Here is a 57,671-nt window from a genome sequence, read left to right on the forward strand (position 1 = left end):
CACCCTGATGAAGAATCAGGGCGAATACCGATCAGTTTGAGATTCTAGGGTTGCTGAGCAACATAGAATCTCCCACATTTTGAAACGCATTCCACCCTGTGGGAGCGAGCCTGCTCGCGAAGACATTCTTCATGCCGCCACCAATCCAACTGTTGCCCACACAACAACCCGGCAACAAATCTCCCTTCCACAAAACATCAACTCCACCCCGAAACCCAACAAAACCAGGCATTCCTAGCCTGGCACGCTTGCTGCTCTGTCCCATTGACCTTCCCAATGTCCCGAGGACACGCCAATGAGCAAGCAAGCCGTGAAATTCGCCTACTGGGTGCCGAACGTCAGTGGCGGCCTGGTGGTCAGCAAGATCGAGCAGCGAACCGACTGGGGCATCGACTACAACCGCAAACTCGCGCAACTCGCCGAAGCGGCCGGGTTCGAGTACGCCCTGACGCAGATCCGCTTTACCGCCGGTTACGGTGCCGAGTTCCAGCATGAGTCGGTGGCGTTCAGTCATGCGCTGCTGGCCGCCACCAGCAAACTCAAGGTGATCGCGGCGATTCTGCCCGGGCCTTGGCAACCGGCGCTGGCAGCCAAGCAACTGGCGACCATCGATCAACTCACCAACGGCCGGATCGCGGTGAACATCGTCAGCGGCTGGTTCAAGGGCGAATTCCAGGCCATCGGTGAACATTGGCTGGAGCACGACGAGCGCTATCGGCGCTCGGAGGAATTCATTCGTTCGTTGCGCGGGATCTGGAGCCAGGACAACTTCAGCTTTCGCGGCGACTTCTACCGCTTTGACAATTACACCCTCAAACCGAAACCGCTGGGCCGCCCGGAAATCTTCCAGGGCGGCAGTTCCCGCGCGGCACGAGACATGGCGGCGCGAGTCTCCGACTGGTATTTCACCAACGGCAACAGCGTCGAGGGGATCAAGGCGCAGGTCGATGACATCCGCGCCAAAGCGGCGGCGAACAATCATTCGGTGAAGATCGGCGTCAACGCCTTCGTCATCGCCCGCGACACCGAAGAAGAGGCCCGCGCTGTACTGGCGCAGATCATCGACCAGGCCGACCCTGAGGCGGTGAACGCGTTTGGCGATGCGGCGAAGCAAGCGGGCAGGGCGTCGCCGGAAGGTGAGGGCAACTGGGCGAAATCGACTTTCGAGGATCTGGTGCAATACAACGATGGCTTCAAGACCAACCTGATCGGCACGCCACAGCAGATTGCCGAGCGGATTGTGGCGTTGAAAGCGGTGGGGGTGGATCTGGTGTTAGCGGGGTTTCTGCACTTTCAGGAGGAGGTGGAGTATTTCGGCAAGCGGGTGTTGCCGCTGGTGCGGGAACTGGAGGCTGAAAGGACTGCCGCAGTAGCCTGACCACCAACAAATCTCCTGTAGGAGTGAGCCTGCTCGCGATTGCGTATGAACATTCAATATTTAGGTTGACTGACACACCGCTATCGCGAGCAGGCTCACTCCTACAATTGGAACTATGTGAGCTTACAGACCGAGATCGGAGAGCCCCGGATGATCATCCGGACGCCGCCCCAGCGGCCAGTGGAACTTGCGCTCGCTTTCCTTGATCGGCATGTCATTGATGCAGGCATAGCGCTGGAACATCAGCCCATGCTCGTCGAATTCCCAGTTTTCATTGCCGTAGGAACGAAACCAGTTACCCGAATCGTCGCGCCATTCATAGGCGTAGCGCACGGCGATACGCGTGTCCGAATAGGCCCAGAGTTCCTTGATCAGGCGGTAGTCGAGTTCCTTGGCCCATTTACGGGTCAGGAAGGCCTTGGCTTCTTCGCGGTTGTTGGCGAACTCGGCGCGATTGCGCCATTTCGTATCCAGGGTGTAGGCCAGCGACACCTTCTCGGGATCGCGGGAATTCCAGCCATCTTCGGCCAGACGTACTTTTTCGATAGCCGATTCACGATTGAATGGCGGTAGCGGTGGACGCACTTGGGCAGCAGTCGACATTATCAGTCTCCCGATCTAATTAACTATTAAACAACGGTTGAGGCTTATTTAAGGCGTTACAGGTCCAATAACTTACGCGCCATGCATTGCGCATTATCAGCGGCACTGTGATCACCCATCACAAGCGCTACGGTAATGGCGCCGTCAATCAGGATCAGCAATTGTCTGGCCAGACGTTGCGGATCTTCGACGCCATGTTCGGTACACAGCTCGCACAGGTAGTCGAGCAGCTTCTGTTTGTGGTCTTTGGCGACCTGGCGCACCGGATCTTCAGGATCGCCGGTCTCGCCACTGGTATTGATAAAGGCACAGCCGCGGAAGCCTTCCGAGGCGAACCAGCCCTTGAGTACGGTAAACAGGTTGAGCAGGCGGTCGGCCGGGGTTTCGGCCTGATCGACGGCGCTGCGGTACCAGTGCATCCAGCGCACATCGCGGCGTTGCAGGGCGGCGACGGTGAGCTCCTCCTTGTTGGCGAAGTAGCGGTAGATGCTTTTTCTGGAGACGCCGGCGGTTTTCACCAGAAGATCCATGCCGGTGGCCGCGATGCCACTTTTGTAGATCAACTTTTCGGTGACATCCAGAATGATGTCGCGGGTCGAGGTGTCAGTGATTTCGTTCATGTGGCTAACAGTAGAACGATCGTTCTCCTTGGTCAAGCGGTTATTTTTTTGTGTCTGCCATACCGCTTTCGCGAGCAAGCTCGCTCCCACAGGGGAATGCATTCGAATGTGGGAGCGAGCTTGCTCGCGAAGGGGGCATTACAGACAGTAACAAGACCCGAACCGGTTGATGGTGTAAGCTCTCGGGTTCTTCGGATTCGACCCATTGCGAGCCCTATGCCGTTGCTTTTCAAACGCTCTTTGCTGCCCAAACTGCGCAGCTTTCCGCTGACTCCCGAGGCCGTGACCATTCTGTCCGGCGCCGCCGAGTTCCGTCGTTGCCTGCTGGAGAAAATCGCCGAGGCGACCCGGCGCATCTACATCGTTGCGCTGTATCTGCAGCACGACGAGGCCGGTCAGGAAATCCTCGATGCCTTGCACGCCGCCAAGCTCAAGCGCCCGGAGTTGGAGATCGTCGTGGTGGTTGACTGGCTGCGCGCCCAGCGCGGGTTGATCGGTGCCGGCAAACAGCCGGGCAACTCGGCGTGGTACCAGGAAATGACCCGCACCCATCAGAGTGAAGTGCCGGTCTACGGCGTGCCGGTGCAGACCCGCGAACTGTTCGGCGTCCTGCATCTGAAAGGCTTCGTGATCGACGATTGCGTGGTTTACAGCGGTGCAAGCCTGAACAACGTCTACCTGCACAAGTTCGACAAGTACCGTTTCGACCGCTACCACGTGCTGCACAGCCGCGAACTGGCCGACTCAATGCATCACCTGGTCAAGCACGGCCTGATCGAATCCAAGGCTGTGCATCGCCTCGACCTGCCCAACCTGCCGACCACCCGCAGCCTGCGCAACGACATCGGCGATCTGCGCAGCCGTCTCAAATATGCGGCGTACGACACCAGCGCCGGCAGCACGGCGCACAGCGGCCTGTCGGTGAGTCCGTTGCTGGGCGTGGGCAAAAACAATCCGTTGAACCGGGTGATTGTCGAGCTGATCGCCAGTGCGCAACAGCAACTGACCATCTGCACGCCGTACTTCAATCTGCCGCTGCCGATCATCCGCGAGATCAATCGCGCGCTGGCCCGGGGGGTGAAGATCGACATCGTGGTCGGCGACAAGACCGCCAACGATTTCTACATTCCGCCGAGCGAGCCGTTCAAGGTGATTGCGGCACTGCCGTATCTGTACGAAATCAGCCTGCGGCGGTTTGCCAAGCGCCATCAGCGCAACATCGACAGCGGCCAGTTGAATCTGCACCTGTGGCGTGACGGCGACAACAGCTATCACCTCAAGGGCATGTGGGTCGACCAGCGCTATACGCTGCTGACCGGCAACAACCTCAATCCGCGGGCGTTCCGCCTCGACCTGGAAAACGCGCTGCTGATCGATGATCCGCAAGGCGAGTGGCTTGAGCCACGGGCGAAGGAGCAGCAAGAGATCTTCCGCAACACCACGCGGATTGCCAGCTTCCAGAACCTGGAGACCTTGCCGGAGTACCCGGCGGGGGTGGCGAAGTTTCTCAAGCGCGTGAGTCGGGTGCGGATCGAGCGGTTGCTCTACCGGATTTTGTAAACCTTCAGATTATTCGGTACGGTTAAAAACGCTATCGCGAGCAGGCTCACTCCTACAGGGGAATGCATTCCAACTGTAGGAGTGAGCCTGCTCGCGATGGGGCACTTAAGGCCTCTACATCAATCAGTTCAGACCGAGCTTGCCACGCAAAGTGGACAGGTCTTCCGCCAAGGTATTGACCGGCCCCACCAGCGCCTTGCGGTCGTTATTCTTCACCTTGTCATACGTCTCGAAACCACCGTCCTTGGTCTTGTACTTGGCAAGGATCTTGTCCACGGTGGCGAAGTTCTTGTCGACTTTGGCAACAAACGCCTTGTCCTGTTTTTCGATCTGCGGACGGAACAGGTCGACGATTTTCTTCGCGCCGTCGATGTTGCCCTGGAAGTCATACAGGTCAGTGTGACTGTAACGGTCTTCTTCACCGGAGATCTTGGTCGCGGCAACCTCTTCCAGCAGTGCAGCCGCACCACCGACGACTTTCTCCGGCGGGAAGGTCAGGCCAGCGACGCGGGTTTGCAGGTCTTTCACATCGCTGTCGAGCTTGTCCGCCAGAGCGGTCAGGCCTTCAGTGGTTTTCTCCGAGAACAGCGAATATTCAATGCGGTGAAAACCGGTGAAGTCTTCAGCCTTCACGCCTTTTTCGTGGTCGTCGACGCGCGAGTCGATGGACGCATCGAGGTCACTGAACAGCTCGGCAATCGGCTCGATCGACTCGTAGTAGACGCGGGTCGGTGCGTAGAGTTTTTGTGCGGTGGCAAGGTCACCTTTTTTCACCGCATCGGTGAATTGTTTGGTGTGGCTGCCCAGTTCATCCAGTTGCTCGGTGACGTAGATCTTGTAGTCCGACACCGGGCCGACCAGATCCAGTGGCGCCGTCGCGGCGAACGCCGACAGCGGGGTGTTGAGCAAACCGAGGGTCAGCAGTAACGCGAGTGGCGACTTTTTCATGGAGCGGCTCCGAGGTTTTTTATGGTTAGGCAGCTGTTTTGGGTTGTGTGGCGTTGAGCAGCGAGCGACCGATGAAATCCTTGTCGCCGGTGACACCCGGAAGGGTGAAGAAGTAACCGCCGCCGACCGGTTTGAGGTATTCCTCAAGCGGCTCGCCGTTGAGCCGGGTCTGCACGGTGATGAAGCCTTTTTCCAGATCGGCCTGGTAGCAGATGAACAGCAGGCCCATGTCGAGTTGGCCGTTCTTGTTCACACCGTTGGAGTAGTTGAACGGCCGGCGCAGGATCAGATTGGCCTGGCTCGCGGTGGTGCGCGGGTTGGCCAGGCGAATGTGTGCGTCGAGCTTGGTCAGTTTGCCTTCCGGGTCTTTGCTGTAATCCGGGACTTCGGTCTCATGCTGCGCGCCCATCGGTGCGCCAGTGGTCTTGACCCTGCCGATGATGCTTTCCTGTTCCTGCAACGGCGTACGATCCCAGCGCTCGACAAAATTGCGGATGATCCGCACCGCTTGATAGCTGCCGTGGGCCGCCCACGCCGGCTCATCGCTGCCCGGTTGCACCCAGACAATCTTGTCCATGGCCTTGGCATCGTTTGAATCGGGGTTGGCCGAGCCGTCGCGGAAACCGAGAAAGTTACGCGCCGATTGCGCCGGCACACCCGGTTTGGCCGGAGCTTGTGGCGGCACGCTGCCTTCCTGTTTCCAGCGCACCAGCAGCAGGTCCGGCAGGTTCTTGACGATGTCGCGCAAGGCGTGAATGTTGGTGTCGGCAGTGTTCGAGCAGAACTGCAGGCTCAGATCGCCGTGGCAGCAATCGGCCTCCAGTGCATCGTTGGGGAAGCCGACCATGCGTTGCAGGCGCTTCGGTTTGGCGGCGGCCAGACCGAAGCGCTCGTCGAACAGCGACTCGCCCACCGAGACGGTGATGGTCAGGTTGTCCGGGGTCACCACCGGGCCGAGAATGCCGGAATCCGGCGGCGGCAGTTTCGGGTCGATCTGCGCCACCGGGCCGCCCTTCATCAGGAACGCGATGCGCTCGTTGAGGGTACGGAACAGCCGCTCAAGGTCTTCGCGATCGCTAGCCAGTACGTCGAACGACACGAACATGCCGGACGCCGGACGCGGGGTGACGATGCCGGTCTGGTGCACGCCGTGGAAATCGTGGCGGTCTTCGGTCTTGTCGCTGCTCGGCGCTTCGGTGACTTGCGCCGGGGCTGCCGCCATGGCCGGGCAGCTCAGGGCCGAACCGGCCAGGGCGACGCCGGCGACACCCATGCCCATCAGCAGGCGGCGACGTTGTAGGTCGAGGTTTTGCAATTCTTTCATCGGTATTCGTCTTCTGCTTACAGGCCGGAAAGGCCGAGGGCGGGATCGATGCCATCCAGAGCGTCAGCCAGGGCCTGAGCCTTGTCGGCGATCTGTTTGCGTTGTTCGCCACTGACCATGTCGTAAGTGGCGTAGCCGTCCTTGACCTTGAAGCTGTTCAGTACGCTGTCGAAATCACTCAGCGCCGCGTCGATTTTCGGCAGCAGATCCGGCGCTGACTTGGTCAGCATTGGCCGCAGCAGCTCGACGACTTTGTGTGCGGTTTCCAGGTTGCTGGCGAAGCCGTTGAGGTCGCCGTGGCTGTAGCGTTCCTCTTCACCGCTGGCGGCGCGCACGTCGGCCAGGGTGTTGAGGTTGCGCACCACGATGCTCACCAGTTGCTCCGGTGGCAGCGATTGGGCCAGCAGTTGCTGTTTGAGGGTGGTGACGTCGGCCAGCAGGCGCTCGGCGACCGGGTTCAAGCCGTCGAGGCTGCGTTGCTGGAACAGCGCATATTCGACGCGGTGGAAGCCGACGAAGGCCGGATCCTGCTCGCGTTTTTCGAAGTAATCGGCGCGGGCATTGATGCTGTTGTCCAGTTCGGCCAGCCGTTGCGCGGCAGGCGCCAGACGCTGGTAAGCGGCACGCGCCGGCAGGTACAGCGTCTGCGCCTGGGCCAGATCGCCGCCGGCAATTGCCTGATTCAGCGCGGTCACGGCTTTGATCAGCGCGCTGCCTTGCGTCGCCAGATACACGCGGAACTCCGACAGCGGCCCGACGAAGGCGACCATAGATGGCTTGGCCTTGGCGGCAGCATCGGAAGCCGCTGTCGGCGTCACGTGCAGCACGCCGCGAGGGTTGCTCAGCAGACCGCAAGTGATCGCATAGTCGCCGGGTTGCAGGTTGGCGTTGATCACCTGGCTCAGGCCCGGCGCGATGTTTTCGCGCTCTTCGATCACCAGCACGCCGTCGAGGATTTCCCACTCCACCGCCCGGTCAGAACGGTTGACGATGCGGAAACTGGCGCGGCCGGCAGGAACCGTCAGCTCGTTCGGATCACAGCTGTGCGCGTTGATGTTGACCACCACTTCGTCATGATTGTGCTGACGCTTGGCCGCGGCCATTTTCGAGGCGTAGTAGAACAGGCCACCGGCGGCGATCATCACGACCACCGAACCGGCCACCGCCCAGCGCAAGGCGCGGGGAGGCGAGGCCTGAGGAGTATTAGGCTTTGACATGGAGGCCCTTATTGGCTGGAAACGGAAGACGATTTGCCGGCGGCGTCAGCGCTCGAGGCCGGCGCGGCGGGGTAGAAAAACATCACCAGCGCCAGCACCAGATAGATCAGGTACGCACCGAGAGTGCTGACGGTCGGCGCATCCTGATACCCGAACATGCCGGCCAGCACCGAACCCAGCGGGCCGTCCATCGGCAGCGTCGCGCTGAAGTCGAACAGCACGGTTTGCAGGTGATTCCACACGCCGGCTTCATGCAGGGCTTGCACCGAATTGGCGAGGATCCCGGCGGCGACCACCAGAATGAACAACCCGGTCCATTTGAAGAACGCCGACAGGTTCAGGCGCATGCTGCCGCTGTAGATCAGGAAACCGACGACAATCGCCAGCACCAGGCCGAGCAGGGCACCGATCGGCGCGCCCGGGCCTTCGCTCTGCTGGAACACGGCGAGCAGGAAGAACACAGTTTCCAGGCCTTCGCGAGCCACGGCGAAGAACACCATGGCGATCAGCGCGATTACCTGGTGCTTTGACGAAGTCAGAGCGTGATCCAGCGAGGCTTGCAACGAATGCTTGATCGAGCGCGCAACCTTGCGCATCCAGAACACCATCGAACTGAGAATGCCCACCGCGACCAGTCCGACAATGCCTTCGAACAACTCCTGCTGTTTCTGCGGGAATTCGGCGCTCACCAGTTCCAGGCCACCACCGACCAGCAGTGCCAGAGCGGCGGCGAGGAAGACGCCGATCCACACGGCCGGCATCCACTGGCCACGACCGGTCTGTTGCAGGTAGCTGGCGATGATGCCAACGATCAGCGCGGCTTCAATGCCTTCGCGCAGCATGATCAGAAAGGGAACGAGCATTCGGTGTCCACTAAGTCATTCGAAGAAGTTACAAGTTGTAACATAATGACAACCATTCTCACATGACAATGATTGACATAAACCTGAACGCAAGCTGAACAACCTGTTTTTTGCCACGCACAAATCCTTGTGGGAGCGGGCTTGCTCGCGAAGGCGGCTGACCGGTAGACATCTCTGTGACTCATTCAACGCTTTCGCGAGCAAGCTCGCTCCCACAGGGGATCTGAGTCATGTTTGGGGTAAGATGCCCGTCACTCGAAAACAACAAGGTCTGCCTCGCTCCATGTCGGAAAAAGACACCATCGCCGTGCAACTGGTGCGTGAAGCGCTGCTGCAAAGTTGTGCCCTGGGCGTGGCCACGGATGAAGTCTTGAACAAGGTCGGGATTGCTCCGGCGCTGCTGCACAGCGAGCAAGGTCGGGTGCCGGCCTCGCAATACGCCAGACTCTGGCGCTTGCTGGCCCGGCGCGGCGATGACGAGTTCTTCGGCATGGATCCGCGTCGGCTAAAGTCCGGCAGCCTTGAGTTCCTGTGCCGTAGCGCCATGGCGCAACCGACGCTGGCCGCCGGTCTGGGCATGGGCCTGAATTTCCTCTCCTTGATGCTGGAAAAAATGCCCGCGCAATTGGCGCATCAGCAGAGCCTGGCGGAAATCGTCCTGCTCGAAGACGATCCCGAGCCGCGCCGGGCGTTTACCTATTTCACCTACTGGATGATCGTCCACGGCGTGGCCTGTTGGCTGGCGGGGCGGCGGATTCCGATTCTGGCGATCGAGTTGCGCTGCGCCGAGCCGGATTTCTGCGACGACTACCGGGTAATGTTCTCGGAAAACCTGCGCTTCGAGCGTCCGCGCACACGGATGATCTTTGCTGCTGACTGCCTCGACCTGCCGATCAAGCGTACGGCCGAAGAACTGAAACGCTTTCTGGCCCATGCGCCGGCGAACATTCTGGTGAAATACCGCGACCCGGAAAGCCTGGCCAGCCGGATCAAACAGGACCTGCGGCAGCTACCCGCCGAACAGTGGCCGGAGACCGAGGCGCTGGCGCAACAACTGTGCATGTCCGCCTCGACCCTGCGCCGACGTTTGTCCGAGGAAGGGCAGACCTATCAGGGGCTCAAGGACAGCGTGCGCAAGGAACTGGCAATCAGCTGGCTGGCGGAGCCGTCGATCAGTTTCGTCGAAATCGCGACGCGGCTGGGGTTTGCCGATGCGAGCTCGTTCTACAAGGCGTTTCGCAAGTGGTCGGGGTCCAATCCTGGGCATTACCGCAAGCTGATCCTCAACGAAGCGGTCTGATCCGGACTGTTTGTAGCCTGATCAGGCCTCTTCGGGAGCAAGCCCCCTCCCACATTTGAAATGCATTTTTCCTGGTATTTGCAGCCTGCCTGGATTGCTCAGGTGGCCATCATTTGAAATGCATTTTTCCTGTGATGTGCAGCCTGCCTGGCTTACCCAGGTGGCCTTCCATTTGAAATGCATTCCTTCTGTGATTGCAGCCTCCCTTGCTTTTGTGGCTGATCCCTCATTGTGAAATGCAATTCCCTGTGGGAGGGGGCTTGCTCCCGAAGGCGTCAGTCCAGCCTGTACATCTCTCGAACCTTGGCCAAACCAGTCAGCCACTTTGATGGCTTTGACCATTGCCGCCTCAGCGCCGCAGCGCGACTATCCCTGTGTTGTTTACGGTTCCCAGCCTAATAAAAACACCGAGGGATTCTGGCAATGCGCGATTACTTGTCTGCCACCGAACAGTTCAACTATCAGCACACCGTGGACGCTGCGCTCAGCGGCACGCTGGAGGCGCTCAACGCCTGCGTCGAATGTTGCGACCGCCACGCATTGCCTGGGCGCATTGCGTTGTTCTGGGAGGGCCGCGACGGTGCGAGTGCCACGTACACCTTCAGTGAGCTGCAAGACCAAGCCGCGCGTTTCGCCAATTTCCTTCTCGAACAAGGCGTGCAAAAGGGCGACAAGGTCGCCGGTCTGCTGCCACGCAACATCGAATTGCTCATCACCGTGTTCGCCACCTGGCGCATTGGTGCGGTGTATCAGCCGCTGTTCACCGCGTTCGGCCCCAAGGCCATCGAACATCGCCTGAACAGCTCCGGCGCCAAAGTAGTGGTCACCGACGCGGTCAACCGGCCAAAACTCGCTGAAGTCACGGATTGCCCGACCATCGTCACCGTCGGCGGCGCCAAAGGTCAGGGCATCGTGCGTGGCGACTTCAGTTTCTGGGCCGAACTGGCCAACTATTCCAATGTCTGCGAACCGGTATTGCTGACGGGCGAAGACCCGTTCCTGCTGATGTTCACCTCGGGCACCACCGGTCCGTCGAAAGCACTGTCGGTGCCGCTCAAGGCGATCGTCGCGTTCCTGAGTTACACCCGCGACGCGGTGGATCTGCGCCCCGAAGATTCGTTCTGGAACGTCGCCGATCCGGGCTGGGCCTACGGCATCTATTTCGGCGTCACCGGGCCGATGGCGATGGGACATCCGATCACCTTTTACGATGGCCCGTTCACCCTCGAAAGCACCTGCCGGGTGATCAACAAATACGCCATCACCAACCTCACTGGCTCGCCGACCGCGTACCGCTTGCTGATTGCCGGTGGCAACGAGTTCGCCAAATCGATCAAGGGCAAGTTGCGCATCGTCAGCAGCGCCGGCGAGCCGCTCAACCCGGAAGTGATCCGCTGGTTCGCCGACAATCTCGACGTGGTGATTCACGATCATTACGGCCAGACCGAACTGGGCATGGTCCTGTGCAACCACCACGGTCTGCAGCACCCGATCCACCTCGGCGCCGCTGGTTTCGCCTCGCCGGGCCATCGCATCGTGGTGCTCGACGAGCACTACAACGAACTCGGTGTCGGCCAGCCGGGCATTCTCGCCATCGACCGCACCCAGTCGCCGATGTGCTGGTTCGGCGGCTACGAGGGCGTGCCGACCAAAGCCTTCGTCGGCAATTACTACCTCAGCGGCGACACGGTGGAATGGAACCCGGACGGCAGCATCAGCTTCGTCGGCCGTAGTGATGACGTGATCACCACCTCTGGCTACCGCGTCGGCCCGTTCGACGTCGAAAGCGCGCTGATCGAACACCCGGCGGTGGTCGAAGCCGCGGTGGTCGGCAAGCCGGATCCGGAGCGCACCGAACTGGTCAAGGCCTTCGTCGTGCTCAACCCGCAATACCGCGCCGAACCGGCGCTGGCCGAAGAGCTGCGGCAACACGTGCGCAAACGCTTGGCCGCGCATTCGTACCCGCGTGAAATCGAATTTGTCAGCGAATTGCCGAAAACCCCAAGCGGCAAATTGCAGCGCTTTATCTTGCGCAACCAGGAAATCGCCAAGGCTCAAGAGGCCGCGGCGCACAACGTTTCAGCTTGAATCAGGAAGTCAGTCATGCAGATCGAGAACAAGGTTTTTATCGTCACCGGCGGCGCCTCCGGCCTGGGTGCGGCCAGCGCTGAATTGCTGGTGAGTGCCGGCGCCAAAGTGATGCTGGTGGACATGAACGCCGAAGCCGTTGCCGCTCAGGCCCAGCGCCTCGGCGCGCAAAGCGTGGTGGCCGACATCAGCAACGAAGCCGCTGCCGAAGCTGCGGTGCAGGCGACGGTGAAAGCCTTTGGCAGCCTCAACGGTCTGGTCAACTGCGCCGGCATCGTCCGTGGCGAAAAGATCCTCGGCAAGAACGGCCCGCATGCGCTGTCGAGTTTTGCCCAGGTGATCAACGTCAACCTGATCGGCAGCTTCAACATGTTGCGACTGGCGGCTGCGGCCATCGCCGAGAGCGAAGCCAATGCCGATGGCGAGCGCGGGGTGATCATCAACACCGCCTCGGTCGCTGCGTTCGACGGCCAGATCGGTCAGGCCGCGTATTCCGCCTCCAAAGGCGCGATCGCCAGCCTGACCCTGCCGGCCGCCCGTGAACTGGCGCGTTTCGGCATCCGCGTGATGACCATCGCCCCGGGCATTTTCGAAACGCCGATGATGGCCGGCATGACCCCGGAAGTGCGCGAGTCGCTGGCCGCTGGCGTGCCGTTCCCGCCGCGTCTTGGCAAACCTGCCGAGTACGCCGCGCTGGTTCGGCATATCATCGAAAACAGCATGCTCAATGGTGAGGTGATCCGTCTCGACGGCGCCTTGCGCATGGCCGCCAAGTAAGGAGGATTTGTCATGACTATTGCCAACGATCCGATTGTTATCGTCAGCGCCGTCCGCACCCCGATGGGCGGTTTTCAGGGCGAACTGAAAAGCCTCACCGCGCCGCAACTCGGTGCTGCTGCGATCAAGGCCGCGGTTGAGCGCGCCGGGGTTGCCAGCGATGCGGTCGACGAAGTGTTGTTCGGTTGCGTATTGCCGGCCGGCCTCGGTCAGGCGCCGGCGCGGCAGGCAGCTTTGGGTGCCGGGCTGGATAAGTCGACGCGCTGCACCACGGTCAATAAGATGTGCGGCTCGGGCATGGAGACCACCATTCTCGCCCACGACATGCTGCTGGCCGGCAGCGCCGACGTGGTGATCGCCGGCGGCATGGAAAGCATGTCCAACTCCCCGTATCTGCTGGATCGTGCCCGCGCCGGTTACCGCATGGGCCATGGCCGGGTGCTCGACTCGATGTTCCTCGACGGCCTCGAAGACGCCTACGACAAGGGCCGGCTGATGGGCACCTTCGCCGAAGACTGCGCCGAAACCAATGACTTCAGCCGCGAAGCCCAGGATGCCTTTGCCATCGCTTCGACCACCCGCGCCCAGCAGGCGATCAAGGACGGCAGCTTCAAGGCCGAGATCGTTCCGCTGACCGTGACCGTCGGCAAGGAGCAGGTGCTGATCAGCAACGACGAGCAGCCGCCGAAAGCCAAACTGGACAAGGTCGCCTCGCTGAAACCGGCGTTCCGCGAAGGCGGCACGGTGACGGCGGCCAACTCCAGCTCGATCTCCGACGGTGCGGCGGCACTGGTGCTGATGCGCCAGTCGCAAGCGCAGAAACTCGGGCTTAAACCGCTGGCGGTGATTCATGGTCACGCGGCATTTGCCGACACGCCGGGCCTGTTCCCGGTGGCACCGATTGGCGCGATCAAAAAGCTGGTGAAGAAGACTGGTTGGGGGTTGAACGAGGTCGATCTGTTCGAAATCAACGAAGCGTTCGCCGTGGTGGCGATGGCGGCGATGACCCACCTGGAAATCCCCCACGACAAGCTCAACGTGCACGGCGGCGCCTGCGCGCTGGGCCATCCGATCGGTGCCTCGGGCGCGCGGATTCTGGTGACCTTGCTCTCAGCCCTGCGCCAGAAAAACCTGAAACGCGGGATCGCGGCGATCTGCATCGGCGGCGGTGAAGCCACGGCGATGGCCGTGGAATGCGTTTATTGATTCACGCAATCCCTTTGTAGGAGTGAGCCTGCTCGCGATGGCGTCGTGTCAGTCAACACTGATTTATATGACCCACCGCTATCGCGAGCAGGCTCACTCCTACAAGGGAAAGCGGTGCGACTTGAATTTAAGGATTCACCATGATTCCCAACGAAGACCAAACCCAGATCCGCGACATGGCCCGGCAGTTCGCCGAGGAACGGCTGAAACCGTTCGCCGCCGAGTGGGATCGCGAGCATCGTTTCCCCAAGGCAGCCATCGGCGAAATGGCCGAATTGGGCTTCTTCGGCATGCTTGTGCCGGAGCAGTGGGGCGGCTGTGACACCGGCTACCTGGCGTACGCCATGGCCCTGGAAGAAATCGCCGCCGGCGACGGCGCCTGCTCGACCATCATGAGCGTGCACAACTCGGTGGGCTGCGTGCCGATTCTCAAGTTCGGCAACGACGACCAGCGCGAACGCTTCCTCAAACCGTTGGCCAGCGGCGCCATGCTCGGCGCCTTCGCCTTGACCGAACCGCAGGCCGGTTCCGACGCCAGCAGCCTGAAAACCCGCGCACGGTTGGAAGGTGAGCACTACGTGCTGAACGGCTGCAAACAGTTCATCACTTCCGGGCAGAACGCCGGGATCGTGATCGTGTTTGCGGTGACCGATCCGAGTGCCGGCAAACGCGGGATCACGGCGTTCATCGTGCCCACCGATTCGCCCGGCTACAAAGTCGCCCGGGTCGAAGACAAGCTCGGCCAGCATGCGTCGGACACCTGCCAGATTCTGTTTGAAGACGTGAAGGTGCCGGTCGCCAACCGCTTGGGTGAGGAGGGCGAAGGCTACAAAATCGCCCTGGCCAATCTCGAAGGCGGCCGGGTCGGCATCGCCTCGCAAGCGGTGGGCATGGCCCGCGCTGCGTTCGAAGCGGCCCGCGACTATGCACGTGAGCGCGACACTTTCGGCAAGCCGATCATCGAGCACCAGGCCGTGGCCTTCCGTCTCGCCGACATGGCCACGCAGATCGCCGTAGCCCGGCAGATGGTGCACTACGCCGCGGCCCTGCGTGACAGCGGTCAACCGGCACTGGTCGAGGCCTCGATGGCCAAGCTGTTCGCTTCGGAAATGGCCGAGAAGGTTTGCTCGATGGCGTTGCAGACGCTGGGCGGTTACGGTTACCTCAACGATTTCCCGCTGGAACGCATCTACCGCGACGTGCGCGTCTGCCAGATCTACGAAGGCACCAGCGACATTCAGCGCATGGTCATCTCACGAAACCTTTAAACCCAAACCTGTGTAGGAGCTGCCGCAGGTTCGGGCCGCGTTCGGACGATCTTTTGCTTTTTATTGTTAAAAACAAGATCAAAAGATCGCAGCCTGCGGCAGCTCCTACAGGGTACAAATTCAGGAGTCATGTATGAGCTACGAAACGATTCTGCTGGAAAACCATGGCCGCGTCGGCCTGATCACCCTCAACCGCCCACAGGCGCTGAACGCCCTGAACGCGCAACTGGTCAGCGAAGTGAACCACGCCCTGGATGCGCTGGAGACTGATGTGAACATCGGCTGCATCGTCATCACCGGTTCGAAGAAAGCCTTCGCCGCCGGTGCCGACATCAAGGAAATGGCCGAGCTGACCTACCCGCAGATCTACATGGACGACCTGTTCAGCGACAGTGATCGCGTGGCCAACCGCCGTAAGCCGATCATTGCTGCGGTCAACGGTTTTGCCCTTGGCGGCGGCTGCGAACTGGCGCTGATGTGCGACTTCATCCTTGCCGGCGACAACGCCAAATTCGGCCAACCGGAAATCAACCTCGGCGTGCTCCCGGGCATGGGCGGCACCCAGCGCCTGACCCGCGCCGTGGGCAAAGCCAAGGCCATGGAAATGTGCCTCAGCGGGCGGATGATCGATGCGGTGGAGGCTGAGCGCTGCGGCATCGTCGCGCGGATCGTGCCGAGCGATGAACTGCTCGACGAGGCGCTGAAGGTCGCCGCGGTGATCGCCAGCAAATCGTTGCCGATTGCGATGATGATCAAGGAAAGCGTCAACCGTGCCTTTGAGGTTAACCTGACTGAAGGCGTGCGCTTCGAGCGCCGGGTGTTCCATGCGGCGTTTGCCACGCAGGATCAGAAGGAAGGCATGGCGGCGTTTGTCGCCAAGCGCGCGCCGGAGTTTCAGGGCAAATAATGCGTTGACCTGACTGACGCCTTCGCGAGCAAGCCCGCTCCCACACTGGATCTGCGTCGTACACAAATCCAGTGTGGGAGCGGGCTTGCTCGCGAAGCTTTTGAGGCAACATCAATAGATCGCAACCTTCGGCAGCTCCTACACAGTTTTCCTGTAGGAGCTGCCGAAGGCTGCGATCTTTTGCTTTTACAACGGGTAGTTCTTCAGCTCCCGCGCAATTACCATCCGCTGAATCTCGCTCGATCCCTCGTAGATCTGGGTAATCCGCGCATCGCGGTAGTACTTCTCGACCGGATAGTCCTCCAGATACCCATACCCGCCATGAATCTGAATCGCCGAGGAGCAGACCTTTTCGGCCATTTCCGAGGCGAACAGTTTGGCCTGTGAGGCCTCCGACAGGCACGGTTTGCCCGCCGTGCGCAGGCGCGCCGCGTGCAGGATCATCAAGCGCGCCGCGTTGATTTGCATGTGCATGTCGGCCAGCAGGTTGGCGATGCTCTGGTGTTCGTTGATCGGCTTGCCGAACTGGATGCGATCGCGGGAATACACCAGCGCCGCCTCAAACGCGGCCCGGGCGATGCCCAAGGCTTGCGCAGCAATGCCGATGCGGCCGCCTTCGAGGTTGGACAGGGCAATCGCCAGACCCTTGCCGCGCTCGCCGAGCAGATTGGCCTCGGGAATGCTGCAGTTGTTCAGGGTCACCGCGCAGGTATCGGAGGCGCGAATCCCCATTTTGTGTTCGGTGCGATCGACGATGAAACCCGCAGTATCGGTGGACACCAGGAACGCGGAAATGCCTTTCTTGCCCAGATCCGGATCGGTCACCGCAAACACGATCGCCAGTTTCGCCCGTTTGCCATTGCTGACGAATTGCTTGGCGCCGTTGATCACCCACTGGCCGTCGCGCAGTTCGGCGCGGGTGCGCAGGTTGTGCGCTTCGGAACCGGCCTGCGGTTCGGTGAGGCAGAAGCAGCCAATCGTCTGGCCACTGGCGAGATCCGCCAGCCAGGTCTTTTTCTGTTCTTCGCTGCCGTAATTCATCACCGGCCCGCAGCCCACCGAGTTGTGGATGCTCATGAACGCACCGGTGGCGCCGTCGCCGGCAGAAATCTCTTCCACCGCCAGCGCATAGGCCACGTAATCGACATAAGTGCCGCCCCATTCCTCGGGCACCACCATGCCGAGCAAACCGAGTTCGCCCATCTTCGCCACCAGCGCGTCGTCGATCCAGCCGGCCTTTTCCCAGGCTTGCGCGTGAGGTGCGATTTCGCCACGGGCGAAGTCCCGGGCCATGTCGCGGATCATCACTTGTTCTTCAGTCAGTTCGAGATCGTGCATGGCTCAGCTCCCGCTCTCAGTAAAACCGTGGAAGAAACTCGCGACATGCCCGGCGTCCAGCGCAGCAAGGGTCGGCGGGTTCCAGCGTGGTGTCTTGTCTTTGTCGATCAGCAGGGCGCGCACGCCCTCGATCAGGTCGCCGCGTTCGAACCACTGGCGATCCAGATGCAGTTCGAGGGCGAAACAGTGTTCCAGGCTCAGGTGCCGACCGCGACGGAGCATTTCCAGGGTCACGGCCATCGCCAGTGGCGAGCGGGTCTCCAGCAGGTCAGCGGTGGTGGTCGCCCACTCATGGCTGTCGGCGACGGTGACCGCGCGCAGTTGCTCGACGATGCTCGGCACGTCCGGCAGGGCGAAGAAGTGGTCGATGGCCGGGCGCAGTTTCTCCAGCGGTGCATCGGCCAGGGTTTGCACGCCGTTTTTCGCCAGCAGGCCCTGCAGATCCTTGAGCGGCGTGTCGCGCCATTCCAGGTGATCGAGTTGTTCGTCGAGGCTCGACAGTTTGCTGCTGTCGACAAACCAGTCCGCGAGCCCGCAGTACAACGCATCGGCCGCACGAATCTGCACGCCGCTGACGCCCAGATAGATCCCCAGTTCACCGGGAATCCGCGAGAGGAAATAGCTGCCGCCGACATCGGGGAAATAACCGATCGCCACTTCCGGCATCGCCAGACGACTCTTTTCGGTGACCACCCGCAAATCCGCACCTTGCACCAGGCCCATGCCGCCGCCGAGGACGAAACCGTCCATCAAGGCCAGCACCGGTTTGCGGTAGTGATGAAGCGTCAGGTCGAGGGCGTATTCCTCGACGAAGAAATCTTCGTGCAGCGTGTCGCCGCTTTTGAAGCTGTCGTACAGCGAACGAATGTCGCCACCGGCGCAGAACGCCTTTTCACCGGCACCGCGCAGCACCACGGCGTGCACGCTGGCGTCAGGCGCCCAGGCATCGAGTTGCTGCTGCAACTGACGAACCATGTCGAGGGTGATGGCGTTGAGACCGGCGGGGCGGTTGAGGGTCAGGTGACCGATGTGATTGCGAACCTCAGCCAGCACTTCGTCTGGCGTGGCATCCATGGACGGCGTCCGCGGGGATGAAGCCTGAGCAGTCATCACTAACTCCCTGCTTTTATTGTCTTTATTCGAGAAGCTCGCGCGCGAGCGTTGACGGATCGTAACAGTGCAAATTTGCCGTGTACAACCGGGATATGTGCAGGGGGAGTTTGCGTTTTTGCCTTAGGGAAAATCGCTATCCGCTGATGTAGGAGCTGCCGAAGGCTGCGATCTTTTGATCTTGAAAGATCGCAGCCTCGTTGCACTCGACAGCTCCTGCAGGGAGTGTGGGATGTCAGGAGAAGACTTTGCCGATGCTGCGGCGTTTGGCGTGCAGTTCGCTGGCGTGGATCAGTTGTTCGAGGTCTTCGGGGGTGACGTCGATGAACGCTTCCATGTCGGCCAATGCCAGTTTCAAATCCTCAGCGGTAATGGCCTGGCTATCGATCGGTGCCAGTGCCGGCGCTGGCTCGGCCGGGCGCTTGGGGTAACGGATGCGCGTCAGGTTGTTGTAGGCCAGGGCGCTGAGCAGCATGCAGGCGGCGGCGAGCATCACCGGTTCCATGGCTTTCCAGTCCATGGCGATGGTGGCCGGATCGGCCAGTACCAGCGTCAGCGCCAGTGCGCCGGCCGGCGGATGCAGGCAACGCAGCCAGCACATCAGGATCAGCGCCATGCCCGCCGCCAGGCAGGCGCTCCCCAAGGTGCGGCCGAGGACGTGGGCCACCAGCAGCGCGACCACGCTGGCGCACAGGTAGCCGCCGATGATCGACCAGGGTTGCGCGAGGGCGCCGGAAGACACGGCAAACAGCAACACCGCTGAGGCGCCCAACGGCCCGATCAGGTGGTACGCGACCTCGATGCCGAACACCTGACTGCACGCCCAGACGCTGAACAAAGTGCCCAGCGCCATGCCGATCGCGGCGCGGCTCCATTCGGTGGGGCGAGTGTTGATGGCGGCGGGCAACCAGCGAACGAGCATGTGAATCGGGTCCTTGCAGTAAATTCGGGGCAAAAAAAAGGACTTGTCCGTTTCGGAAAGTCCTCGAAGCGTTCCAGCTATTGGGGGAGGAACGCGCACAGTGTGCCGGGCAAATTCGATGCTGACAAATTCATATAAATGCAGTTTCAGTGCATTATTTTTGAATTATCGCCACGCGGCGTCCGCTGACAAAACACAAATACCCACCCAGCCCCGCCAGAGCGCTCAGGGCGTAGAACATGCTCGGCGCCGGCGTGTGCATCAGCAGAAACCCGCACATCACCGGACTCAGCGCACCGCCCAGTGCCGCGAGATTCTGTGCGCCGTAGTAACTGCCGCGCAGCTCTTCGGGAGCGAGGGTGTCGACGAAGAGGAAATCCGCCGGGTAAATGATCATCTCGCCGAGGGTGAAGATGAACATCGCCACGCACCAGCCGACCAGACTGTCGGCCAGGCTAAAGCCGATCAGGCCGACGATGAACAACGTGGTGCCGCCGGCAATCCAGAACCGCAGGTGCTCACGCTTGAGGAAGCGCCCGATCTGGTATTGCAGCAGGATCACCGTGATCGCGTTGCAGGCGAGCAGGGCGGCCATGGTGTCGAGGGTCTGCTGCTGCGTGTGGGTCACCAGCAGATACTGCGACAGGTACAGGGTGAAGCGGCCGTGAACCAGGGTGCTGAGCAAGCAACCGAGGGTAAACAGGATCATCGTGCGGTCGTTTTTCAGGATGATCAGCGTCTTCAGGAAGCTCTGCGGCTGGCTCGCCTGCGACAGCGGGCTGACCTCGCGAGAGACGCCCAGCAGCAGGAAAACGCTGCCAGCGGCAATCAGCCCCGCGACGATAAATGGCGCTGAAGGCTGAACCCCGGCAATCACCACGCCGATCATCGGGCCGACGGCGTAGCCGATATTGGTCAGCGTGTAGTTCAGCGAAAACGCCTTGACCCGCTGGCCGACCGGCAGGTTTTCACTGAGCATCGCTTTGGAACAGATCAGGAACAGCGCCGACGCCGTTTCACTGATGATCAGCACCAGCGTGACCAGGTACAGATTCTGCGCGAAGGTCAGCAGCATCAGGCCGACACCGCTGGAAAGCATGGTCAGGATCAATAGTTGGCGCTTGTCGAGTCGATCGATGATGTAGCCGCCGTACAGCGACAACAGCGTGGCACTGAACACGGCGATGCCCAACAGCAGACCGACATCCTGTGGGTTGAGGCCCAGTTTGTTGCTGAGAAACAAGGTCGGCAGCGGGCTGATCAGGGCACGGCTGATGACGATGCTCAGCGAGGTGATCATCAGTCGGCGGATCAGGCGGGAGTAGGTGGCCACGGCAGTGCAAATGTCCTTATTTTTATGATGAGAAACCTTGTGGGAGCGAGCCTGCTCGCGAATACCGAGTGTCAGGCGCCAACGCAGTTGACTGACAGGACGCTATCGCGAGCAGGCTCGCTCCTACAAGGGATTTGTCCTGTCAGGGCAATATCAGGTGCATGGCGCAGCGTCGCTCGGCGGCAAAACCATGCTCGACTTCTTTCTGCAAAGCGTCGAGCAAATGCGCTGCGTGCTCACCGGGTTCGACTTCCACAAACCCCATCCGCTGATAAAACGGCGCATTCCACGGCACGTCGCGAAACGTGGTCAGGGTCACCGCGCGCAATTGCTCATGGCGGGCATGTTCGATCGCAGTCAACACCAGTCGACGACCCACGCCTTGCCCCTGAAACGCCAGGCTGACCGACAGTTCTTCAATGTGCAGTTGGTTGTCGAAATCCAGCGCGCGGATAAACCCTGCGAGTTGCGCCGAGGTGTTTTCGGCGACCCAGACGTAGGCATTGTCGATGGCTTGGCGGTGTTGCGCGGCGCTTGCCACGTCGGTGTCGGCAAGCCAGGCGAGGGTAGGATCTGTGCGAAACAGCTCGGCGGCCGAGCGTTCGATGGCGGGGAGGGCGGCGGCATCATTCTGCCGCGCCCGGCGTACAACAAAACTCATGGTAAACAGTCCCTGTAGAAGCTGCCGCAGGCTGCGATCTTTTTCCTGAAAGCGCAAAAGATCGCAGCCTCAATCAGTTCCTACAAGGGCTTCAGATACAACAGCACGTAATCGTTCTTGTCGAAACGCCCGGTCAGCACCGGTTGCAGGCTGGCCAGCGGGGTGCCTTGCAGCGATTGCAGGTCCTTGCTGTCCATCATCAGCCAGACCGGGGCTTTGAGGGCTTCGAGTTGCTGCACCGTTTCGGTGAACTGCGGTTGCAGGTCCTGCTCGACGTTGACCATGAACTTGATCGCCTTGGCGTCTTTGCCCATGCCGTGCAGCACCAGCGGGGCCGGGTTCTGCTGCACCTGCGCGAAGGCAGCACGACTGAACGCCTGCGTATCGTACAGACGTCGCTCCACCGGTTCGAACACCGCGGCATACACCGTCCACAAGGCTAACACCGAGCACAGCGCCAACACTTCGGCCCGCCAGCGCGGGATCATCAGACGCGCCAACGCGAGCAATTGCAGAACGCCGAGCACGACCAGCACCAAGGTGATGCCGTCGAGTTGCTCGGGAAAGCGGCGCTTGGCAACCAGCAGGGCCACCATCAACAGCCCTGGCGTCACCAGCCAGATTCCTTGAATTACCCCACGCAATACGCGGAACACCCGACCGTGCACAACCTGGAACGGGTACGCCGCGATGATCGCCGCCATCGGCAACATCGGCAGCAGGTAACGCGCCTTCTTCGCCTGTGGAATCGACAGGCCGACCATGACGATCAGCCCGGCGGCGGCGCAATATTGCACCAGACGCAAGGCCGGCCCGCGCTGATGCGGCTTGCTCAGCCAGGTCGCGGCCAACGCCAGAATCGCCAGCGGATACGCCAGTGCGTAGTTACCGATGGAGCTGGTGAAGTAATACAGCGAACCACTGACGCCCTCACTGCCGTCCATGCGCCCCATGAACTGCATACGAATCACGTCTTGCAGGAAGGCTTCGCCACCGCTGAGTTTCGCCAGCCACAACAGCAGGCTGACACACGCTGCGAGTAACACAGAAGCGATCACGCCGAACACGAAGAGGCGTTTCCACTCACGGTTGAGCAGGTAGTAACTGCAGAGCATGCCGGTCGGTACCACCAGGCCGATAGGCCCGCGAATCCCGAAGCCCAGCAACAACAGGACAAAGATCAGCGGCCAGCGCCGGCGCGAGCCGAAGTGGTCGTGCGCATAGCCCAGATAAAACACCGACAGCGCCACGGCGGCGAGCATCAGGTCTTGCGACACCGCGCGCACTTCGGTGACGAAGGTGCTGGTGAGCATCAACAGCGCGATGCTGATCAGGGCCCAGCGCTGCGAATGCACCGCCAGCAAACGGTACATCAATGTCACGATCACTCCACCGGCAATCGCGCTCGGCAGCCATGCCGTGAGGGTGTTGACCGCGCCAAAGGGCAACGACAACAACCAGATGAACAGCGTCGAAAGCGCCGAATAGTCGGCATACGGCTCACCGTAAGTGGTCGGGAATACCGTTGGCCCGTGTCGCAACATTTCCTGGGCAAACAGTACGAAACGTGAATCGAAGCCAATGGGCGCCTGTCCGTAAACCCCGGCGATGAACAGCAACAGTGCCAGCAGCCCTGCGATCAGGGACTGCCGGCGGATGACAGGCGACAACGTGATCAAGCGACGTCCGCTTTGTCAGACCATTGCTGCAGCGGCATCGGCAGTTTGCGCGAATCACCACGGCCGATCGGGAAGTACTTGAAGCCATTGCGCGCCAGACGCTCGGCGTCGTACAGGTTGCGGCCGTCGAAAATCACTGGGGCTTTCAGGCGTTGCTCGATCAGGTCGAAATCCGGCGCCTTGAACTGCTGCCATTCGGTGCAGATGATCAGCGCATCGGAACCCGCCAGCACCGATTCCGGGGTGCCCATCAGCATCAGTTTTTCTTCGTTCGGGTACAGATGCTGGGTTTCCTGCATGGCTTCCGGGTCGAACGCGCGCACGCTGGCGCCGGCAGCGAACAGCGAGTCGAGCAGTACGCGGCTCGGCGCGTCGCGCATGTCGTCGGTGTTTGGCTTGAACGCCAGGCCCCACAGGGCGAAGGTCTTGCCGCGCAGATCACCTTTGTAGAACGCATTGATGCGGTCGAACAGCTTGTGCTTCTGCCGCTCGTTGATCGCTTCGACCGCTTGCAGCAGGTCGCTGGAGCAATGCGCCTGTTCGGCACTGTGGATCAGCGCGCGCATGTCTTTGGGGAAGCACGAACCGCCATAACCGCAGCCCGGGTAGATGAAGTGGTAACCGATGCGCGTGTCGGCACCGATGCCCTGACGCACCGACTCGATGTCGGCGCCCAGGTGTTCGGCCAGTTCGGCGATCTGGTTGATGAAGCTGATCTTGGTCGCCAGCATGCAGTTGGCGGCGTACTTGGTCAGCTCGGCGCTGCGCAGGTCCATGAACATGATGCGGTCATGGTTGCGGTTGAACGGCGAGTACAGGTCGCGCATCACATCTTGCACTTCGTCACCTTCGCAGCCGATGACGATGCGGTCCGGACGACGGCAGTCGGCCACCGCCGAACCTTCCTTGAGGAATTCCGGGTTGGAGACGATATCGAACTGCAACTCACGACCGGCCTTGTCCAGCGCGGCCTGAATGTGCGCACGCAAGGTGTCGCCGGTGCCAACCGGTACGGTGGATTTTTCCACCAGGATCAGCGGCTGCTCACGATGGCGCGCCACGGCGTCACCCACCGACAACACGTATTTCAGATCGGCCGAGCCGTCTTCGCTGGAGGGTGTACCCACGGCGATGAACGCCACGCGACCGTGTTGTACGGCGAGCTTTTCATCCGAGGTGAAATGCAGGCGGCCGGAGTCCAGGCCTTCGCGCACCAAGCTCGACAGGCCCGGTTCGAAGATGCTGACGTGACCCTGGCGCAGCAGTTCGACTTTCTTCTGATCGATGTCCATGCACACGACGTCGTGACCGACTTCGGCCAACACGGCGGCCTGCACCAGGCCAACATAACCGCTACCAAATACTGTGATTTTCATGGAGCACTCCTGAATTCGGGCGCACGAGACGGACGAGTGTTAATAGTGATGACCCCGAGCATGACCAGTGCCACGCCCAGCGATTTAGTGAAACTGAACGATTCGTTGAACAACGGCAGACTGGCCGCCAGCAGGTACACCAGCGCGTAGCTGATGCTCAATAGTGAATAAGCCCGGCCCAGCGGCAGATCGCGCAAGGCCGCAAGCCAGCAGAGCATCGACAGGGCGTAGGCGAAAATCGCCGCCACCACCACGGCCATTGCCGACAGATCGACACTGCCGGTGCTCAGCGCCGTCAGCCATTGTTCCGGTTGTGGCAGGCGCGTCATGCTCCAGCGCATGCCCAGTTGAGCGCCACTGACCAGCATTACGCTGCCCAGAGCAAAACCGATTCCACGCGCCTGGTTCATGACTGTTGCCCCAGCAAAACCACGCCGCCGATCACCAGCGCCACGCCCAGCCAATGCTGGCGGTCGATGGGCTCGCGAAAGACGAAGCGGGCAATCAGGGTGATCAGCACGAAGTTGAGGCTGAGCATCGGGTAAGCGATGCCCACTTCAAGACGTTGCAACACCAGCAGCCAGACCAGCAGCCCGCTGCCGAGTGAAAACAGCGCCAGCCACAACCACGGCGAACGCAGTTTGTCGCCCCACGACGAATCAACGCCGCGCCAGCTCTCCACGGCGAATTTCTGCGCGACTTGCCCCAGGCACGTCAGCAGACACGCCGTCAGTAACAGCAACCAACTCATGACGGATCCTTGGGCAGCACCATGATCACCAGATTGCCTGATTCATAACGGGTACCGTCCTTGGGCAGCAGGTCCAGCTCTTCGAGCTCGTCCTGGCCCTTGACGCGCATCAGCACGCCGACCGAGCCGCTGCGGCGCGCTTCACGTACCCATTGTTGAACGTTGTCCTTGGTGAGTCGGCGTTCAGCGCCTTCCGGGTAGGACAGACCGTATTTGAGTTCGCCGACCGTGTTGTACAGCGCGACCTCTGGTTGTTTCATGCGCCAGGCCAGCGCTGCCGCCGCACCCAGATCATTGCTCAGCAGATGCGTGGCGCCGGACAGTTCGGTGACATGGTGGCGGATGAACTGATCCGGGGTTTTGTTGGCCACCACCGACTTGGGCAATGCCGCCGGTAGGATCCCGGCCAGCAACAGACTGCCCAGCGCCGGTGCCGCCCAGCACTGCAACGGCAGGAACGCTTGCGCCAGGTTGGCGATGATCCAGCCGATCAGGGCGATGAACACCAGTACCAGGCTGTGCAGTTCGTGGTCGTACACCGGTTTGTTCAATTGCAGGTAAACCAGTGCGATCAGCGTGACCACACCCAGCAACAGGTTCAGCAGGCCGTTGATCCCCAGTGCCCGACCTTGTTCCAGACGCAGGCGATCAGCCAGCGCATTACCCAGCAGCAGTGCCAATGGCAACAGGCACGGCAGAATGTAGGTCGGCAGCTTGCCGTTGCTCAGGCTGAAAAAGCCCAGCGGCAGCCACAACCACAACAACAGAAAGACCATGTTCGGCTGGGCCCGGGTTTGCCAGGCTTGCTTGAACGCGGTCGGCAACAGGCCAACCCACGGCAGACTGAACGCCACCAGCAGCGGCAAGTAGAACCACCACGGTGCATCGTGCTGCGCATCGTCACCGGCAAAGCGGCGGATGTGTTCGTGCCAGAAGAAGAACCGCCAGTAATCCGGTTCCCGTGCGTGCACCGCCAGCGCCCACGGCAAGCTGACGATGATCGCGATGGCGATCGCCACCGGGCCGAACACCAGCAGTTCGCGCCAGCGTTTTTGCCAAAGCATCCACGGCAACGCGATCAGTACCGGCAGCAACCAGGCGAGAAAGCCCTTGGTCATGAAACCCATGCCGCAGGCCAGCCCCAGCAGCGCCCAGGCGCCCAGCCGTTGCCCGGTGCTGCGGCTGTCGAGCGCAAACCGCAGCGCCACCAGGCTCAGGTTGACCCAGAAGGTGAATTGCGGATCGAGGTTGGCGTAACCGGCCTGACCGGCGACGACGGTGAAGCTCATATAGAGCAGGGCGCAGACGAAGCTCTTGCGCGGATCGTTCCACAACCGGCGCGCGACCAGGTAGGCCAGCAGCACACTCAACGCCGTGCTGAGTGCCGACGCGAAGCGCACGCCGAACAGGTTCTGTCCGAACAATTCCTGGCCGATGGCGATCATCCAGTAGCCGGCAATCGGTTTCTCGAAATACCGCAGCCCCATGAAATGCGGCGACACCCAGTTGCCACTGAGCAGCATGTCCTGGCTGATCTGTGCGTAGCGGGTTTCGTCGGGGATCCACAGGCCATGGGTGCTCAACGGCAACAGATAGGCCAGCAGACAGAGGCCGACCAACAGTGGCAGTGCCCAGCGTCTGGTCATGCGCCTTGCACTCCCAGCCAGCCTTCACGGCCTTCGAGCACACCGCGTTGCACGCGGCCCACGGGCAGGGTGTTGAAAAACTCGGGCAACAAGTCGCCCAAGGGTTTGAAGTCAATGTGGCGCTGGCGTGCATCGGCCAGCAATTGACGAAAGTCCTGAGCCATCAGAATCCCTTCTACTTCGGCATGAATGGTGTAGACGTTAAGTGCTTGCGCCTGGAACCGGTCGAGGATAAAGGAGTTGAAGTCCTTCGCCGCCACGTGCGGGCCGACGACTTCGTCGAAGGTCGGCAGGTCCACCGGAATCTGCGGAGTGCCCAGCGAACCGTCCGCCAGCAGCGGACGGAACAGGCTCTGCCCGCGACAATCGCTGTTGTAGCGAAAGACGAAGGCCTGTTTGGCCTCGATCACGCGCTCGTCCGCACGCCAACCGGCGGCGGCCGAACACTGGATCTTTTCTCCGAGGATGTCGCTCAACGTGTCGACGCCCTGACGAATCTGTTCGATCAGTTGGGCATCGCTCCAACGCCCGGCGTTGGCCTGCCAGCCATGGTGATCCCAGGCGTGCAGGCCGACTTCGTGACCGGCGTCCCGGGCCTGACGCATCAGGTGCCCGAGATCACGGCCAATCGGTTTGCCGGGCCAGGCAGTGCCGGCCAGCAAAATGTCCCAGCCGTAGAGGCCGGCAGCGTTGGAGCGCAGCATTTTCCAGAGGAACTGCGGGCGGATCAGGCGCCACAGATGCCGACCCATGTTGTCCGGGCCGACACTGAAGAAAAACGTTGCCTTGACCTGCGCCTCGTCGAGCATCTCCAGCAGCCGCGGCACACCTTCTCGGGTGCCACGGTAGGTGTCGACATCGATACGAAGACCTGCCTGCATTACTTCTTGTCCGCGATTTCGAGCATGGCTTCACGCAGGAAGAAGTCCAGGGTGTTGCCGATGGTCTCGCGCATTTCCACGGTCGGCTCCCAGTTCAGCAGGCGCTTGGCGTTGGCGATGCTTGGCTTGCGGTGTTCCACGTCCTGGTAACCGGCACCGTAGAACGCCTTGCTTTCCACGTCGCGGAAACCGGCGAACGGCGGGAAGTTGTGGCGCAGCGGGTGCGCTTCGAACTGACGCAGCAGCTCTTCGCCCAGTTGACGGATGCTGGCTTCGTTGTCCGGGTTGCCGATGTTGATGATCTGGCCGTTGCACACGTCGTTGTCGTTGTCGATGATGCGCGCCAGTGCCTCGACGCCGTCAGCGATGTCGGTGAAGCAACGCTTCTGCTCGCCACCGTCGAACAGACGGATCGGCGTACCTTCCACCAGGTTCAGAATCAGCTGGGTGATGGCGCGGGAGCTGCCGATACGGGCCGAATCCAGACGATCCAGACGCGGGCCCATCCAGTTGAAGGGACGGAACAGGGTGAAATTCAGGCCCTTGGCGCCGTAAGCCCAGATCACGCGGTCCAGCAGTTGCTTGGAGACCGAGTAGATCCAGCGCTGCTTGTTGATCGGGCCAACGATCAGGTTCGAGCTGTCTTCGTCGAAGTTCTTGTCCTGGCACATGCCATAGACTTCGGAGGTCGACGGGAAGATCACGCGCTTGTTGTACTTGACGCAGTAGCGAACCAGTTTCAGGTTCTCTTCGAAGTCCAGCTCGAATACGCGCAGCGGGTTGCGGGTGTATTCGATCGGGGTGGCGATGGCCACCAGCGGCAGAACCACGTCGCACTTCTTGATGTGGTACTCGATCCACTCGGAGTGAATGCTGATGTCGCCTTCGACGAAGTGGAAGTTCGGGTGGCTGCGTAGACGGTCGATGGCGTCGGAGCCGATGTCCAGACCGTAGACTTCATAGCGGTCGTCACGCAGCAAGCGCTCGGACAGGTGGTTACCGATGAAGCCGTTGACACCGAGGATCAGCACACGAGTGCGACGTGGCGCACGACCGGATTCGGCGCCGCGCAGCAGCGAGCCATCGACCAGACCCAGTTCGTTGGCCAGTTGCGGGCCGCTGAGGTACAGGCCGTTGTCGTTGCGCTGACCGGCGTTGATCACCAGCGAGTCCTGACCGCAGGCAATGCGCAGCGGATCGACGCTGATCACGCGACCTGGCGCCTGGCCTTCGTTGCCCTTGACGACCTCGGCGCTCCAGACAATCAGTTTGTGCTCGCCCACGGCGCAGAACGCGCCCGGGTAAGGACGGGTGACGGCGCGCACCAGATTGAACAGTTCTTCAGCCGGTTTGGCCCAGACCAGTTTGCCGTCCGCCGGGGTGCGGCGACCGAACACGGTGGCTTTCGATTCGTCTTGCGGGGTTTCAGTGATCTGGCCTTGCAGCATGTTCGGCAGGGTGTCGCGCAGCAGGTCGCTGGCGGCAGTGCGCAGTTTGGCGTGCAGGGTCAGGCCGGTGTCGCTGCGGTCGATGGCAACGCGCTGCTGGGCAACGATGGCGCCAGCATCAGCGCGCTTGACCATACGGTGCAGGGTGACGCCGGTTTCGGTTTCGCCGTTGACCAGCACCCAGTTCGCCGGAGCGCGGCCGCGATAGCGTGGCAGCAACGAACCGTGCAGATTGAACGCGCCTTTTTTGGCCAGGGCCAGCAGCGGTTCGCTCAGCAGGTTGCGGTAGTAGAAGGAGAAGATGTACTCCGGGTCCAGCTTGGCGATGCGCTCGATCCACAGTGGGTGGTTGGCGTCTTCCGGCGCGTGGACCGGGATGCCTTTGTTGGCGCACAGCTGTGCAACCGAGGCATAGAACGCGTTTTCTTTCGGATCATCGGCGTGAGTGAACACTGCTGCAATGTCATAGCCGCTGTTGAGCAGGGCTTCAATGCCGGCGCAGCCAATATCGTGGTAAGCGAAGACAACAGTTTTTGCACTCATGAGAGAACCTGATCGGAAGTGGAAGAAGTAGCGGTAGAAGAAAGACCATCAACGGTGACGGCAGGGGCCGGATCGGCCGGCTGGCTGCGCAACACCTTTTCGATGAAGAAACGTGGACGGGCGCGCACATCGCTGTACATGCGGCCGAGGTATTCACCCAGCAGGCCCATGCCGATGAATTGGCCACCGGTGAACACGAACAGCACGGCGAACAGCACGAACATGCCGTCACCGGCCCAACCGGCACCGAAGGCCAGACGCAAGACAATCAACGCAATCGCGAACAGCACGCCCAAGCCGGCCATGGCGAAGCCGACGATGCTCAACAGACGCAGCGGGGTGGTGGTCATGCAGGTGACCAGATCGAACATCAGGTTGATCAGGCGCATCGGGCTGTATTTCGAGTCGCCGTGTTCACGCTCGGCGTGGGCCACGACGATTTCGGTGGTGTGACGGGCGAAGCTGTTGGCCAGGATCGGGATGAACGTGCTGCGTTCGCGGCAGGCGAGCATCGCGTCGATGATGGTGCGGCGGTAGGCGCGCAGCATGCAGCCGTAGTCGCTCATGGCGACGCCGGTGGAGCGCTGCACGGCGAGGTTGATCAGCTTCGACGGATAACGGCGCAGCGCCGAGTCCTGACGATTGCCGCGCACGGTGCCGACCACGTCGTAACCTTTTTCGGCCTCGGCCACCAGCCGCGGGATTTCTTCCGGCGGGTTCTGCAGGTCGGCGTCGAGGGTGATCACCACGTCGCCCTTGCACTGTTCGAAACCGGCCATGATCGCGGCGTGCTGACCATAGTTGCGGTTGAGAATGACCGCCACGAACGGGCTGTTTTCACGCCCGGCGGCTTCTTCGAGCATGTTCGCCGATTCGTCGCGGCTGCCGTCGTCGACCAGCACGATTTCGAAATCGTGATTCAGTTGGCGGCAGGCCGCCTCGGTACGACGCAGCAGCTCGGGCAGGCTTTCCTGTTCGTTGTAGACCGGGATGACGATCGACACGCTACGGATTGGATAAGGTTTCACAGGCGTTTTTCCATGATTTGAGCGATGGCACCGACCACCCGGTCAAGGTCTTGACCGGTCATGTCGGGGAACAGCGGAATCGAGCACAGCCGCGCCGAGTTCCATTCGGTGTTGGGCAGGTACAGGTCGGGGTCACGCTGGCGATACCAGGTGTGCAGGTGGGTGGCGATGAAATGGATACCGGTGCCGATGCCCTGATCCTGCAACGCCTTCATGAAGGCTTCGCGATCCATGCCGCAACGCTCGCTGTCGATGCGCAGGATGAACAGGTGCCAGGCGTGTTGCTGGGCATAGGCGGGCAGGGCCAGCGGTTGCACCGGCAGGCCTTCGAATTTTTGCAGGTAGCTGGTGGCCAGTTCGGTGCGCCGGGCGTTGATTTCGTCCAGACGTTGCAACTGCACCAGGGCAATCGCGGCGTTGATGTCGGCCAGGTTGTACTTGAAGCCCGGTTCCATCACTTGCGCCTGCGGCTTGCGGCCACCGGTCAGACGGTCATAGGCGTCAACGCCCAGGCCGTGGAATTTGAGCATGCGCACGCGGCTGGCGAGCGCTTCGTCGTCGGTGACGAACATCGCGCCTTCGGCACAGGTCATATTCTTGATCGCATGGAACGAGAAGATCGCCGTGCCTTGCGAACCGACGTGGCGCCCCTTGTAGCGGGTGCCGGCGGCGTGGGCGGCGTCTTCGATGACCGGGATGCCGTGCTTGTCGGCCAGGGCATACAGCGGATCAAGATCGAACGCAGCGCCGGCGTAGTGCACCGGAATGATTGCCTTGGTTCGCGGGGTGATGGCCGCTTCAATGCGCGCAGCGTCGGTCATCAGCGTGTCCCGGTCGACATCGACAAACACCGGTTTGGCGCCCAGCAGGGAGATCATGTTCGCGGTCGAAACCCAGGTCTGCGACGGGGTGATGACTTCGTCGCCCGGGCCGATGCCCAGCGCCAACAGGGTGATGTGCATGCCGCCGGTGGCCGAAGACAAGGCCACCGCGTGCTTGCAACCCACGTACTGCGCAAACTGCTCTTCGAGTGCCTGGTTTTTCGGCCCCGTGGTGATCCAGCCCGAGCGCAACACCTGCTCGACAGCGGCAATTTCCTCATCGCCAATACTTGGGCGGGAGAAGGGGAGAAACGCCTGACTCATGGGCACCTCATTACAAAAAAAATAAAGGATGGATTCACGCGGTTATTGGATCCAGCCTCAGCGTAGACACAGAAAAGCGCTCCTGCATCAATAACTTGGCAAAAAAAGCATGACGTCGGGGATTGATTGACTTTTCACGATTTGCCCGGCAGGTTGGGGCATAGCCACTACCGAACCTATGGGAATTAAGGTTATGCCGGTTTTTGTGAAAGGAACATGAAAAACCGGTTGGCGAATCGTTTATCTGTCACTTATACAGCCGCTGTTCAGGCTTCTGCCGTCCATCGCAGTTTTTTGTCGGACAGTGCCGCTCAAGTACCTTCTTTACTTCAAGTACATTGCATTTGTTAGTTGTTGTAGTGCTGTACATTTTTTACTCAAGGTTTAACGTTTGATTGATTTAGTTGCTGCAACCCCCGACGCTCCAAAAACCAACCCGATGAGCCTGTACCTCGCGCGTTTGGCGCCTTCCAGCCAACTGACCATGCGTTACGTGCTGCAAGATGCGGCCGATCGCCTGGGCTTTGAAGACATGAATGTCGAAGAGATTCCCTGGCATGCCTTGCAACCGGAAGATGTTGTAGCGCTGGTCGCTGCATTACGCGCAGACAACTACGCACCGAACACTTCTTCGTTGTATGTGAATGCGGTGCGCGGGGTGATGAATGAGGCCTGGCGCATGAGTCTGATCAGCCAGGAACATCTGTTGAAGATGCGCTCGGTCAAGGGCATCGCCGGCACGCGGCTGTCACAGGGGCGCAATCTCAAGCGCACGCTGATTCACGAATTGATGGAAGTCTGCGCCGCGGACCCGCGCCCGCAGGGCCTGCGTGATGCAGCGATCATCGCGTTGCTGTACGGCACCGGCATGCGCAAGTCGGAGTCGGTGGACCTGGATCTGAATCAGGTCGATTTCAGCGAGCGCAGCCTGTGCGTCACCGCCAAGGGCAACAAACAGTTGATCAAATACGCACCGGCATGGGCCTTCAGCAAGCTCGACGCGTGGCTCGAACTGCGCCGTTCACAGCTCAAGGAAGGCGAGAGCGACGATGCGTTCCTGTTCAACCGTATTCGCCGTGGCAGCCACATCACCCGCGAGCGGATCACCAAGCATGCGATCTACTACATCGCCCGCCAGCGCGGCACGCAGGTCGGGGTGAAGATCATGCCCCACGATTTCCGTCGCTCGTTCATCACTCGGGTGATCGAGGAGCACGACCTGTCGATCGCGCAGAAACTGGCGCATCACAGCAACATTCAGACTACCGCCAACTACGATGTGCGCGATGACAACGAGCGGCGGCGGGCGGTGGATCGCTTCGATCTCTGATCAGTTCAGGCCAAACACATGCGCCGCACCGAGTACCGACAGCTGCACCGCGCTGCCGGCGGGCGGCGCGTGCATGCCGGAGCTGCGCACCAGAATCGAACGGGGCGGATCCTGAGTCGCGGATGAGCTCAGTTCAACCGTCAGGGTGCAGGTGTTGCCGGCAAAGTCACGGTCGGTGACCAGCGCAGGGCAGCTTTGACCGTCAGACGCCACCTCGGCGATCTGCAATTGTTCAGGACGCAGCATGATCTGTGCAGCGCCGCTGAAGCCGTTGCTGTTCACCGCCACCGGACCCAGATCGCAATGCGCCCAACCCGCCTCGATTCGCGCGGGCAGGACCACCGCTTCGCCGAGAAAGTGCGCGGTCTGTTCATCCTCCGGATAGCGGTAGAGATCCATCGGATGCCCGGACTGCACCAGCCGGCCGCTGCGCATAACCGCCAATTGATCGGCAAACGACAACGCTTCGCTCTGGTCGTGGGTCACCAGAATGGTGGTGACGCCGGCGTCTTCGAGCAGGCGCGCGACCATTTTGCGCATGGCACTGCGCAAACCGGTGTCGAGGGCGGAGAACGGCTCGTCCAGCAGCATCAGCCGTGGCTGTTGCGCCAGTGCACGGGCCAGCGAGACCCGCTGTTGCTGGCCACCGGACAATTCGTGGGGCCAACGGTTGGCCATGTTGGCGTCGAGGGCGACGCTGTCCATCAACTCAAGGATGCGCTGGGTGCGGGCCGCACCGGTCAGGGCCAGGCCGAAACCGATGTTCGCCGCCACCGTCATGTGCGGGAACAACGCGCCGTCCTGCGGGACGTAGCCGATCTGCCGTTGATAGGCCGGCACTGCGTGGCTGCGGTCGACCAGCGTCTGGCCGTTGAGGGTGAGGCTGCCGCTGTCGGGAAACTCGAAGCCGGCGATCATTCGCAACAGCGTGGTCTTGCCGGAACCGGAGGGGCCGACTATCACCGTGCGGCTGCCGGTCGGCACGTTGAGGCTGACGTCGTCGAGCGCCTTCTGCGCGCCGAAGGTTTTACTGAGGTTGAGCAGTTCGAGAGCGTTCATCGGCCAGCGGTACGCCTGGATTGGTGATAGAGAATGGCCGTCAGCGGCAGTGAAAGCAGGATCATCAAGAACGCGTAGGGCGCGGCGGCGGCGTAATCGATTTCGCTGGTCATCGCCCAGAAACCGGTGGCGAGGGTGCGTGTGCCGTTGGGCGCCAGCAGCAGGGTCGCGGTCAGTTCGTTGGTGATCGCCAGAAACACCAGCGCTGCACCTGCCGCCGCGCCGGGGGCCGCCAGGCGTACGGTGATCAGCCACAATGCGCGTATCGGCGAGCGGCCAAGGCTTTGTGCGATGTTTTCCAGCTCGACCGGGGCCTGTGCGAAACCGGCGCGCAGGCTGACCAGTGCTCGCGGCAAGAACATCAGCAGGTAAGCCAGCAGCACGGTGATGGTGGTCTGGTAGATCGGCCGGGCGAAATGGATGGTCACAGTGACCAACGCCAGCGCGACGACAATGCCGGGCAGGGAGCTGGTGATGTAGTTGCAGCCTTCCAGCAAGCGCTGCAGTTTGCCCGGCGAGCGGATCGACAGCCACGCGATGGGAATCGCCGCGACACTGGTCAGCAATGCGCCGGCCACTCCGTAAGACAAGGTCTGCAGCAGCGCCGGCAGCAACTCGTCACCTTGCCAGACCTGCACACCACCGGCCACCAGCCAGCGGCCCAGCGTGAGCAACGGCACACCGAGCGCGAGCAGGCAGGTCAAGGTTTGCAGCAGTAACGCGAGAGTTGTCGCGCCACGCCCCAGTTGCACGCTGCGCTGGTCCCGGGCGCTGCCGGAACCGACTCGCGCATAGCGGGCGTTGCCACGGGCGGCAGATTCGGCGGTGAGCATCGCCAGACAGCACAGCGCCAGAACGCCAGCGAGCATGTTGGCCGCCGGGCCGTTAAACGTCGATTTGAACTGATCAAAGATCGCCGTGGTGAAGGTGTCGAAACGGATCATCGCGTACAAGCCGTACTCGGCCAGCAAATGCAGACCGACCAACAACGCGCCACCGCAGATTGCCAAGCGCAATTGCGGCAACACCACCCGAAAGAACACCGCCCACGGCTTGAGTCCCAAGGATTGCGCGACGTCTTCAATCGCCGGATCGAGACGGCGCAAGGTCGCGGCAATCGGCAAATACAGAAACGGGAAATAGGCGATCACCGACACCAGCACACCGGCCGGCAGACCGTGGATCGACGGAATCAGGCTGACCCACGCATAACTGTGGACGAACGCCGGCACGGCCAGCGGTGCGACCGCCAGCACTGACCACAAGCGGCGGCCAGGCAGGTTGCTGCGTTCGGTCAGCCAGGCCAGGGTGGTTCCGAGCAGGATGCACAGCGGCAGGGTGATCAGCACCAGCAGCACGGTGTTGATCAGCAATTCGCCGACCCGCGGGCGAAAGATCAGAGCTTCGATGGTCGCCCAGCCGGTGTACCACGCAACGCCGATGACGAACGCGATCGGCAGCAGGGACAACAAAGACACCAGCACCGCCGAGCTCACCACCCACGAACTGCCACGCCCGGCCAGCGTGCGGGGCGGGTGAAGGAGGCTGGCGGCGGCCGTCGCAACGGCCGGTGCAGGCAAGGTTTCGGGCATCACTTAGAGCAATCCGGCCTGGGTCATCAGCTCGACGGCTTTTTTGCTGTCGAGGGTCGACGCATCGACTTTCGGCGCGTCGAGGGTTTTCAGCGGAGTCAGCTTCGGATTGGACGGCGCGTCTTTACCCACGGCGTATTCGAAGGAGGTGCCGGTTTCGAGAACTTCCTGACCTTCCTTGCTGGTGATGTATTTGACGAACTTCTGCGCTTCATCCTGATGCTTGCTCGAGGCCAGCACGCCAGCGCCGGAGGTGCTGACGAACGCGCCCGGATCCTGATGTTTGAAGTAGTACAGTTTGGTGTTTTTGCTGTTTTCGCCGGTCTTGGACTGATCAACGAAGCTGTAATAGTGATAGATCACGCCGCTGTCGATCTGTCCGGCGTTCACCGCTTTCAGTACCGCACTGTTGCCGCGATAGATCGTGGCGTTGGTCTTCATGCCCTTGAGCCATTCCAGGGTGGCAGCTTCACCTTTCTGTTGCAGGACGGCGGCGACGATCGCCTGGAAGTCCGCGCCAGCCGGGGAGGCGGCCCAACGGCCTTTCCAGGCCGGGGTGGCAAGGTCGAGCAGGGATTTGGGCAGGTCTTTTTCAGTCAACTTGCTTGGGTTGTAGACGAACACGGTGGAACGGGCGGCGATGCCGACCCAATTGCCGTGGGCCGGACGGTAGGCGGAATCGACTTGCTCAAGGGTTGTCGGCGCCAACGGGGCGAACAGTTTGGCGTTGTCCACCAGCACCATCGCCGGGGAATTCTCGGTGAGGAATACGTCTGCCGGCGAGGCCGCGCCTTCCTGCACGAGCTGGTTGCCCATCTCGGTGTCATCGCCGTTGCGAATGGTCACCGGAATGCCGGTTTCCTCGGTGAAGCCGGCCACCCAGGCCTTGGTCAGCGTTTCATGCTGCGCGTTGTAGACCACCAGACCCACCGAATCGGCGGCAAAAGCCTGCCCGGTGCCGAGCAACGCAGTGGCCAGCAATGCGCGCTTGAAGAAGGATGGAAAGCGTGGATTCATTCGGGCAGCTCCTGTTTTCAGACGTTATGAGCAAACCCTCGCAGGAAACAATGCGAACGATTTGCAAGTGTCGAGTCGCGGCAATGTAGGGTGGCAAATGAGAAAAAAACGTCAAAGAAGCCGTTAATACTTGTCATTGCCATTCAAATTTACCGCGACTCTCTCCTTTTGTCTTAACGTCATTGCTCAGGAGTGGGGGATGTAAGCCACGCTCTGGTCTGCACGCCCGTGGAATACCTGTTCGCCACGGGTCGGGGTGGTGGTGATGACCTGATGATCAGCCTTCAGCGCATCCAGTGGCACGGCGTCACCGGAACGGTATTGCGCCACGAAAATCGTGCGTTGCGGATCCCAATGTTCCCCGCTGGTGCGTTGCAGCCAGGCGATCAGCGTCGCGGTGTCGCCATTGTGCGGGAAGTCCTCGATCGTTTCCGGCACGTAGTAGAACGGTGCACCACCGGTTTGCAGATACATCGGTACTTTGTTGTCGACCTCGATCATGACCATGCGCCATTGATTCAACGGTGCCTGCTGACTGGCCTGCTCGCGTACCTGCTCGCCGAAGCGGATGACACCGCCGCCGCTGTTGGTCCACGGGTAAAGCACACCCAGTACCGCAGCGAGCAACACAGTAGTGACAGCGAAGCCGATCTTCAGCCCACGGCCTTCGCTGTTGCGGGCGGCCATGCGCCGGGTCACCCACCAGGCACCCAGCAATTGCGCGAAGGGCACCAGCGGCAAGACGTAATAGCTGCGGCGACTGCCACTGGCGGTGAAGAACAGCATCAGCAGCGCGAGCCCTTGAATCAGCCAGCGGGTATCCGGTTCGATGTGCTTCCAGTTGCGCGCGGCCACCCACAAGGCGATCAACCAGCACGGCGCCCATGGCAGGGTGTAGACCGGCAGGTAGATCAAGTAGGTGTAAATCGGCCCGAACTGATCGAACGGCTGGAAAAACCGCACGACGTTTTCACGCAGCACCAGACCGAGGCCGCTTTGTTCGTAGTTGGGCGCACCGTAGAGGTGAGACAACAGGAACGGCGCCATGTAAAACGCCCCGGCGATCAATAGCGCGCCGAACAGTCGCAGGTTCAGATGACGTTTCCAGCGGTGTTCGCTGAGCAGGTGCGGCAGCAGCACCAGCCCCGGCAGGATGAAACCGATCAGGCCTTTGAACAGCGAGGTCAGCGACAGCAAGCCGAAGAACACCACGTAGCGCCAGAAGCGGGTGTCATCCGGGCCGCGCCAGTACCACCAGACTGCCGCCAGCACGCCGCAGACGGTGAGAATGTCGGCGGTGGCGACTCGCGCCCAGAACACGAAATAGAAGGTGGTCGCGAGCATCCAGCCGGCGATCAGCCCGGTGCCTTTGCGAAACAGTTGCTCGCCAAGCAGATACACCAGCCACACGCTGAACCACGCGGAAATCACCGAAGACAGACGCAACGACCAGTGCCCCAGTCCGCCGGTGAACCACGAGGTGGCGGTGATCAGCCAGTACGACAGCAGCGGTTTGTCGTAATAAGGACTGCCTTTGAGATAGGGATCGAAATAGTCGCCGCTTTGCAGCATCTGCAAGGCGATGTTGGCCCAGCGGGTTTCCGGCCCCCACAGCTCGCGACTGCCCAGACCGAGCAATAACAGCAGGGCAGTCGCCGCCAGCAGAAGCAGCAACGCGCCCCGATCTTTTTTGTCTGCGGTCATGGTTTGCTCTGGGCAAAGATAAAGATTTCCAAGTTGCCGCGCCGGAAGTGCTGACCATCGATCGGCAACAGCTCCAGTTGTTGCTCGTCAGAGGTGCTGTTGACGCGCATCACCACGCCCACCGAGCCTTTTTTGCGCGCTTCGGTCATCCATTCGCCTACGCCGTCGAGGCTGACCTTGCGTGAGGCCATGGCCGGGTCATCGAGGCCGTACTTGAGCTCGCCAACGGTGTTGAACAGGTCGACTTGCGGGCGGCGCAAACGCCATGACAATGCGGAAGCGGCTCCCAGGTCGTTACTCAGCAACGAGCTGGTTTCGCTCAGTTGCTGCTGATGTTCGGCAATGAACTGATCCGGCATCTTGCTGTTGACGATGGTCGCCGGCATCGCCGCTGGCAGCAATGCGACGAGCAGGCCGATGCCCAACGCCGGCATCGCCCACAACGTCAGTGGTCGCAAGGCTTGCAGCGAACCGGCAATCAGCCAGCCGAGCAGCACGATATAGCCCAGCGACAGGCTGAACATTTCGGTGTGTTCGTAAATTTCACGGGTCGCTTGCAGATAAATCAGCGCGATCAGTGCGGCGATGGCCAGCACTACGTTGACCACACCGTTGATGCGCAAGACGCGGCCGTTCTGGCGTTCGAGCCAGCCCATCAGAGTGTGCCCCATCAGCAAGGCCAAGGGCAGCAGGCACGGCATGATGTAGGTCGGCAATTTGCCGCTGCTCGCGCTGAAAAAAGCCAGCGGCAGCAGGAACCACAAGGCGAGGAAGGCGATTTTCGGATCACGCTTTTCGCGCCAGGTACGCAGCAGCGTCGAAGGCAACAGCAGTGCCCACGGCAAGGTGGCCGCAAACAGCAGCGGCAGGTAGAACCACCATGGTCGTGCGTGCTGTGCGTCTTCACCGGCGGCGAAGCGGCGGATGTGTTCGTGCCAGAAGAAGAACCGCCAGAAATCCAGTTCACGCGCATGCACGGCCAGTGCCCATGGCACGCTGACCAGCGCGGCCACCGCCACGGCAACCAGTCCATAACGCACCAGTTCACCGAAGCGCCGTTGCCAGATCATGTAGGGCAGGGCGATCAGCACCGGCAGCATCAGGGCGAGGAAACCCTTGGTCATCAGGCCCATGCCGCAGGCAAATCCCAACAAAGCCCAGCCGCCCAGACGCGCGCGCGGGGTGTTGCTGTCGATGGCAAACCAGATCGCCACCAGACTCAGGTTGACCCACAAGGTGAACTGCGGATCGAGGTTGGCATAGCCGGCTTGTCCTGCGATCAGGCCGAAGCTCATATAAAGGAGGGCGCACGCGGCGCTGATTCGCGGGTTGTTCCACAGGCGCCGGGCCAAAAGGTAGGCCAGCCACACACTAACCCCGGAGCTGAGTGCCGAGGCGATGCGCACGCCGAACAGGTTTTCACCGAAAATCGCCTGGCCGATGGCGATCATCCAGTAGCCGGCGATCGGTTTTTCGAAGTAGCGAATGCCCATGAAGTGCGGCGCCACCCAGTTGCCGCTCTGCAGCATTTCCTGGCTGATCTGCCCATAACGGGTTTCATCGGGAATCCACAGGCCGTGGGTCATCAGCGGCAACAGATAAAACACCACGAATGCCAGCACCAGCCCGGGTATCGCAAAGCGTTCGATCAGCGTGCTCTGGTGGAGGCGCGGCAAATTCAACGCCGCATGGTGCAGCGGTTTGTTCTCAGACGTCATGACTGGACCTTGGTGCAGTACAAAGTGTGCGTTTCAGTGGCGGCCTGGCGATTTCCGTAGCAGGCGCGGCACTGGGTTGAATGAATGCAGAGGCGAGCACGGCCGATGGGCGTGCCCTGCATTCAGAGAACGGGTCTGCTTCCAGCGTTAAGTTCTCCTCGAGAAGACAAGCTTTAAAATTTAATTTTTTCCAGTTCTGGAAAGTAAAAAACATTTCTTATTAAAAATTCATAGGCACCAATGCGCCGTGCCAGAGCATTGGCTGAGTCATGGCCTTATTTAATTAAGTCTGATGATTACTTGGTCAATCGTTGCCAACCCTCGGGGTTCATGATGCCGATTACTTCAAGTTTTCCTTGCGCATCTATCCGGGCCAAAACAGTGCTGCCATATTCGGAGGCGACCGCGCGCGGGTAACCGGTCTGCCGTTCGAAATCGGCAATGCAGCCGCTGTGGGTTACCAGAATCATGTTCTGTCCCGGGGTCTTGTGCGCCACCAATTCATTGCGCATCGTCGGGCCACAGGTTTCCAGCCATTCCGCCGCCACGGCATCGTGGCCGAGCATGTAATGCGCAGTCTGCAGGGTGCGCGTCAACGGGCTGCTGAAGAACTGGGTCTTTTCCAGGCCCAGTTGCGTAAAGCCACGGCCTACCTGGGCTGCAGCAATGCTGCCAGCCTGGGTGATACCGTCTGCCGGCCCCAGACAGGTATTGGTCGAGCGGTCGCAACGTTCGGTATGTCGCACCAGTGCGACGACCTCACCGGCCTGCCAGGCCTTCACCCATTCCAGGGTAGCCGACGCACTCGCATAGCGCAGGTTGGCGGGCGAACGTTGTATCCAGACGAAGCCGCAAATCAGTGTAATCAACAGCAAACCGACAGCAATGATTGCCCAGGTGCGCGGACGAGACAGATCCCATCGCCTGGACGCTGATTGTACGTGTACTAATTCAACCACGACGTTGCCCCTTGTCATTCCCGAGTTCCACTCAGTACACGCGCAGTGCAACGTAAGCTCCAGGAGGTTAGTTACTTTACGGTGGTCTACTTGAATGGCTGCTGAACACTACGTTCAGAGTCGTGGCGGAGCAGTGAAGAACATGTGAAAAATTTGCGAGGTCCGGCGTGTGTTAACTAAAACGGCTATTTGATAAACAAACTCAAATACCCGTTTTGTTTGTTTTAAACACTTAACAACAACGCCGGGCAAGGCGAAGCTGCGAATATTGGTCAACATCGTCGCGCCGCCCCTTGCAGCCCTGACATCAGCACTGGAGTCATTGAACCGGATGGACCTCAAGCAAAGCCTCGCCAATCGGATTGTGATTGTGTTCGCCTTGATGAGCGCGGTGGTGGCCGGTGTCTTCGCGATGGGCATTGTGGCCACGGTGCATGTCGTCGAGCACAAGTTGACCATGACCGCCCTCAGCGGTGGACTGCGCCGCTTGTTGGCGATGGACGACATCAATCAATGGCGCCACGAGCCGGAAAAGAGCGAACTGTTTTTTTTCGAGAACGGACCGGGGCCCATGGCACTGACGCCGCAATTGGCAGCACTGCCCCAGGGGTTTCAGGAGATCACCTTCAACGGTGACGATTTCTACGCGATGGTCGAGGCGGTCGGCGGACGCAAGTATGTGCTGCTGCGCAATCAGGAAAGCTTCGAACAGCGCGAGCACCTGCTGTTCGTGGTTGTAATAGTCGGGTTCATCCTCAGCGTCATGCTGGCCGTCGCGCTCGGCAGGCTGCTGGCGCGGCAGGTCATGGCGCCGGTGATTCGCCTGGCGGGGCAGGTGCGGCATCGTGATCAGTTGATCGCGTTGGCGCCGGCCCTGCATCCGGACTACGCCGATGATGAAGTAGGGGAGCTGGCCCTGTCTTTCGACCAGACACTCGGCCGGTTACGCGAAACCCTGAATCGGGAAAAGCTCTTCACCAGCGACGTCAGCCACGAACTGCGCACGCCGTTGATGGTTCTGGCCAGCTCGTGCGAGCTGTTGCTGGCCAACCCTTCGCTGGATCAGCGTTCCACTCAGCAGGTCAAACGCATTGCCCGGGCCAGCGTTGAAATGCGCCAACTGGTCGAAACTTTCTTGATGCTGGCGCGCAAGCCGGAAGAGCTTGGTACCGAATCCACCTGCACACTCAAATCGATCGCCGATGCCCAGGTGGAAATCTGGGGGCGACTGATTCGTGAAAAGGGTCTGGAATTCATCTACGAGCCGCAACTGGCGGGCACCACGCGTTATGACCTGACATTCTTGCAGTCGGTCATGGGCAATCTGCTGCGCAATGCCTGGCACTACACCGATCAGGGCTTTGTAAGGTTGACCCTGCTCAAGGACAGCTTCGTGGTCGAGGACAGCGGCATCGGTATTCCGGAAGAGAAACGTCACGCGATGTTCCAGCCATTCGTGCGCGGTGACGAGCAGCGCGGTGAAGGCCTTGGGCTGGGATTGTCGCTGGTGCAGCGGATCTGCAGCCATCAGCGCTGGCAGGTTCAGTTGGTGACTCGCGAACCCAACGGCTGCCGTTTCACCGTCACGCTGTCGGCGGCTCAGGAGGCCGAAGGGCAGGCGCGAGAATTACCCGCCGCTTGATTGATCAATGCTGCCAGGCGTTTGACGTTGTTCTGTTGCGCGGCCACCAGGTCGTCGATGCTCGGGCCGGACGGAGTTTGCAAGGTTGAATGGCAGGTCAGCAGAGCATTGTCCGCCGCACCGCTGGGACGCAGGCGCCATTTGACGTCGATCAGTCCGTACTGGCCGGGGATCGAGTCGAAACGCTGCACATCGATGCGCACCGAGACGTTGCCGCGACTGCCGGTATTGCTGAGTTGATCGTTCAAGGCACTGCGCAGCTCATCCGCCAGACTCGCCCCCCACCACTGGGTTTCCAGAATCGCCAGGCCATTGTTGCCCTGACGGATGACGATTTGCGGACGGTCAACTTGCGGCGGCACGCTAATCCCCTCGATCGGAATCTGCGCGCCCGAGCGGGACGCCGGCAGTTGCACCGGGGTCAGGGTGTGAAAGTTGATCGGCTCGCTGCGGCAGGCGCCCAGCAGCATGAACGCAGCGAGCACGGTGATCTTCAGCGGTAAAGCCATGGGGGAGCTCCTGTGCTCAATTGCGCGGCGGTCCTTTCAGATCCAGCGGCGCCGCGTTGTCGGGACGACCGCGAATCAGCGATTCCGGATGGCGACCGAGATAATCCGACAGCTCACGCAGCGAGCGCGACATGCGCCCGAGCTCGTCGAGGGTCTCGGTGAGTTTCTCGCGCTGTGGCGAATCTTCGGCCAGGGTCGAGCTGGCGGACTGCAAGGTCTTGCTGACGTCGGCCAGGGTGGTCTGCACGCTTGGCAGGGTTTTCGCGTTGAACTGGGTCAGGCCTTTGCGCAGCTCGACGAGGTTGCTGTCGAGGTTGCCGGCAATCCGTTCGACCGGCAGTTTGTTGAGCTTGTCGACCACGGCTTCGAGTTTTTCCTGCAACTGTTCGAGGCTGCCGGGCACGGTTGGCAAGACCACCGGCCGAGCCGTCGCGTCGAAGGCGACTTTCTCGGCTTTCGGGAAGAAATCCAGCGCAATGTACAGTTGCCCGGTCAGCAGGTTGCCGCTGCGGGCCTGGGCGCGCAGACCATTGTCGACGAAGGTGCCAAGCAGGCGAATGCCGGCGGCTTCGTCGTCGGGATCGTGCTTGAATTCGGTGAGCATTTTTTTGTAGGCCTGACCGAGGCGCTGCGGGTAAATGACGATGCCGACGTTCAGCGGGAAGCTGCGTTTTTTAGCGTCGAAATCGAGATTGATGCCGACCACCCGGCCAATTTCCATGCCGAGAAATTCCACCGGCGCATCGACCTTGAGCCCGCGCAAGGACTGCTCGAAACGCAGCACCATGTATTGCGCTTTGCCATTGGGCGGGGCGAGGGCGGTCTGCTGATCGGCGAACAGTTCGAAATCCTTGTCGTCGGCGGCGGCAACGTCGTTGGGGCTGTAATCCGGGGCGCGGAAGGCAATGCCGCCGACCAGCATGGTCGACAGCGATTCGGTCTTCACCGCAAAGCCGTTGGCGCCGACATTGATGTCGATGCCGCTGGCGTTCCAGAATCGGGTGTTTTCGGTGACGAACGCGTCGTTCGGCGAATGGATGAACACCTCGATGTCCACGCCTTTGCCCTCGGGATTGAGGGTGTAGGTCACCACCTGACCGACCGGAATCTTGCGGTAGTAAACCGGCGAACCAATGTCCAGCGAACCGAGATCCGGCGCATGCAGCATGAAGCGCTTGCCCGGTTCGCCGTAAGTGATCGGCGGCGGATTCTCCAGGCCCTTGAAGTGTTTGGCGCGGCTGTCGGACTGTCCGATGTCGGCGCCGATGTAGTCGCCGGAGAGCAGGGTGTCGATGCCCGACACACCACCAGCGCCGATGCGCGGGCGCACGACCCAGAAGTGCGAGTCTTCGCGGGTAAAGGTTTCGGCCTGCTTGGCCAGTTTGATCGTGGCGTCGACGCTCTTCTGATCGCCGCTCAACTCGACGTCAGTCACCTGACCGATTACCACATTGCGGTATTTGACCTCGGTCTTGTTGGCGGTCAGGCCGCTGCCGGTCTTGAAGTTGACGACGATGGTCGGGCCTTCCTGCATCAGGTTGTGCACCACCAGCGAAATACCGACCAGCACCGCGACGATCGGCACGATCCACACCAGTGAAATACCGAAGCGACGCGTCTTGATCGGCGCTTGGCCCGGTGCTCGTGGCTCATCGGCGGCTGACGACTTCATCCATGTCCTCCTCGGTTTTGTGGATGCTGAGCGTCAGGAACGCAAAAGCACTTCATCAATATAGAAGTGCTTGGCGATAGAGCAAATAAGCGAGGAGATGGTTACGTGGTAGATGCGCTCAGCCGAGGATTTCACGCAGGCGATACCAGAACATGCCCAGTGCCAGCAGCGGCGAACGCAGGGCCGGGCCGCCGGGGAAGGTCATGTGCGGCACCGCGCTGAACACATCCATGCCCTGACTGTGGCCGGCGTGAATCGCTTCGCCCAGCAGCTTGGCGCACCAATGGGTGACGTTGAGGCCGTGCCCGGAGTAACCCTGAGCGTAGAACACGTTCGGCTGCTGCTGGAGCCGGCCGACCTGCGGGAAGCGGTTGGCGGTGATGCCGATCTTGCCGCCCCATTGATAGTCGATGCGCACGTCCGCCAATTGCGGGAAAACCTTGAGCATCTTCGGGCGCATGTAGGCGGCGATATCCGCCGGATCGCGCCCGGAATAATGACAGGCGCCGCCGAACAGCAGGCGTCGATCCGCCGAGAGCCGGTAGTAATCGAGGCCGACTTTCTGGTCGCACAACGCGAGGTTTTGCGGGATCAAATGCGCGGCACGCTCCTCGGACAGCGGCTCGGTGGCGATGATGTAACTGCCGGCGGGCAGGACCTTGCCGCTGAGTTGCTGTTCGAGTTCATCCAGATGCGCGTTGCAACCGAGCACCAGACTGCCGGCGCGAACGCTGCCGGTGGCGCAGCGCACTTCAACGGTTTCGCCATGAATGATCTGCAGCACCGGGCTTTGCTCGAAGATTCGCACACCGAGGGACGCCGCCAGACGCGCTTCGCCTTGCACCAGATCAAGCGGGTGCAGATGGCCGGAGCCCATGTCGATCAGACCACCCGCGTAGATGTCGGCGTTGACCACTTGCTGACGGATCAGCTCCGGGTCGACCAGACGGGTTTCATGTCGATAGCCAAGTTCGTCGAGGCTGATCTGTTCGTCCTTGAACGCCGCGAACTGCGCCGGGGTGTTGGCCAGCTCGCAGAAGCCCCAACGCAGGTCGCACTCGATGGCGTGCTCGGTGATGCGCTGGCGCACCAGTTCCACCGAGTCGATCCCGGCGCGCTGCAAGTAACGCACGCCGTCATTGCCGACATAGCGGGCAAAGCCTTCGACCTCGTGACCGATGCCGCGGATCAACTGACCGCCGTTGCGCCCGCTGGCGCCCCAGCCAATGCGTCGGGCTTCAATCAACACCACCGACAGCCCGCGCTGCGCCAGTTCAATCGCGGTGTTGACCCCGGTGAAGCCGCCGCCGATCACGCAGACATCGGCGGTGAGGTCACCGTCGAGTGCCGGCCAGGGCGTACTGGCCCGGGCCGAAGCCGCGTAATAGGAGCGGGCGTGTTCTTTGCTGTACTGATTCATTTGTTCGACTTCACTTTGCTCCAGGACCGGGTCATCAGACGCATGATCGACTGGGGCGGGGTAGAGGAGATGTAGAGCTTGTCCAGCACCGCCTGCGACGGGTAGACCTCGGGATTGTTCACCAGCGCCTGATCCATGTACTGCTTGGCGGCCGGGTTCGGGTTGGCGTAACCGACCGAAGCGCTGACCTTGGCAATCACTTGCGGATCGAGCAGGTAATTGATGAAGGCGTGGGCTTCCTTGGTGTTGCTGGCGTCGGCCGGGATCGCCAGCAAATCGAACCACAGGTTGGCGCCTTCCTTGGGAATCGCATAAGCGATGTTCACCCCGTTCTTGGCTTCCTTGGCGCGGTTGGCCGCCTGGAATACGTCGCCGGAGTAACCGAAGGCTACGCAGATATCGCCATTGGCCAGATCGGAAACGTATTTCGAGGAGTGGAAATAGGTGATGTACGGGCGAATGCTCAGCAGTTTCGCTTCGGCCTTTTTATAGTCTTCCGGGTTTTCGCTGCGTGGGTCCATGCCCATGTAGTTGAGGATCGCCGGGAACACTTCGTCCGCCGAGTCCATCATCGACACGCCGCACTGGGTGAGTTTCTTCAGATTCTCTGGCTCGAACAGCACGGCCCAGGAGTCGATGTGATCGATGCCGAGCACAGCCTTGACCTTGTCGACGTTGTAGCCGATGCCGTTGGTGCCCCACAGGTACGGCACCGAGTGCTGGTTGCCCGGGTCGTTCTTCTCGAGTAGTTCAAGCAGCTTGGGATCGAGATTCTTCCAGTTTGGTAGCTGCTCGCGATCGAGTTTGAGGAACGCCCCGGCCTTCACCTGACGCGCGAGGAAGTGGTTGGATGGCACCACCACGTCGTAGCCGGTACGGCCGGCGAGCAGCTTGCCTTCCAGGGTTTCGTTGGAGTCGAAAACGTCGTAGATCACCTTGATCCCGGTCTTGGCCTGGAAGTCGGCGAGGGTGGTTTCACCGATGTAGTCGGTCCAGTTGTAGACGCTGACCTGTGGCTGGGCCAGGGCTGCGGTGCTGCACAACAGCGCCAGTGCGGCGGGAACCATGGATTTCAATAGACGCATATCGACACCTCTTCGAATTTTTTGGATTTTTCAGGTGGTTCGCTAATTCCTGTGGGAGGGGGCTTGCTCCCGAAGAGGCCGGCACATTCAACATTTTCTGTGACTGACAGACCGCTTTCGGGAGCAAGCCCCCTCCCACAAAAGCCCATCCCACAAAGGTGAAGGGACTTTGTGGGATGGATCAGACGCTCAGCAGCAGGAACTCGCGCTCCCAGGAGCTGATCACGCGCTTGAAGTTTTCATGCTCGGCGCGTTTGACCGCGACGTAGCCGCGTACGAACTTCTTGCCCAGGTAACGCGCAACGGTGTCGCATTCTTCCATTTGCGTCAGCGCGTCTTCGATGGTGATCGGCAGGCGCAGGTTACGGCGTTCGTAGGCGCGGCCCTCGACGGCGGCACTCGGTTCGATGCCTTCGACCATGCCAATGTAGCCACACAGCAGGCTCGCGGCGATCGCCAGATACGGGTTGGCATCGGCGCCCGGCAGGCGGTTTTCCACGCGCATGGCTTCCGGCCCGGAGGTCGGCACACGCAGGCCGACGGTGCGGTTTTCTTCGCCCCACTCGACGTTGACCGGTGCCGAAGTGTCCGGCAGGAAGCGGCGGAACGAGTTCACGTTCGGCGCGAACATCGGCAGGACTTTCGGGATGTACTTCTGCAGGCCGCCGATGTGATGGCGAAACAGCTCGCTCATTGTGCCGTCGGCATTGGCGAAGATCGGCTTGCCGGTGGCGATCTCCACGACGCTCTGGTGCAGGTGCATGGCGCTGCCGGGTTCGTCGCCAATCGGCTTGGCCATGAACGTGGCAGTGACGTTGTGCTTGAGCGCCGCTTCGCGCAGGGTGCGTTTGAACACGGTGATCTGGTCGGCCAGATCCAGTGCGTCGCCGTGACGGAAGTTGATTTCCATCTGGGCCGGGCCGTCTTCGTGGATCAGTGTGTCCAGATCCAGACCTTGCAGCTCGCACCAGTCGTAGACGTCTTCGAACAGCGGATCGAATTCGTTGGCGGCGTCGATCGAGAACGATTGCCGACCGCTTTCAGCCCGGCCCGAACGCCCCAGCGGCGCCTTGAGTGGCAGGTCCGGGTCTTCGCAGCGCTGGGTCAGGTAGAACTCCATTTCCGGCGCCACGATCGGCTTCCAGCCCTTGTCGGTGTACAGCTGCAGGACTTTCTTCAGCACGTTGCGCGGCGACAGCTCGATCGGGTTGCCGAACTTGTCGAAGGTGTCGTGGATGACGATGGCGGTCGGCTCGATTGCCCATGGAATCACATACACGGCGTCGCTCACCGGTTTGCAGACCATGTCGATGTCGGCCGGGTCGAGCAGGTCGTAGTAGATGTCGTCGTCGACAAAATCCCCGGTTACCGTTTGCAGCAGCACACTTTCCGGCAGGCGCATGCCTCGCTCATGCAGGAACTTGTTGGTCGGTGCGATCTTGCCGCGGGCGATGCCGGTCAGGTCGCTGACCACACATTCAACTTCGGTAATCTTGTGATCTTTCAGCCACGTGAACAGCTGATCGAAAGGGGCATTCATAAAGACCTCGTTATTGGTTTTATAGACGCCGGGGAGGGCGGGTTTCATCTTCCGCCCCTTCCCCTGTGGCGCGTTGACGACTATCTTGGGCGTGCCTTGCCGTTCCATCTATCCACTTTAAGCAGCACCAAAGCGCACCAAAAGAGTGCGCAAGGTCTCCCATGACAACGTGTAATCCGCTACAGGTTCAGGCTTTCAATACCGCTGATGTCAGCGAACAGATCCGCGCCACGCCGGGTTGGGTCCAGCATTACCAGCAGATGTCTCCCGGACATTTCGCCGGGCAGATCCGCTATCTGGACCTGGAGGGTGTGCAGGTCTACGAAGAACAGATGAACACTCGCGTCGAGCAGACGTTCAGCGCGCCATCGGGGGCCTTGGCCTTCTGTTTCGATCGCAGCGACAACGCGCTGTATCTGCTCAACGAAGACAGCCGCAACATCTGGATCACCCCGGAGAACTACCAGGAAATTGCCGTGGTGTTCGGCCCGGAATTCGTCCGTCAGCACGGTCTGGAGGTGGCGAGACTCGAAGGATTGTTCATGGCGCCGCTTAACTGCGGGCAGAACGCCTTGTTCAGTCGCTGGTTAAGCTCAACTCTCACGAAGTTGTCGCAAGCTGTTGATCCGTTTGATAAAGACTCCCTGACTCAGCAGTTACTCGAAGACTGCCTGTTCATCCTCGACAACGCACACACCCGTCTTGATCGCGGCGGATTACAGCGGCGTAGCGAAGAACGGATGATCATGAAGCGAGTAGGGGAGTGGGCGGCAGATTCGCCGGAAGACACCGTCAATCTGCTCGAACTGTCGAAGGTCGCAGGGGTGCCGTTGCGGCAATTACAGCAGGCGTTCAAGGCCTACACCGGGATGACCCCGAGTCACTGGCTGCGCCTGCGCCGGCTGAACAGTGCACACCGCGAATTGCTCAAGCGCCGGCCCACGGAAACCACCGTGGCCGAGGTGGCGATGCGCTGGTCGTTCTGGCACCTGGGGCGGTTTTCCAGCAGTTATCGGGCTCTGTTCAAAGAGCTGCCGAGCGAGACGCTGAAACGCTAGAGATTGCCGTCACGGGCAAAAAGATCTTTGTGTCCCAAGCGAAGTTAAATAGAATCAGTCTCATTTGAATCTAACTTCGCGCAGGGTCTCTTGAGATGATTGAAGCCGCCACGCCATCTGAGCAGAGCCTGCACGCGCTGTACCGCGATCACCGAGGCTGGCTGGAAACCTGGCTGCGTCGACGCATGGGCAATGCGTGGGATGCGGCGGATCTGAGTCAGGACACCTTTTTGCGTGTGCTGTGCAGCGCGCAACCGATTGCCGACATGCGCGAGCCACGCGCGTATCTGCTGACCGTAGGCAAACGCCTGTTGAGCAACTTCTACAGCCGCCGCAGTCTGGAAAAAGCCTACCTCGAAGCCCTCGCGCAACTCCCGGAGGAGTGCGTGCCGTCGCCCGAGCAGCGTTGGCTGCTGCTGGAAACCCTGCAAGCACTGGATGAGTTACTCGATGGTTTGCCGCGAGCAGTGCGTCGGGCGTTTTTATGGAGTCAGCTTGAAGGCCTCGGTTACCGCGAAATCGCCGAGCGCTTGCAGGTGTCCGAGCGCACCGTCAAACGTTACATGGCACAGGCCTACGAGCATTGTCTGCTGGTGGAGCTTTGATGCGCGTAGCCCCCAGCGATGAAGCCCGCGAAGTCGCCCGCGCCGCCGCGCAATGGCTGGCGTTGATTGAGTCCGGCGAAGCGGGCGCTGACGATCATGCGCAATTGCAGGCCTGGCGTAACAGCGATAGCCGACATGAAAACGCGTGGCAGAAAATTCAGCGCTTGCGCGAACGGTTTTCCGCACTGCCTTCTGCGCTGGCCATGGCTACGCTGGATCGTCCGGATGCTGCGCGTCGGGCCGCGCTGAAACGCGCGCTCGGCATCGCGGCATTGGTGCCGGCGGCCTGGCTGATCAGTCGGCAACTGCCGCTGGACGTCTGGCGCGCTGATTTGCAGACGGGCACCGGTGAACGCAAAAAAATGCCGCTCGCCGATGGCAGTTCGTTGCAGCTCAATACCGACAGCGCCGTCAATGTGGATCTTGCCGGCGGTCAACTGACGCTGCTGCGTGGAGAGATGGCCCTTGATGTACCAGGCAACTCAGCCCTGATCATCAACGTGCCGTACGGGCGGATCATCGTCAGTCACAGTGAGATTTGCGTGCGTCTCAATGAGCGTGACTGCAATGTGTCGGTGGTCCGTGGCTCGGTGCAGTTGCAACCGTCAAGCGGGCCGGCGCTGATCCTCGATCAGGGCCAGCAGATCAGGCTGCTGGCTTCTGGCGCGGGTTCTGTCCGGGTGTTTGATGTCTCGATGCCGAGCTGGCGCGACGGTGTACTGATGGCGCAGAACCAGCCGCTGGGGGATTTTCTGCGCGAATTGAGCCGTTACCGCCCAGGCGTTTTGCGCTGGGACCCGGAGCTGGAGGCGTTGCGCATCACCGGCAGTTTTCGCCTGGATAACACCGATCAAGTGCTCTCGCTGTTGGCGGCCAGCCTGCCGATCGACGTGCAGAAACGCACGCGCTTTTGGGTCTCTGTCGTTCCGCGAAAACCCTCTCAGTCTAAAAAAACAGCCTGATACCTGTCCCTTTTTTTCGCCTCGCTGGTCATTCCAGGCAAGTGAATCCAATCGAGAGCTTGTTCCTATGCCTGCAGTATTTCCAGGTCGTGTACGCCCGTTGTTGCAGTTGAGCCTTCTGCTGAGCCTGAGTGCCAGCCCCCTGTTGATCCCCAGCAGTTGGGCGGAAAGCGCCGACCGCCGCGCTTATCAGGTGCCTGCCGGCAGCCTGGGTGCGGCGCTGACCCGTTTTGCCGGACTGGCCGGGGTCAATCTGTCGGTAGATCCGGCCTTGGTCAGCGGGCGCAACAGCAATGGTCTGTCGGGTGAGTTTGGCGTGGAGGAGGGCTTCACCCGGTTGTTGCTGGGGTCCGGTCTACAGCTGCAACCGGCGGGCGACCGCGCTTACACAGTTATTCCTGCGCCGGACGGCGGCAGTCTGGAACTGGCACCCACTTCGATTCTTGGATCGACGGGTAGCACGGATTCCGAGGTTTTTGCCGGTGGCCAGGTAGCGCGCCGTGGTTCGCAAGGACTGCTGGGTTCCAGGGATTTCATGGAGACCCCGTTCAGCATGACCACCTACACCAGCGAAACGGTGAAAAACCAGCAGGCTCGCACTCTGGGCGATCTGATCGCTAGCGATCCCTCGGTGCGTGCGACGAACCCGGCAGGCGGCCGTTATGAGCAATTCACCATCCGCGGTTTCAGCCTGTTCAACAGTGATGTTTCCTACAACGGGCTCTACGGGGTTTTGCCCACTTATACGATCGACATGGAAATGGCCGAGCGCGTCGACATCCTCAAGGGCCCGAGCCAACTGATCAACGGGATTTCGCCGCGGGGCAGTGTAGGAGGGGGGATCAACGTGGTGCCCAAGCGCGCCGGCGATCAGCCGAATACATCGCTGACGGCCAGTTACGCCTCGAACAATCAGCTCGGCGGCGCCGTCGATATCGGCCGTCGTTTTGGTGAGGACAACCAGTTCGGCCTGCGTTTCAACGGCGTCAAACAATCGGGTGACACTGAATGGGATCACCAGAGCGTCGATCGCGACATGGCAGTGCTGGGCCTGGATTTTCGCGGTGAGCGCCTGCGGCTTTCCACCGATATCGGTCACACCGAGCGCGATACCGATGCACCGCAAGAACGTGTGCAGGTCGGTGCAAACGCGAAAGTTCCGGATGCTGATGATGTGCGCGACAACTACGCGCAACCCTGGAGCCAGGCGCGGACCAAAGATACGTTTGGCACGCTCAATGGCGAGTTCGACGTCAGCGATTCGGTCATGTTGTATGGCGGCGTCGGCGCCCGTAAAAGTAATCACGATTTCCTTCGGCATGCGGTGTCGGTGACCAACGACGCCGGCGACTTCAGCGTTCAACCGCGGGACTTCACCCGTGACGAAAATGTCCGGACTGCCACGGCGGGTGTGCGCAACTGGTTCCATACCGGTTCAGTCAGCCACGAGGTCAATCTGGCGGCCAGCTACTTCTACATGGATTTCGAAAATGGCGGCGCGCGGTATGCGGCGGGGCGCAGCAATCTGTATGACCCGGTGGAAACCGCAAAGCCGCGCACGCCAACACGCTACGACGCCAGGGTCTACACGGAAAGCCGCTTCAGCGGCGTCGCACTGTCCGATACGCTGGGGTTCTTCGATGATCGCCTGCAGCTGACCCTTGGCGCCCGTTGGCAAAGGGTTCAAGTCGACGACTGGAGCGATGATGTGAAGGGCGACACCGCTTATGACGAAGAAAAACTCTCGCCATCGGGCGGCATTCTGTTCAAGGCGACGGAAAAGTTGTCGCTCTACGCCAACTACATGGAAGGCCTCAGCCAAGGGAAAATTGCGCCATCGACGTCGATCAACGAGGATGAAATCTTCCCGCCTTTTATCAGCCGACAAGTCGAAGTCGGGGCCAAATATGACGCGGGTTCGTATGCGCTTACAGCGTCTGTGTTCCGGATCAAACAGCCTGCTTATGAAACCAACGCCTCGACACGAGTCTTCGGCCCGAACGGCAAACGACAGAACGATGGTGTGGAATTGAGTGTGTTCGGCGAGCCGTTCAAAGGGTTCCGATTGCTCGGCGGCGTGATGTACATCGACAGCGAACTGACCCAGACCACCAATGGAACCTTTGACGGTAACCGCGCGCCCGCGACACCCAAATACAACGTCAATCTCGGCGTAGAGTGGGATGTACCCAATATGCAGGGGCTGACGCTGACAGGCCGTGGAATCTATTCGAGTTCGCAGTATCTGGATCAGTCCAACCAGAAGGAAATCGACTCATGGGAGCGGTTCGACGTGGGGACGCGTTACGCCTTTAAACTGGACGACAAGACCATCACCGTACGCGCCAATGTCGAAAACGTATTGGATAAACACTACTGGAGTTCGGCGGGCGCATCAGATGACAGCGAACCCGGTTTGACGCTTTCGACGCCGAGGACTTATCTGCTATCAGCAACGGTGGATTTCTGATTTGCCTTGTTAAACAAGTGCGCGCTTAAAAGTAGGGTAAAATCTTCGAAATTCAGCGATCTACTGTTAACTACACTAAATAGCCGTTTAGTAGAGCTATCGTAAAATACGCCGCCATCCACCGGAGCAGACCATGTCTCAACGCACAGTAAACGCACAGGCCTTGATTCAGGCGCTGGATCTGCAATCTCACGTGGAAGGCGGTTATTTTCGCAGAACCTATCAGGCCGATCATAGAGAGATGCTCGATACCGTCGGTGGCCCACGGTACCTGATGACATCGATTTACTACCTGTTGACCGAGCAATCACCAGTGGGCCAGTTTCATTTCAATCATTCCGACATTGTGCATTTTTTCCATCTGGGCGATCCCATCGAGTACAGCATGATCCATGCTGACGGCTCGCTGGAAACGCTGGTAATGGGCAACGACATTCTGGCGGGACAGCATCTGCAAATGCACGTGCCTGGCGGAATCTGGAAAGCTTCGCGACTGCTCGAGGGAGAACATGGATTTGGATTGATCAGCGAGGCCGTGTCGCCGGGATTTGATTTTGCGGATATGGAGATGGGTGATCGACGAAAACTGATTGCGCAATTTCCACAGCACCGGATGCTTATTGAAAAACTGACGCGAGATGCTGATTGAAGGTCGCCAATTGCAGGCAAGGCTGAGGTTTTGAAAAGAGGACTCAGGGTAAAACTCTGGATTGAAATCTGGCGTGCAACCGGGCTAACCCTGAAACATCTTGTTACGTGTAATGTATATTATGTTAAACAACGTATTACGCTACGCGCCTTCCTGCACCAACGTCTGTCTCACTCCAACAATCTCGCGACTGAGGCAATCGCGATATAAAGAGACGTTGCTTCGAAAAGCGCTTAACAGATTGATTTTACTGGGCATTACGAAAAATGTAGTGCAGGCCTCACCAACTGTTGCAACGTAATTATGAGACTACCGTGTAGCCGGCAGTTGGCCTGTAAGCCTTTATTTGCGAGGGTTTCAGCCTATTCCATCATTTTGTTACTAGCTCAGAGTCTATCAATCAATCGTGAGACAACGTCGCGTATCCACGTTTGCGCAATTAAGATAAATTCCAATAAAAACAATAAGTTATCTATATTTCGAAGAAATCGCGAGACATAACCCGCAGCGCTTTTGGTGAAGATTTGACGAGACACTTCTGGGCCCGAACGCTCTGGCGGCATAGGCAGAATTCCGCGCCAATCCACCGCTCGGATTGCTGAAGATCAAGCCTGACGCGAGTTTTCCTAAAATATTTTTTGGAAAAACTGGGCTGAGAACTGCTCTGCACTAGACCCATCCTAGAGCTATGGTTTTGGCTTCCCGGCACGAAATCGTGAGATATCACCAGTGGACTTACACCCCTGGCTACCCGCCACCCAGAAATTCCGGGTATTGGCGGGAGTGTGAAGTTTTCACGATATTTAGCCGTGCCAACGACGGGGAACGGAATTATGAGACTAAAACGAATTTTTTAACGCAATTACGAGGAATAATCAGAAGGTGCGCGCAGTAATGACGAGACAGCATGGCGGGCTCATACGTACATCAGTGCCACCGGCTCGATACCTGAAGAATAATTGGGAGAGAAGTACTGTCTATTTAACGAAATCTTGAGATAAGCCCAGAAGGTTTGGGAGGTAATGAGTCATAGTTGCGCGATAGATACGCGCGAGATACCATCGGGCTTTCTTAAGCCAAAGTTGCATGAGAGGAGAGACTAATTATGGATAATAGGTCTCCAACTTCCGATTACTGTCATAACTGGAAGTCTCTAAACAGCATTAACTAACGTCTCTGGTGGTCATTAATGTCTCGTTCGCCGAAACCCTTATTTGATACGTACGAGTCCTTCCTTGATCAGGACTTCCGTTATAGCGAGCCCACCACTCCAAGCGTGAAAGCTTACCTTGCGTCATTTCCCCCTACGCTAGAGGCTCCGCGCGGCTACCTGGCCGTGCGTTCGTTCCTGCGGGCTTTTTCCGACAATGCTCAAACCTTCAGCTCGTATCGCATACATATTGAGCGCTTGCTGCTGTGGTCATTGTTGATTAACCAGAAGCCGCTGAATCAACTTAAGCGCCAGGACGCCCTGGATTATTTGAGTTTTTGTCGTAACCCGCCTCGAGACTGGATTGGGCCTGTCACGCGTAGCCGTTTCGTGAAGAATAACGACGCGCAGAGCGCGCTCGAGGAACCTGTTATTCCTAACCCTAACTGGCGTCCATTCAACATCAAATCATCGAAGCCACTGACCGGCTCCGATGGTCAAGAGCAAGTTGTAATGGGGAGCACATATAACGCAGCTAACGGTACGATTAATCAAGTTTTCTCGATTTGCAGTCGCTTCTTCGAATTCATGGTTGAAGATGGTTATGCTGTGGCAAACCCTTTCCGGATGATCAAAAAGTCCGGCCGTAACAGCGATAATGTTCAAGACGAGGGTGTTACGCGCGCGTTGACGCCGTTGCAATGGAGCTACGTGCTTGAAACAGCTGAAAAGATGGCGGAGTCCGAACCTGCCCGGTATGAGCGTACACTGTTTATACTTTCAACATTGTTTGCCATGTATCTGCGCGTGTCAGATGTTGTCGGGCGACACAACTGGAAGCCCTCTATGGGGGACTTCCGCCAAGATCCTGAGGGCAACTGGTGGTATCACGCCGTGGGCAAAGGTAACAAGGTTGGAAAAATTGCCGTCAGGGATGAATATATAGATCTCTATCTGAAGCGCTATCGTCGGTTTTTGGGGCTGCCGGAACTTCCGGAGATCGGCGAGACCACACCCTTGATCAAGACCCTCAGAGGACGCTCTGGTCTGTCGGATCGACAGGTACGCGCCCTCCTCCAGGTTGTCTTCGATAAGGCTCTTGAAAGTATGCGCATCGAGGGGCGTGCGGTTCACGAGATGGAAAGCTTAAAGGTCGCTTCTCTTCACTGGTTACGCCATACATCTGCGACCTTCGACGCGCCCTTGCGGAGCGCCAAAGACCTGCAGATTGATCTGCGTCATAGCAATCTCAGCACTACCCAGAACACGTACTACCACTCACACGATCAGGAGCGTGCGCACTCAATCAAGCGCCTAGGTTTACGCGATCGTGGGTAAACGTCTTTAGCTCCAGACGTGCCGATAGTACGTTCCCTCGCTGGGTATCTTCATTCGAGATCGCACGCAGCCTGCTCTTCAGAAATATCTGGGATGTCGACTGGATCTACGGGGGCCAAGTGCTGAGCCAGCATCCGCAGCTTACCGAGCAACTCGTCAAAGGTGACGACCTCGACGTCCTTGCAGGCGTTGCGGATGCAGTACCTGGGTAATCAGCGCCACTGAGTTGCAGGTTGGGCAAATAGAACCACATCCCGCACCGGCCCCCAGCC

At 60.1% G+C, this 57,671-nt stretch carries 48 protein-coding genes; 16 read left to right on the forward strand and 32 right to left on the reverse strand.

Going from position 1 to position 57,671, the window contains the following annotated elements:
- Positions 1 to 295: 295 nt before the first annotated feature.
- Positions 296 to 1,378, forward strand: coding sequence for a dimethylsulfone monooxygenase SfnG (gene sfnG, locus AC3WMV_RS02400; RefSeq protein ID WP_103367198.1), 1,083 nt, complete (start codon positions 296 to 298; stop codon positions 1,376 to 1,378).
- Positions 1,379 to 1,501: 123 nt separating this feature from the next.
- On the opposite strand, the gene AC3WMV_RS02405 is transcribed toward sfnG, so the two are convergent.
- Positions 1,502 to 1,981, reverse strand: a complete 480-nt coding sequence (locus tag AC3WMV_RS02405) for a nuclear transport factor 2 family protein (RefSeq protein WP_007963424.1) — start codon at positions 1,979 to 1,981, stop codon at positions 1,502 to 1,504.
- A gap of 56 nt (positions 1,982 to 2,037) precedes the next feature.
- Positions 2,038 to 2,601: a TetR/AcrR family transcriptional regulator gene (locus tag AC3WMV_RS02410; protein WP_103367197.1), complete on the reverse strand. Its 564-nt coding sequence runs from the start codon at positions 2,599 to 2,601 to the stop codon at positions 2,038 to 2,040.
- A 216-nt stretch (positions 2,602 to 2,817) separates the two neighbouring features.
- On the opposite strand from AC3WMV_RS02410, the gene pssA reads away from it, so the two are divergent.
- Complete coding sequence (gene pssA, locus AC3WMV_RS02415) at positions 2,818 to 4,161, forward strand: CDP-diacylglycerol--serine O-phosphatidyltransferase (RefSeq protein ID WP_103367196.1); 1,344 nt, start codon at positions 2,818 to 2,820, stop codon at positions 4,159 to 4,161.
- A gap of 123 nt (positions 4,162 to 4,284) precedes the next feature.
- Here pssA and efeO (AC3WMV_RS02420) read toward each other — a convergent pair whose 3' ends face one another.
- The 4 genes from efeO (AC3WMV_RS02420) to efeU are packed head-to-tail and all read right to left on the reverse strand — an operon-like array spanning position 4,285 to position 8,513.
- The gene (gene efeO, locus AC3WMV_RS02420) at positions 4,285 to 5,109 is read right to left on the reverse strand and encodes an iron uptake system protein EfeO (protein WP_103367195.1); all 825 of its coding nucleotides are present in this window, start codon (positions 5,107 to 5,109) and stop codon (positions 4,285 to 4,287) included.
- A 25-nt stretch (positions 5,110 to 5,134) separates the two neighbouring features.
- Complete coding sequence (gene efeB, locus AC3WMV_RS02425; RefSeq protein ID WP_103367194.1) at positions 5,135 to 6,433, reverse strand: iron uptake transporter deferrochelatase/peroxidase subunit; 1,299 nt, start codon at positions 6,431 to 6,433, stop codon at positions 5,135 to 5,137.
- A gap of 17 nt (positions 6,434 to 6,450) precedes the next feature.
- Positions 6,451 to 7,650: an iron uptake system protein EfeO gene (gene efeO / locus AC3WMV_RS02430; RefSeq protein ID WP_103367193.1), complete on the reverse strand. Its 1,200-nt coding sequence runs from the start codon at positions 7,648 to 7,650 to the stop codon at positions 6,451 to 6,453.
- Between the two features lie 8 nt (positions 7,651 to 7,658).
- Complete coding sequence (gene efeU, locus AC3WMV_RS02435; protein WP_027611967.1) at positions 7,659 to 8,513, reverse strand: iron uptake transporter permease EfeU; 855 nt, start codon at positions 8,511 to 8,513, stop codon at positions 7,659 to 7,661.
- 283 nt (positions 8,514 to 8,796) lie between these two features.
- Here efeU and AC3WMV_RS02440 point away from each other — a divergent pair, with 283 nt between their 5' ends.
- Entirely contained in the window at positions 8,797 to 9,813 is a 1,017-nt protein-coding gene (locus AC3WMV_RS02440; protein ID WP_103367192.1) for an AraC family transcriptional regulator, read from the forward strand.
- A 21-nt stretch (positions 9,814 to 9,834) separates the two neighbouring features.
- Here the strand turns inward: AC3WMV_RS02440 and AC3WMV_RS02445 are convergent, their stop codons facing one another.
- Positions 9,835 to 10,155: a hypothetical protein gene (locus AC3WMV_RS02445; RefSeq protein WP_146038479.1), complete on the reverse strand. Its 321-nt coding sequence runs from the start codon at positions 10,153 to 10,155 to the stop codon at positions 9,835 to 9,837.
- Between the two features lie 81 nt (positions 10,156 to 10,236).
- Between AC3WMV_RS02445 and AC3WMV_RS02450 the strand changes: the two genes are divergently transcribed.
- The 5 genes from AC3WMV_RS02450 (at position 10,237) to AC3WMV_RS02470 (ending at position 16,059) form a co-directional block, all read left to right on the forward strand.
- Positions 10,237 to 11,901 carry an AMP-binding protein gene (locus AC3WMV_RS02450; RefSeq protein ID WP_103367191.1) on the forward strand — a complete coding sequence of 555 codons (1,665 nt, stop codon included), beginning with the start codon at positions 10,237 to 10,239 and terminating at the stop codon, positions 11,899 to 11,901.
- A gap of 15 nt (positions 11,902 to 11,916) precedes the next feature.
- Positions 11,917 to 12,678: an SDR family NAD(P)-dependent oxidoreductase gene (locus AC3WMV_RS02455; RefSeq protein ID WP_103367190.1), complete on the forward strand. Its 762-nt coding sequence runs from the start codon at positions 11,917 to 11,919 to the stop codon at positions 12,676 to 12,678.
- A gap of 12 nt (positions 12,679 to 12,690) precedes the next feature.
- Positions 12,691 to 13,884 (forward strand): acetyl-CoA C-acyltransferase, encoded by a 1,194-nt coding sequence (locus tag AC3WMV_RS02460; RefSeq protein ID WP_103367189.1) that lies wholly within the window; start codon positions 12,691 to 12,693, stop codon positions 13,882 to 13,884.
- A gap of 140 nt (positions 13,885 to 14,024) precedes the next feature.
- Positions 14,025 to 15,152: an acyl-CoA dehydrogenase gene (locus AC3WMV_RS02465; protein WP_103367188.1), complete on the forward strand. Its 1,128-nt coding sequence runs from the start codon at positions 14,025 to 14,027 to the stop codon at positions 15,150 to 15,152.
- Positions 15,153 to 15,285: 133 nt separating this feature from the next.
- Positions 15,286 to 16,059, forward strand: coding sequence for an enoyl-CoA hydratase (locus AC3WMV_RS02470; protein WP_103367187.1), 774 nt, complete (start codon positions 15,286 to 15,288; stop codon positions 16,057 to 16,059).
- 186 nt (positions 16,060 to 16,245) lie between these two features.
- Here AC3WMV_RS02470 and AC3WMV_RS02475 read toward each other — a convergent pair whose 3' ends face one another.
- From AC3WMV_RS02475 to arnB, 14 genes are all read right to left on the reverse strand, one after another.
- Positions 16,246 to 17,397, reverse strand: coding sequence for an acyl-CoA dehydrogenase family protein (locus AC3WMV_RS02475; RefSeq protein WP_103367186.1), 1,152 nt, complete (start codon positions 17,395 to 17,397; stop codon positions 16,246 to 16,248).
- Positions 17,398 to 17,400: 3 nt separating this feature from the next.
- Positions 17,401 to 18,507 (reverse strand): enoyl-CoA hydratase/isomerase family protein, encoded by a 1,107-nt coding sequence (locus tag AC3WMV_RS02480; protein WP_103367185.1) that lies wholly within the window; start codon positions 18,505 to 18,507, stop codon positions 17,401 to 17,403.
- Between the two features lie 235 nt (positions 18,508 to 18,742).
- On the reverse strand, positions 18,743 to 19,429 hold the full coding sequence (locus tag AC3WMV_RS02485) for an HPP family protein (protein ID WP_103367184.1): 687 nt from the start codon (positions 19,427 to 19,429) through the stop codon (positions 18,743 to 18,745).
- 154 nt (positions 19,430 to 19,583) lie between these two features.
- Positions 19,584 to 20,762, reverse strand: a complete 1,179-nt coding sequence (locus AC3WMV_RS02490) for an MFS transporter (protein ID WP_103367183.1) — start codon at positions 20,760 to 20,762, stop codon at positions 19,584 to 19,586.
- A gap of 142 nt (positions 20,763 to 20,904) precedes the next feature.
- Entirely contained in the window at positions 20,905 to 21,423 is a 519-nt protein-coding gene (locus tag AC3WMV_RS02495; RefSeq protein ID WP_097089856.1) for a GNAT family N-acetyltransferase, read from the reverse strand.
- A gap of 80 nt (positions 21,424 to 21,503) precedes the next feature.
- Entirely contained in the window at positions 21,504 to 23,102 is a 1,599-nt protein-coding gene (locus AC3WMV_RS02500) for an ArnT family glycosyltransferase (RefSeq protein ID WP_103367182.1), read from the reverse strand.
- A complete protein-coding gene (locus tag AC3WMV_RS02505; protein WP_103367181.1) occupies positions 23,099 to 24,478 on the reverse strand; it encodes a UDP-glucose dehydrogenase family protein in 1,380 nt (459 codons plus the stop codon). The genes AC3WMV_RS02500 and AC3WMV_RS02505 overlap by 4 nt, the downstream gene beginning before the upstream one ends.
- Entirely contained in the window at positions 24,475 to 24,888 is a 414-nt protein-coding gene (gene arnF / locus AC3WMV_RS02510) for a 4-amino-4-deoxy-L-arabinose-phosphoundecaprenol flippase subunit ArnF (protein WP_103367180.1), read from the reverse strand. The genes AC3WMV_RS02505 and arnF overlap by 4 nt, the downstream gene beginning before the upstream one ends.
- A complete protein-coding gene (gene arnE / locus AC3WMV_RS02515) occupies positions 24,885 to 25,229 on the reverse strand; it encodes a 4-amino-4-deoxy-L-arabinose-phosphoundecaprenol flippase subunit ArnE (RefSeq protein WP_103367179.1) in 345 nt (114 codons plus the stop codon). The genes arnF and arnE overlap by 4 nt, the downstream gene beginning before the upstream one ends.
- Positions 25,226 to 26,875: a lipid IV(A) 4-amino-4-deoxy-L-arabinosyltransferase gene (gene arnT / locus AC3WMV_RS02520; RefSeq protein WP_103367178.1), complete on the reverse strand. Its 1,650-nt coding sequence runs from the start codon at positions 26,873 to 26,875 to the stop codon at positions 25,226 to 25,228. The genes arnE and arnT (AC3WMV_RS02520) overlap by 4 nt, the downstream gene beginning before the upstream one ends.
- Positions 26,872 to 27,756, reverse strand: coding sequence for a 4-deoxy-4-formamido-L-arabinose-phosphoundecaprenol deformylase (gene arnD / locus AC3WMV_RS02525; RefSeq protein ID WP_103367177.1), 885 nt, complete (start codon positions 27,754 to 27,756; stop codon positions 26,872 to 26,874). The genes arnT (AC3WMV_RS02520) and arnD overlap by 4 nt, the downstream gene beginning before the upstream one ends.
- A complete protein-coding gene (arnA, locus tag AC3WMV_RS02530) occupies positions 27,756 to 29,747 on the reverse strand; it encodes a bifunctional UDP-4-amino-4-deoxy-L-arabinose formyltransferase/UDP-glucuronic acid oxidase ArnA (protein WP_103367176.1) in 1,992 nt (663 codons plus the stop codon). The genes arnD and arnA overlap by 1 nt, the downstream gene beginning before the upstream one ends.
- The gene (gene arnC, locus AC3WMV_RS02535) at positions 29,744 to 30,775 is read right to left on the reverse strand and encodes an undecaprenyl-phosphate 4-deoxy-4-formamido-L-arabinose transferase (RefSeq protein WP_103367175.1); all 1,032 of its coding nucleotides are present in this window, start codon (positions 30,773 to 30,775) and stop codon (positions 29,744 to 29,746) included. Before arnC ends, arnA begins: the two co-directional genes overlap by 4 nt.
- Positions 30,772 to 31,920 carry a UDP-4-amino-4-deoxy-L-arabinose aminotransferase gene (gene arnB / locus AC3WMV_RS02540; protein ID WP_103367174.1) on the reverse strand — a complete coding sequence of 383 codons (1,149 nt, stop codon included), beginning with the start codon at positions 31,918 to 31,920 and terminating at the stop codon, positions 30,772 to 30,774. Before arnB ends, arnC begins: the two co-directional genes overlap by 4 nt.
- Positions 31,921 to 32,359: 439 nt before the next feature.
- Here arnB and AC3WMV_RS02545 point away from each other — a divergent pair, with 439 nt between their 5' ends.
- A complete protein-coding gene (locus AC3WMV_RS02545; RefSeq protein ID WP_027611947.1) occupies positions 32,360 to 33,250 on the forward strand; it encodes a site-specific integrase in 891 nt (296 codons plus the stop codon).
- Here AC3WMV_RS02545 and AC3WMV_RS02550 read toward each other — a convergent pair whose 3' ends face one another.
- From AC3WMV_RS02550 to pmrG, 6 genes are all read right to left on the reverse strand, one after another.
- Entirely contained in the window at positions 33,251 to 34,309 is a 1,059-nt protein-coding gene (locus AC3WMV_RS02550) for an ABC transporter ATP-binding protein (RefSeq protein WP_103367173.1), read from the reverse strand.
- Positions 34,306 to 35,901: an ABC transporter permease gene (locus tag AC3WMV_RS02555; protein ID WP_103370584.1), complete on the reverse strand. Its 1,596-nt coding sequence runs from the start codon at positions 35,899 to 35,901 to the stop codon at positions 34,306 to 34,308. Before AC3WMV_RS02555 ends, AC3WMV_RS02550 begins: the two co-directional genes overlap by 4 nt.
- Positions 35,902 to 35,904: 3 nt before the next feature.
- On the reverse strand, positions 35,905 to 36,918 hold the full coding sequence (locus AC3WMV_RS02560; RefSeq protein WP_098963999.1) for an iron ABC transporter substrate-binding protein: 1,014 nt from the start codon (positions 36,916 to 36,918) through the stop codon (positions 35,905 to 35,907).
- 186 nt (positions 36,919 to 37,104) lie between these two features.
- Positions 37,105 to 38,622, reverse strand: coding sequence for an ArnT family glycosyltransferase (locus tag AC3WMV_RS02565; protein WP_103367172.1), 1,518 nt, complete (start codon positions 38,620 to 38,622; stop codon positions 37,105 to 37,107).
- Positions 38,619 to 40,340 (reverse strand): lipid IV(A) 4-amino-4-deoxy-L-arabinosyltransferase, encoded by a 1,722-nt coding sequence (arnT, locus tag AC3WMV_RS02570; protein ID WP_103367171.1) that lies wholly within the window; start codon positions 40,338 to 40,340, stop codon positions 38,619 to 38,621. The genes AC3WMV_RS02565 and arnT (AC3WMV_RS02570) overlap by 4 nt, the downstream gene beginning before the upstream one ends.
- A gap of 296 nt (positions 40,341 to 40,636) precedes the next feature.
- Positions 40,637 to 41,317 carry a lipopolysaccharide core heptose(II)-phosphate phosphatase PmrG gene (gene pmrG / locus AC3WMV_RS02575; RefSeq protein ID WP_103367170.1) on the reverse strand — a complete coding sequence of 227 codons (681 nt, stop codon included), beginning with the start codon at positions 41,315 to 41,317 and terminating at the stop codon, positions 40,637 to 40,639.
- A gap of 313 nt (positions 41,318 to 41,630) precedes the next feature.
- Between pmrG and AC3WMV_RS02580 the strand changes: the two genes are divergently transcribed.
- Positions 41,631 to 42,941, forward strand: coding sequence for a sensor histidine kinase (locus AC3WMV_RS02580; protein WP_103367169.1), 1,311 nt, complete (start codon positions 41,631 to 41,633; stop codon positions 42,939 to 42,941).
- Here AC3WMV_RS02580 and AC3WMV_RS02585 read toward each other — a convergent pair.
- The 5 genes from AC3WMV_RS02585 to AC3WMV_RS02605 all read right to left on the reverse strand — a co-directional run bounded on the left by AC3WMV_RS02585 (position 42,899) and on the right by AC3WMV_RS02605 (position 49,167).
- Complete coding sequence (locus AC3WMV_RS02585) at positions 42,899 to 43,450, reverse strand: PqiC family protein (protein ID WP_027611939.1); 552 nt, start codon at positions 43,448 to 43,450, stop codon at positions 42,899 to 42,901. The two genes, AC3WMV_RS02580 and AC3WMV_RS02585, sit on opposite strands and share 43 nt — an antisense overlap.
- Before the next feature lie 16 nt (positions 43,451 to 43,466).
- Entirely contained in the window at positions 43,467 to 45,122 is a 1,656-nt protein-coding gene (locus tag AC3WMV_RS02590; protein WP_103367168.1) for a PqiB family protein, read from the reverse strand.
- A gap of 118 nt (positions 45,123 to 45,240) precedes the next feature.
- Complete coding sequence (locus AC3WMV_RS02595) at positions 45,241 to 46,542, reverse strand: NAD(P)/FAD-dependent oxidoreductase (RefSeq protein ID WP_103367167.1); 1,302 nt, start codon at positions 46,540 to 46,542, stop codon at positions 45,241 to 45,243.
- Positions 46,539 to 47,627, reverse strand: coding sequence for a polyamine ABC transporter substrate-binding protein (locus AC3WMV_RS02600; protein ID WP_041063835.1), 1,089 nt, complete (start codon positions 47,625 to 47,627; stop codon positions 46,539 to 46,541). The genes AC3WMV_RS02595 and AC3WMV_RS02600 overlap by 4 nt, the downstream gene beginning before the upstream one ends.
- 181 nt (positions 47,628 to 47,808) lie before the next feature.
- Positions 47,809 to 49,167 carry a glutamine synthetase family protein gene (locus AC3WMV_RS02605; RefSeq protein ID WP_103367166.1) on the reverse strand — a complete coding sequence of 453 codons (1,359 nt, stop codon included), beginning with the start codon at positions 49,165 to 49,167 and terminating at the stop codon, positions 47,809 to 47,811.
- A 161-nt stretch (positions 49,168 to 49,328) separates the two neighbouring features.
- Between AC3WMV_RS02605 and AC3WMV_RS02610 the strand changes: the two genes are divergently transcribed.
- The 6 genes from AC3WMV_RS02610 to AC3WMV_RS02635 all read left to right on the forward strand — a co-directional run bounded on the left by AC3WMV_RS02610 (position 49,329) and on the right by AC3WMV_RS02635 (position 57,399).
- Positions 49,329 to 50,225 carry a helix-turn-helix domain-containing protein gene (locus AC3WMV_RS02610; protein ID WP_103367165.1) on the forward strand — a complete coding sequence of 299 codons (897 nt, stop codon included), beginning with the start codon at positions 49,329 to 49,331 and terminating at the stop codon, positions 50,223 to 50,225.
- Between the two features lie 95 nt (positions 50,226 to 50,320).
- The gene (locus AC3WMV_RS02615; RefSeq protein WP_095135832.1) at positions 50,321 to 50,830 is read left to right on the forward strand and encodes a sigma-70 family RNA polymerase sigma factor; all 510 of its coding nucleotides are present in this window, start codon (positions 50,321 to 50,323) and stop codon (positions 50,828 to 50,830) included.
- A complete protein-coding gene (locus AC3WMV_RS02620; protein WP_103367164.1) occupies positions 50,830 to 51,792 on the forward strand; it encodes a FecR domain-containing protein in 963 nt (320 codons plus the stop codon). The genes AC3WMV_RS02615 and AC3WMV_RS02620 overlap by 1 nt, the downstream gene beginning before the upstream one ends.
- 67 nt (positions 51,793 to 51,859) lie before the next feature.
- Positions 51,860 to 54,262, forward strand: coding sequence for a TonB-dependent receptor (locus tag AC3WMV_RS02625; protein WP_103367163.1), 2,403 nt, complete (start codon positions 51,860 to 51,862; stop codon positions 54,260 to 54,262).
- 133 nt (positions 54,263 to 54,395) lie between these two features.
- Complete coding sequence (locus tag AC3WMV_RS02630) at positions 54,396 to 54,911, forward strand: cupin domain-containing protein (protein ID WP_027611930.1); 516 nt, start codon at positions 54,396 to 54,398, stop codon at positions 54,909 to 54,911.
- A 1,189-nt stretch (positions 54,912 to 56,100) separates the two neighbouring features.
- A complete protein-coding gene (locus tag AC3WMV_RS02635; RefSeq protein ID WP_103367162.1) occupies positions 56,101 to 57,399 on the forward strand; it encodes a tyrosine-type recombinase/integrase in 1,299 nt (432 codons plus the stop codon).
- The last annotated feature ends 272 nt before the right edge of the window (positions 57,400 to 57,671 follow it).

It is taken from the genome of Pseudomonas sp. FW305-3-2-15-E-TSA4, assembly GCF_058787295.1.

Excerpts from the sequence above, each read along its gene's own strand:
- AC3WMV_RS02440 (WP_103367192.1), top strand. The coding sequence starts at position 8,797 with ATGTCGGAAAAAGACACCATCGCCGTGCAACTGGTGCGTGAAGCGCTG.
- sfnG (WP_103367198.1), top strand. The coding sequence starts at position 296 with ATGAGCAAGCAAGCCGTGAAATTCGCCTACTGGGTGCCGAACGTCAGT.
- arnF (WP_103367180.1), bottom strand. The coding sequence starts at position 24,888 with ATGAACCAGGCGCGTGGAATCGGTTTTGCTCTGGGCAGCGTAATGCTG.
- efeO (WP_103367195.1), bottom strand. The coding sequence starts at position 5,109 with ATGAAAAAGTCGCCACTCGCGTTACTGCTGACCCTCGGTTTGCTCAAC.
- AC3WMV_RS02460 (WP_103367189.1), top strand. The coding sequence starts at position 12,691 with ATGACTATTGCCAACGATCCGATTGTTATCGTCAGCGCCGTCCGCACC.
- AC3WMV_RS02505 (WP_103367181.1), bottom strand. The coding sequence starts at position 24,478 with ATGAAAATCACAGTATTTGGTAGCGGTTATGTTGGCCTGGTGCAGGCC.
- AC3WMV_RS02475 (WP_103367186.1), bottom strand. The coding sequence starts at position 17,397 with ATGCACGATCTCGAACTGACTGAAGAACAAGTGATGATCCGCGACATG.
- AC3WMV_RS02605 (WP_103367166.1), bottom strand. The coding sequence starts at position 49,167 with ATGAATGCCCCTTTCGATCAGCTGTTCACGTGGCTGAAAGATCACAAG.
- AC3WMV_RS02625 (WP_103367163.1), top strand. The coding sequence starts at position 51,860 with ATGCCTGCAGTATTTCCAGGTCGTGTACGCCCGTTGTTGCAGTTGAGC.
- efeO (WP_103367193.1), bottom strand. The coding sequence starts at position 7,650 with ATGTCAAAGCCTAATACTCCTCAGGCCTCGCCTCCCCGCGCCTTGCGC.
- pmrG (WP_103367170.1), bottom strand. The coding sequence starts at position 41,317 with ATGACAAGGGGCAACGTCGTGGTTGAATTAGTACACGTACAATCAGCG.
- AC3WMV_RS02450 (WP_103367191.1), top strand. The coding sequence starts at position 10,237 with ATGCGCGATTACTTGTCTGCCACCGAACAGTTCAACTATCAGCACACC.
- AC3WMV_RS02635 (WP_103367162.1), top strand. The coding sequence starts at position 56,101 with ATGTCTCGTTCGCCGAAACCCTTATTTGATACGTACGAGTCCTTCCTT.
- AC3WMV_RS02465 (WP_103367188.1), top strand. The coding sequence starts at position 14,025 with ATGATTCCCAACGAAGACCAAACCCAGATCCGCGACATGGCCCGGCAG.
- AC3WMV_RS02595 (WP_103367167.1), bottom strand. The coding sequence starts at position 46,542 with ATGAATCAGTACAGCAAAGAACACGCCCGCTCCTATTACGCGGCTTCG.
- AC3WMV_RS02555 (WP_103370584.1), bottom strand. The coding sequence starts at position 35,901 with ATGCCCGAAACCTTGCCTGCACCGGCCGTTGCGACGGCCGCCGCCAGC.
- AC3WMV_RS02620 (WP_103367164.1), top strand. The coding sequence starts at position 50,830 with ATGCGCGTAGCCCCCAGCGATGAAGCCCGCGAAGTCGCCCGCGCCGCC.
- arnE (WP_103367179.1), bottom strand. The coding sequence starts at position 25,229 with ATGAGTTGGTTGCTGTTACTGACGGCGTGTCTGCTGACGTGCCTGGGG.
- AC3WMV_RS02585 (WP_027611939.1), bottom strand. The coding sequence starts at position 43,450 with ATGGCTTTACCGCTGAAGATCACCGTGCTCGCTGCGTTCATGCTGCTG.
- AC3WMV_RS02470 (WP_103367187.1), top strand. The coding sequence starts at position 15,286 with ATGAGCTACGAAACGATTCTGCTGGAAAACCATGGCCGCGTCGGCCTG.
- arnT (WP_103367178.1), bottom strand. The coding sequence starts at position 26,875 with ATGACCAGACGCTGGGCACTGCCACTGTTGGTCGGCCTCTGTCTGCTG.
- AC3WMV_RS02545 (WP_027611947.1), top strand. The coding sequence starts at position 32,360 with ATGAGCCTGTACCTCGCGCGTTTGGCGCCTTCCAGCCAACTGACCATG.
- AC3WMV_RS02480 (WP_103367185.1), bottom strand. The coding sequence starts at position 18,507 with ATGACTGCTCAGGCTTCATCCCCGCGGACGCCGTCCATGGATGCCACG.
- arnD (WP_103367177.1), bottom strand. The coding sequence starts at position 27,756 with ATGCAGGCAGGTCTTCGTATCGATGTCGACACCTACCGTGGCACCCGA.
- AC3WMV_RS02410 (WP_103367197.1), bottom strand. The coding sequence starts at position 2,601 with ATGAACGAAATCACTGACACCTCGACCCGCGACATCATTCTGGATGTC.
- AC3WMV_RS02630 (WP_027611930.1), top strand. The coding sequence starts at position 54,396 with ATGTCTCAACGCACAGTAAACGCACAGGCCTTGATTCAGGCGCTGGAT.
- arnB (WP_103367174.1), bottom strand. The coding sequence starts at position 31,920 with ATGAGTCAGGCGTTTCTCCCCTTCTCCCGCCCAAGTATTGGCGATGAG.
- AC3WMV_RS02615 (WP_095135832.1), top strand. The coding sequence starts at position 50,321 with ATGATTGAAGCCGCCACGCCATCTGAGCAGAGCCTGCACGCGCTGTAC.
- AC3WMV_RS02405 (WP_007963424.1), bottom strand. The coding sequence starts at position 1,981 with ATGTCGACTGCTGCCCAAGTGCGTCCACCGCTACCGCCATTCAATCGT.
- AC3WMV_RS02580 (WP_103367169.1), top strand. The coding sequence starts at position 41,631 with ATGGACCTCAAGCAAAGCCTCGCCAATCGGATTGTGATTGTGTTCGCC.
- AC3WMV_RS02565 (WP_103367172.1), bottom strand. The coding sequence starts at position 38,622 with ATGACCGCAGACAAAAAAGATCGGGGCGCGTTGCTGCTTCTGCTGGCG.
- AC3WMV_RS02550 (WP_103367173.1), bottom strand. The coding sequence starts at position 34,309 with ATGAACGCTCTCGAACTGCTCAACCTCAGTAAAACCTTCGGCGCGCAG.
- arnT (WP_103367171.1), bottom strand. The coding sequence starts at position 40,340 with ATGACGTCTGAGAACAAACCGCTGCACCATGCGGCGTTGAATTTGCCG.
- AC3WMV_RS02445 (WP_146038479.1), bottom strand. The coding sequence starts at position 10,155 with ATGGTCAAAGCCATCAAAGTGGCTGACTGGTTTGGCCAAGGTTCGAGA.
- efeU (WP_027611967.1), bottom strand. The coding sequence starts at position 8,513 with ATGCTCGTTCCCTTTCTGATCATGCTGCGCGAAGGCATTGAAGCCGCG.
- AC3WMV_RS02600 (WP_041063835.1), bottom strand. The coding sequence starts at position 47,627 with ATGCGTCTATTGAAATCCATGGTTCCCGCCGCACTGGCGCTGTTGTGC.
- efeB (WP_103367194.1), bottom strand. The coding sequence starts at position 6,433 with ATGAAAGAATTGCAAAACCTCGACCTACAACGTCGCCGCCTGCTGATG.
- AC3WMV_RS02495 (WP_097089856.1), bottom strand. The coding sequence starts at position 21,423 with ATGAGTTTTGTTGTACGCCGGGCGCGGCAGAATGATGCCGCCGCCCTC.
- AC3WMV_RS02485 (WP_103367184.1), bottom strand. The coding sequence starts at position 19,429 with ATGCTCGTTCGCTGGTTGCCCGCCGCCATCAACACTCGCCCCACCGAA.
- arnA (WP_103367176.1), bottom strand. The coding sequence starts at position 29,747 with ATGAGTGCAAAAACTGTTGTCTTCGCTTACCACGATATTGGCTGCGCC.
- AC3WMV_RS02455 (WP_103367190.1), top strand. The coding sequence starts at position 11,917 with ATGCAGATCGAGAACAAGGTTTTTATCGTCACCGGCGGCGCCTCCGGC.
- AC3WMV_RS02590 (WP_103367168.1), bottom strand. The coding sequence starts at position 45,122 with ATGAAGTCGTCAGCCGCCGATGAGCCACGAGCACCGGGCCAAGCGCCG.
- AC3WMV_RS02610 (WP_103367165.1), top strand. The coding sequence starts at position 49,329 with ATGACAACGTGTAATCCGCTACAGGTTCAGGCTTTCAATACCGCTGAT.
- AC3WMV_RS02560 (WP_098963999.1), bottom strand. The coding sequence starts at position 36,918 with ATGAATCCACGCTTTCCATCCTTCTTCAAGCGCGCATTGCTGGCCACT.
- pssA (WP_103367196.1), top strand. The coding sequence starts at position 2,818 with ATGCCGTTGCTTTTCAAACGCTCTTTGCTGCCCAAACTGCGCAGCTTT.